This is a genomic window from Microbacterium sp. ZW CA_36 (assembly GCF_044987475.1).
Lineage (GTDB): Bacteria > Actinomycetota > Actinomycetes > Actinomycetales > Microbacteriaceae > Microbacterium.
In genome coordinates this window covers 1-57,061 of sequence record NZ_JBJDRL010000026.1, presented here as the reverse complement: position 1 = coordinate 57,061, position 57,061 = coordinate 1, and the positions used below count along the sequence as shown (strand labels likewise).

Annotated in this window: 52 protein-coding genes, 3 tRNA genes and 1 other RNA gene (1 of these 56 cut by a window edge); 40 read left to right on the top strand and 16 right to left on the bottom strand. The window is 70.2% G+C overall.

The genetic code is table 11. The annotated features are described in order from the left end of the window. Window positions 1-90, top strand: partial view of a GH1 family beta-glucosidase gene (locus tag ACI3KX_RS12690; RefSeq protein ID WP_404909941.1) — the end only. The gene continues 1,287 nt to the left of window position 1, outside the view; 90 of the gene's 1,377 nt are visible here — the last part of the coding sequence; its start codon lies beyond the left edge, outside the window; it ends in the stop codon at window positions 88-90. Further along, entirely contained in the window at window positions 87-1,337 is a 1,251-nt protein-coding gene (locus tag ACI3KX_RS12685) for an MFS transporter (protein ID WP_404909940.1), read from the top strand. Before ACI3KX_RS12690 ends, ACI3KX_RS12685 begins: the two co-directional genes overlap by 4 nt. Here the strand turns inward: ACI3KX_RS12685 and ACI3KX_RS12680 are convergent. Then, a complete protein-coding gene (locus tag ACI3KX_RS12680; protein ID WP_404909939.1) occupies window positions 1,326-2,051 on the bottom strand; it encodes an alpha/beta fold hydrolase in 726 nt (241 codons plus the stop codon). The genes ACI3KX_RS12685 and ACI3KX_RS12680 overlap by 12 nt on opposite strands. A 39-nt stretch (window positions 2,052-2,090) precedes the next feature. Between ACI3KX_RS12680 and ACI3KX_RS12675 the strand changes: the two genes are divergently transcribed. The 13 genes from ACI3KX_RS12675 (at window position 2,091) to ACI3KX_RS12615 (ending at window position 15,363) form a co-directional block, all read left to right on the top strand. After that, window positions 2,091-3,233 carry an aminotransferase class I/II-fold pyridoxal phosphate-dependent enzyme gene (locus ACI3KX_RS12675; protein ID WP_363357312.1) on the top strand — a complete coding sequence of 381 codons (1,143 nt, stop codon included), beginning with the start codon at window positions 2,091-2,093 and terminating at the stop codon, window positions 3,231-3,233. A 105-nt stretch (window positions 3,234-3,338) separates the two neighbouring features. Further along, complete coding sequence (lepA, locus tag ACI3KX_RS12670) at window positions 3,339-5,189, top strand: translation elongation factor 4 (RefSeq protein WP_363357313.1); 1,851 nt, start codon at window positions 3,339-3,341, stop codon at window positions 5,187-5,189. Between the two features lie 10 nt (window positions 5,190-5,199). After that, window positions 5,200-5,850, top strand: coding sequence for a DUF1990 family protein (locus ACI3KX_RS12665; protein ID WP_363357314.1), 651 nt, complete (start codon window positions 5,200-5,202; stop codon window positions 5,848-5,850). Window positions 5,851-5,857: 7 nt separating this feature from the next. Next, window positions 5,858-7,075, top strand: coding sequence for a radical SAM family heme chaperone HemW (gene hemW, locus ACI3KX_RS12660; protein WP_363357315.1), 1,218 nt, complete (start codon window positions 5,858-5,860; stop codon window positions 7,073-7,075). Between the two features lie 137 nt (window positions 7,076-7,212). Then, window positions 7,213-8,253 carry a heat-inducible transcriptional repressor HrcA gene (gene hrcA, locus ACI3KX_RS12655; protein ID WP_404909938.1) on the top strand — a complete coding sequence of 347 codons (1,041 nt, stop codon included), beginning with the start codon at window positions 7,213-7,215 and terminating at the stop codon, window positions 8,251-8,253. A 51-nt stretch (window positions 8,254-8,304) separates the two neighbouring features. After that, window positions 8,305-9,417: a molecular chaperone DnaJ gene (gene dnaJ, locus ACI3KX_RS12650; protein WP_363357317.1), complete on the top strand. Its 1,113-nt coding sequence runs from the start codon at window positions 8,305-8,307 to the stop codon at window positions 9,415-9,417. A gap of 3 nt (window positions 9,418-9,420) precedes the next feature. Next, a complete protein-coding gene (locus ACI3KX_RS12645; protein ID WP_363357318.1) occupies window positions 9,421-10,155 on the top strand; it encodes a 16S rRNA (uracil(1498)-N(3))-methyltransferase in 735 nt (244 codons plus the stop codon). Between the two features lie 67 nt (window positions 10,156-10,222). Next, complete coding sequence (locus tag ACI3KX_RS12640) at window positions 10,223-10,570, top strand: HIT domain-containing protein (protein ID WP_363357319.1); 348 nt, start codon at window positions 10,223-10,225, stop codon at window positions 10,568-10,570. Window positions 10,571-10,622: 52 nt separating this feature from the next. Then, on the top strand, window positions 10,623-11,654 hold the full coding sequence (locus ACI3KX_RS12635; RefSeq protein WP_363357638.1) for a PhoH family protein: 1,032 nt from the start codon (window positions 10,623-10,625) through the stop codon (window positions 11,652-11,654). Then, a complete protein-coding gene (ybeY, locus tag ACI3KX_RS12630; RefSeq protein ID WP_349427444.1) occupies window positions 11,651-12,121 on the top strand; it encodes an rRNA maturation RNase YbeY in 471 nt (156 codons plus the stop codon). The genes ACI3KX_RS12635 and ybeY overlap by 4 nt, the downstream gene beginning before the upstream one ends. Beyond that, window positions 12,118-13,467, top strand: coding sequence for a hemolysin family protein (locus tag ACI3KX_RS12625; RefSeq protein WP_349427445.1), 1,350 nt, complete (start codon window positions 12,118-12,120; stop codon window positions 13,465-13,467). Before ybeY ends, ACI3KX_RS12625 begins: the two co-directional genes overlap by 4 nt. A gap of 14 nt (window positions 13,468-13,481) precedes the next feature. Further along, complete coding sequence (era, locus tag ACI3KX_RS12620) at window positions 13,482-14,426, top strand: GTPase Era (RefSeq protein ID WP_349428963.1); 945 nt, start codon at window positions 13,482-13,484, stop codon at window positions 14,424-14,426. 1 nt (window position 14,427) lies between these two features. After that, window positions 14,428-15,363 (top strand): NADP-dependent oxidoreductase, encoded by a 936-nt coding sequence (locus ACI3KX_RS12615; RefSeq protein ID WP_404909937.1) that lies wholly within the window; start codon window positions 14,428-14,430, stop codon window positions 15,361-15,363. 68 nt (window positions 15,364-15,431) lie between these two features. Here the strand turns inward: ACI3KX_RS12615 and ACI3KX_RS12610 are convergent, their stop codons facing one another. After that, entirely contained in the window at window positions 15,432-16,061 is a 630-nt protein-coding gene (locus tag ACI3KX_RS12610) for a hypothetical protein (RefSeq protein ID WP_349427446.1), read from the bottom strand. A gap of 260 nt (window positions 16,062-16,321) precedes the next feature. Between ACI3KX_RS12610 and leuA the strand changes: the two genes are divergently transcribed. Continuing rightward, on the top strand, window positions 16,322-18,082 hold the full coding sequence (gene leuA, locus ACI3KX_RS12605; protein ID WP_363357321.1) for a 2-isopropylmalate synthase: 1,761 nt from the start codon (window positions 16,322-16,324) through the stop codon (window positions 18,080-18,082). 81 nt (window positions 18,083-18,163) lie between these two features. Here the strand turns inward: leuA and ACI3KX_RS12600 are convergent, their stop codons facing one another. The 3 genes from ACI3KX_RS12600 to ACI3KX_RS12590 are packed head-to-tail and all read right to left on the bottom strand — an operon-like array spanning window position 18,164 to window position 19,979. Next, a complete protein-coding gene (locus ACI3KX_RS12600) occupies window positions 18,164-18,850 on the bottom strand; it encodes a TRIC cation channel family protein (RefSeq protein WP_363357322.1) in 687 nt (228 codons plus the stop codon). A gap of 20 nt (window positions 18,851-18,870) precedes the next feature. Further along, window positions 18,871-19,515 (bottom strand): hypothetical protein, encoded by a 645-nt coding sequence (locus ACI3KX_RS12595; RefSeq protein WP_363357323.1) that lies wholly within the window; start codon window positions 19,513-19,515, stop codon window positions 18,871-18,873. Then, window positions 19,512-19,979 carry a MarR family winged helix-turn-helix transcriptional regulator gene (locus ACI3KX_RS12590; RefSeq protein WP_404909936.1) on the bottom strand — a complete coding sequence of 156 codons (468 nt, stop codon included), beginning with the start codon at window positions 19,977-19,979 and terminating at the stop codon, window positions 19,512-19,514. The genes ACI3KX_RS12595 and ACI3KX_RS12590 overlap by 4 nt, the downstream gene beginning before the upstream one ends. A gap of 98 nt (window positions 19,980-20,077) precedes the next feature. Between ACI3KX_RS12590 and ACI3KX_RS12585 the strand changes: the two genes are divergently transcribed. The 12 genes from ACI3KX_RS12585 (at window position 20,078) to ACI3KX_RS12530 (ending at window position 31,746) form a co-directional block, all read left to right on the top strand. Then, window positions 20,078-21,301 carry an aminotransferase class I/II-fold pyridoxal phosphate-dependent enzyme gene (locus tag ACI3KX_RS12585; protein WP_404909935.1) on the top strand — a complete coding sequence of 408 codons (1,224 nt, stop codon included), beginning with the start codon at window positions 20,078-20,080 and terminating at the stop codon, window positions 21,299-21,301. 7 nt (window positions 21,302-21,308) lie between these two features. Continuing rightward, complete coding sequence (gene recO / locus ACI3KX_RS12580) at window positions 21,309-22,049, top strand: DNA repair protein RecO (RefSeq protein WP_349427452.1); 741 nt, start codon at window positions 21,309-21,311, stop codon at window positions 22,047-22,049. Next, window positions 22,046-22,858 (top strand): isoprenyl transferase, encoded by an 813-nt coding sequence (locus ACI3KX_RS12575; protein ID WP_363357325.1) that lies wholly within the window; start codon window positions 22,046-22,048, stop codon window positions 22,856-22,858. Before recO ends, ACI3KX_RS12575 begins: the two co-directional genes overlap by 4 nt. A gap of 89 nt (window positions 22,859-22,947) precedes the next feature. Continuing rightward, window positions 22,948-23,772, top strand: coding sequence for a hypothetical protein (locus ACI3KX_RS12570; RefSeq protein ID WP_404909934.1), 825 nt, complete (start codon window positions 22,948-22,950; stop codon window positions 23,770-23,772). Next, the gene (locus tag ACI3KX_RS12565; protein ID WP_404909933.1) at window positions 23,772-24,755 is read left to right on the top strand and encodes a hypothetical protein; all 984 of its coding nucleotides are present in this window, start codon (window positions 23,772-23,774) and stop codon (window positions 24,753-24,755) included. Before ACI3KX_RS12570 ends, ACI3KX_RS12565 begins: the two co-directional genes overlap by 1 nt. Before the next feature lie 45 nt (window positions 24,756-24,800). Continuing rightward, on the top strand, window positions 24,801-25,481 hold the full coding sequence (locus ACI3KX_RS12560; RefSeq protein ID WP_349427456.1) for a DsbA family oxidoreductase: 681 nt from the start codon (window positions 24,801-24,803) through the stop codon (window positions 25,479-25,481). Between the two features lie 175 nt (window positions 25,482-25,656). Beyond that, window positions 25,657-26,823, top strand: coding sequence for a tRNA dihydrouridine synthase DusB (dusB, locus tag ACI3KX_RS12555; protein WP_404909932.1), 1,167 nt, complete (start codon window positions 25,657-25,659; stop codon window positions 26,821-26,823). Beyond that, on the top strand, window positions 26,813-28,174 hold the full coding sequence (locus ACI3KX_RS12550; RefSeq protein ID WP_363357329.1) for a deoxyguanosinetriphosphate triphosphohydrolase: 1,362 nt from the start codon (window positions 26,813-26,815) through the stop codon (window positions 28,172-28,174). The genes dusB and ACI3KX_RS12550 overlap by 11 nt, the downstream gene beginning before the upstream one ends. Then, on the top strand, window positions 28,174-30,030 hold the full coding sequence (dnaG, locus tag ACI3KX_RS12545) for a DNA primase (protein ID WP_404909931.1): 1,857 nt from the start codon (window positions 28,174-28,176) through the stop codon (window positions 30,028-30,030). Before ACI3KX_RS12550 ends, dnaG begins: the two co-directional genes overlap by 1 nt. 50 nt (window positions 30,031-30,080) lie before the next feature. Next, window positions 30,081-30,872, top strand: a complete 792-nt coding sequence (locus ACI3KX_RS12540; protein WP_363357331.1) for an ATP-binding cassette domain-containing protein — start codon at window positions 30,081-30,083, stop codon at window positions 30,870-30,872. Window positions 30,873-30,949: 77 nt separating this feature from the next. Next, window positions 30,950-31,022 (top strand) — tRNA-Asn (locus ACI3KX_RS12535). Window positions 31,023-31,086: 64 nt separating this feature from the next. Further along, the gene (locus ACI3KX_RS12530; RefSeq protein ID WP_363357332.1) at window positions 31,087-31,746 is read left to right on the top strand and encodes a hypothetical protein; all 660 of its coding nucleotides are present in this window, start codon (window positions 31,087-31,089) and stop codon (window positions 31,744-31,746) included. A gap of 45 nt (window positions 31,747-31,791) precedes the next feature. On the opposite strand, the gene ACI3KX_RS12525 is transcribed toward ACI3KX_RS12530, so the two are convergent. The 3 genes from ACI3KX_RS12525 to def form a co-directional block, all read right to left on the bottom strand. Next, a complete protein-coding gene (locus ACI3KX_RS12525; RefSeq protein ID WP_363357333.1) occupies window positions 31,792-32,388 on the bottom strand; it encodes a DUF305 domain-containing protein in 597 nt (198 codons plus the stop codon). A 91-nt stretch (window positions 32,389-32,479) separates the two neighbouring features. Beyond that, window positions 32,480-32,968, bottom strand: coding sequence for a DUF6153 family protein (locus ACI3KX_RS12520; protein WP_404909930.1), 489 nt, complete (start codon window positions 32,966-32,968; stop codon window positions 32,480-32,482). Between the two features lie 91 nt (window positions 32,969-33,059). After that, window positions 33,060-33,626, bottom strand: coding sequence for a peptide deformylase (gene def / locus ACI3KX_RS12515; protein WP_349427464.1), 567 nt, complete (start codon window positions 33,624-33,626; stop codon window positions 33,060-33,062). Window positions 33,627-33,668: 42 nt separating this feature from the next. On the opposite strand from def, the gene ACI3KX_RS12510 reads away from it, so the two are divergent. From ACI3KX_RS12510 to nagE, 3 genes are all read left to right on the top strand, one after another. Next, window positions 33,669-34,757, top strand: a complete 1,089-nt coding sequence (locus ACI3KX_RS12510; RefSeq protein ID WP_404909929.1) for a DMT family transporter — start codon at window positions 33,669-33,671, stop codon at window positions 34,755-34,757. Window positions 34,758-34,810: 53 nt separating this feature from the next. Then, window positions 34,811-34,884, top strand: a tRNA-Ile gene (locus tag ACI3KX_RS12505). 191 nt (window positions 34,885-35,075) lie between these two features. Further along, window positions 35,076-37,016, top strand: coding sequence for an N-acetylglucosamine-specific PTS transporter subunit IIBC (gene nagE / locus ACI3KX_RS12500; RefSeq protein ID WP_363357336.1), 1,941 nt, complete (start codon window positions 35,076-35,078; stop codon window positions 37,014-37,016). 61 nt (window positions 37,017-37,077) lie between these two features. Here the strand turns inward: nagE and ACI3KX_RS12495 are convergent, their stop codons facing one another. After that, the gene (locus ACI3KX_RS12495; RefSeq protein WP_404909928.1) at window positions 37,078-39,084 is read right to left on the bottom strand and encodes a DUF262 domain-containing protein; all 2,007 of its coding nucleotides are present in this window, start codon (window positions 39,082-39,084) and stop codon (window positions 37,078-37,080) included. Window positions 39,085-39,249: 165 nt separating this feature from the next. Here ACI3KX_RS12495 and ACI3KX_RS12490 point away from each other — a divergent pair, with 165 nt between their 5' ends. After that, window positions 39,250-40,023, top strand: coding sequence for a hypothetical protein (locus tag ACI3KX_RS12490; protein WP_331911596.1), 774 nt, complete (start codon window positions 39,250-39,252; stop codon window positions 40,021-40,023). 150 nt (window positions 40,024-40,173) lie between these two features. Then, window positions 40,174-40,677 carry a DUF3145 domain-containing protein gene (locus ACI3KX_RS12485; protein WP_363357338.1) on the top strand — a complete coding sequence of 168 codons (504 nt, stop codon included), beginning with the start codon at window positions 40,174-40,176 and terminating at the stop codon, window positions 40,675-40,677. Between the two features lie 193 nt (window positions 40,678-40,870). On the opposite strand, the gene ACI3KX_RS12480 is transcribed toward ACI3KX_RS12485, so the two are convergent. The 6 genes from ACI3KX_RS12480 to aceE all read right to left on the bottom strand — a co-directional run bounded on the left by ACI3KX_RS12480 (window position 40,871) and on the right by aceE (window position 48,476). Next, window positions 40,871-42,109, bottom strand: a complete 1,239-nt coding sequence (locus ACI3KX_RS12480) for a beta-ketoacyl-[acyl-carrier-protein] synthase family protein (protein WP_404909927.1) — start codon at window positions 42,107-42,109, stop codon at window positions 40,871-40,873. A 56-nt stretch (window positions 42,110-42,165) separates the two neighbouring features. Beyond that, window positions 42,166-42,414: an acyl carrier protein gene (locus ACI3KX_RS12475; RefSeq protein ID WP_013586517.1), complete on the bottom strand. Its 249-nt coding sequence runs from the start codon at window positions 42,412-42,414 to the stop codon at window positions 42,166-42,168. A 73-nt stretch (window positions 42,415-42,487) separates the two neighbouring features. After that, the gene (locus ACI3KX_RS12470; protein WP_363357340.1) at window positions 42,488-43,489 is read right to left on the bottom strand and encodes a beta-ketoacyl-ACP synthase III; all 1,002 of its coding nucleotides are present in this window, start codon (window positions 43,487-43,489) and stop codon (window positions 42,488-42,490) included. Between the two features lie 13 nt (window positions 43,490-43,502). Continuing rightward, window positions 43,503-44,414, bottom strand: coding sequence for an ACP S-malonyltransferase (locus ACI3KX_RS12465; RefSeq protein WP_404909926.1), 912 nt, complete (start codon window positions 44,412-44,414; stop codon window positions 43,503-43,505). A 101-nt stretch (window positions 44,415-44,515) separates the two neighbouring features. Next, the gene (locus ACI3KX_RS12460; RefSeq protein ID WP_404909925.1) at window positions 44,516-45,736 is read right to left on the bottom strand and encodes a PucR family transcriptional regulator; all 1,221 of its coding nucleotides are present in this window, start codon (window positions 45,734-45,736) and stop codon (window positions 44,516-44,518) included. A gap of 10 nt (window positions 45,737-45,746) precedes the next feature. Then, window positions 45,747-48,476: a pyruvate dehydrogenase (acetyl-transferring), homodimeric type gene (gene aceE / locus ACI3KX_RS12455; protein WP_363357342.1), complete on the bottom strand. Its 2,730-nt coding sequence runs from the start codon at window positions 48,474-48,476 to the stop codon at window positions 45,747-45,749. Window positions 48,477-48,617: 141 nt separating this feature from the next. On the opposite strand from aceE, the gene ACI3KX_RS12450 reads away from it, so the two are divergent. From ACI3KX_RS12450 to rnpB, 4 genes are all read left to right on the top strand, one after another. Further along, window positions 48,618-48,690 (top strand) — tRNA-Val (locus ACI3KX_RS12450). Window positions 48,691-48,807: 117 nt separating this feature from the next. After that, a complete protein-coding gene (locus ACI3KX_RS12445) occupies window positions 48,808-49,539 on the top strand; it encodes a C4-type zinc ribbon domain-containing protein (protein ID WP_349427483.1) in 732 nt (243 codons plus the stop codon). Between the two features lie 21 nt (window positions 49,540-49,560). Then, the gene (locus ACI3KX_RS12440) at window positions 49,561-51,291 is read left to right on the top strand and encodes a bifunctional 3'-5' exonuclease/DNA polymerase (RefSeq protein WP_404909924.1); all 1,731 of its coding nucleotides are present in this window, start codon (window positions 49,561-49,563) and stop codon (window positions 51,289-51,291) included. Between the two features lie 45 nt (window positions 51,292-51,336). After that, window positions 51,337-51,706, top strand: an RNA gene (rnpB, locus tag ACI3KX_RS12435) — RNase P RNA component class A. Window positions 51,707-51,750: 44 nt separating this feature from the next. Here the strand turns inward: rnpB and ppgK are convergent. Next, window positions 51,751-52,524, bottom strand: a complete 774-nt coding sequence (gene ppgK / locus ACI3KX_RS12430; RefSeq protein WP_404909923.1) for a polyphosphate--glucose phosphotransferase — start codon at window positions 52,522-52,524, stop codon at window positions 51,751-51,753. Between the two features lie 99 nt (window positions 52,525-52,623). Between ppgK and ACI3KX_RS12425 the strand changes: the two genes are divergently transcribed. The 3 genes from ACI3KX_RS12425 to ACI3KX_RS12415 form a co-directional block, all read left to right on the top strand. Next, complete coding sequence (locus ACI3KX_RS12425; RefSeq protein WP_349427486.1) at window positions 52,624-52,851, top strand: SPOR domain-containing protein; 228 nt, start codon at window positions 52,624-52,626, stop codon at window positions 52,849-52,851. Between the two features lie 60 nt (window positions 52,852-52,911). Next, the gene (glnA, locus tag ACI3KX_RS12420; RefSeq protein ID WP_349427487.1) at window positions 52,912-54,249 is read left to right on the top strand and encodes a type I glutamate--ammonia ligase; all 1,338 of its coding nucleotides are present in this window, start codon (window positions 52,912-52,914) and stop codon (window positions 54,247-54,249) included. 13 nt (window positions 54,250-54,262) lie between these two features. Beyond that, a partial coding sequence (locus tag ACI3KX_RS12415) for a bifunctional [glutamine synthetase] adenylyltransferase/[glutamine synthetase]-adenylyl-L-tyrosine phosphorylase (RefSeq protein ID WP_404909922.1) occupies window positions 54,263-57,061 on the top strand: 2,799 nt, incomplete at its 3' end.

Sequence of the window (57,061 nt, the reverse complement as noted above, 5' to 3'; positions counted from 1 at the left end):
CTGGTGCACGTCGACTTCGACACGGCCGAGCGCACACCGAAGACCTCGTTCGACTGGTACCGGGCGCTCATCGCCGAGGCGCGCTCGTGAGCACGCGGCAGCGCGGCAAGGTCGGCGCAAGCTGGTTCACGCTCTTCACCCTGGCGTGGCTCGCGCTGTGGACGGTGCAGCTGACCCCGCTGCAGCTGCTCATACCGCTGCAGCTCGACACTCCCGACGACGCCGCGGGCTGGGTGTCCGGGGTGGTCTCGTCGGGACTCGTCCTCGCGATCGGCGGCGTCGCGGGCGTCATCGCCGCCCCGCTCGCAGGTGGCCTGTCCGACCGTACGCGCGGACGATGGGGGCGCCGGCGGCCCTGGGCACTCGGCGGCGTCTGGCTCGGCACGGCCTCGCTCACGGCCATTGCCTTCGCGTCAGGCCCCTGGGGCGTGGGACTCGCGTGGGTCGGCGTCTCGGTGGGCGTCGCCGTCGCCTCGGCGGCCTTCACCGCACTGATCGCCGACCAGCTGACGACTCAGCGAGGCGCGGCATCCGCGGCCGTCTCGTCCTCGCAGGCGCTCGGGATCGTGGTCGGCGTGGGTGTCATCGTGCTCCTGGAGCTCGGGGTCGTCGTCGGCTACCTCGCTCTGGCCGGCTTCCTCGCCGTCGTCGGCACCGTCGCGGCCCTGCTCCTTCCCGATCCGCCCGCGCGTGCGGAGGTGGCCGTGGCGCGGGAGGTCAGGACGCTGCGCGAGCGCCTCGCCGCGCTGCGCGATCGCGACTTCGCCTGGCTGCTCGCAGGACGTCTGACGGTGAACATCGGCAATGCGCTCGGAACAGGGCTGCTGCTGTTCTTCCTGCTCTACGGGCTGCACCGGGATGCCGCGACCGCCGAAGACGAGCTGCTGCTGCTGATCCTCGTGTACACGCTGTTCGTCGTCGTGTCGTCGATCGTGTCGGGCTGGATCTCCGACCGCACCGGACGCCGTCTCCCGTTCGTGGTGTGGCCGGCCGTGATCCAGGGGCTCGCGTCGATCATCCTCGTCGTGGCGCCGTCGCTCACCTCGGCGATGATCGCCGCGGCGCTCCTCGGCGTCGGCTACGGGGCGTACATGTCGGTGAGTCTGGCGCTGGGCACCGACCTGCTGCCGTACGCGGAGGACCACGCCCGTGACCTGGGTTTCGTCAACGTCTCGGCGAGCCTGGGGCAGCTCATCGGCCCGCTTCTCGGCGCCGGGCTGGTGGCGCTCGTCGGCGGCTTCTGGCTGCTCTTCCTGGTGGGCGGCATCCTGTCGATCATCGGCGGGTTCATGACATACGTGATCCGTGCACGCGATCGCACGACGTCAGCCGTCTGACGACTCCAGGGTCGTCAGAGCCACCTCGAGGAGCGCGTCGAACACGCGCGGGCGCATCACGGTGACGTGGTGGGTGGTGCGGGGGACGACGACGAGTTCGGCGTGCTGCGCGATGCGCATGAACAGCTTCTCGTTCACGCGGAGCTGGTCGTACTGCCCGTTGACGAACCACAGCGGCACGTCGATGCGGTGGAGGGCGGCGAGCAGATCCAGAACCGAGAGGCTGCGCAGCGCGATGTCCTGCGCGTCCAGGGCATAGCCACCGGCGCCGAAGTCGGCGCGGGTCTCATCGGGAAGAATGCGATCGAGCATGCGATTCGTCAGCCACATCCCGCGATCGGGCAGCGAGTCGATTCCGCGCGCGAGCACGCGATAGGCGGCGAGTCCCACACCGCGCGGTATTGCGGTGCAGGATGCCGCGACGAAGCCCGCGACGGGCGGCGGATCCTCCGCACCCGCGTACTCGATGCACAGCAGCCCTCCCATCGAGTGCCCCACGAGGAGGACCGGTCCGCGCTCGGCGGCTGCGCGCACCGCCTCGTCGATCGTCGTCATGGCCGATTCGAGGGTGAAGTCCTCGGCCATGCGCGATCCGTGGCCGGGCAGGTCGACGGCCGTGACCGGCGTGCCGCGCGCGGTCAGGTAGTCGACCTGGGCGCGCCACATGGTGGCGGACGTCCGGATGCCGTGGACGAGCACGACCTGCACCACCATGACGACAGGCTAGCCGGGGGCGCCGCCTAGCATGGCGGCATGCCCGAGATCGCCCCGCACATCGCGCACATGCCCGGCTCGGGAGTGCGCCACATCCTCGAGCGTGCGCTGCGACGGCCCGGCACGATCATCCTCGCGGTCGGCGAGCCGGGCGAGGTCGCAGCCGGCCGGATCCGGGATGCCGCGGCGGACGCCTGGCGGGCCGGCGCCATCCGCTACACGCCCAATGGCGGTATCCCTGCCCTGCGAGAGGCGATCCGCGGCAAGCTCGCGCGTGAGAACGGCCTCGATGTCGACACGGAGCAGATCTGGGTCACCGTCGGCGCCACGCAGGCGCTGCACCTCGCGATGGCACTCGCGCTGTCGCACGGCGAAGAGGTGCTGGTGCCGGATCCCGGCTACACCACGTTCACGATGAACGCCCACCTGCTGCAGGCCGTGCCCGTGCCCTACCCGCTGCGTCCGGAGCGCGACTTCCAGCCGGATCTCGCGGAGCTCGAGTCGCTCGTCACGCCGCGCACGCGTGCGCTCATCGTGAACACGCCCTCCAACCCGCTGGGCTCGACCTTCGATCGTCCGACGCTGGAGGCGCTCATCTCGCTGGCGGAGCGGCACGATCTGTGGCTCCTCAGCGACGAGGTGTACGAGCGGTTCACATGGGGGGCCCCGCACGTGAGTCCGGCGACGCTGGATCGCGACGGTCGGGTGCTCTCGGTCTTCTCGATGTCGAAGACGTACGCGATGACGGGCGCCCGCGTCGGCTGGCTCGTCACCCCTCCCGGTTGGCGGCAGACGATGCTGCGCGTGCAGGAGTCCGTCGTCAGCTGCGTCGACGAGCCGGCGCAGCGGGCCGCGGCCGAGGCGCTCACCGGCGACCAGGGCGCCGTGTCGCAGAGCGCTGCGCACTACCGCGACAATCTCGCCGCCGCGACGGCGCTGCTGTCGGCGCGGGGACTGCGCCACCTCGCACCCACCGGCGCGTTCTACCTGTGGATCGACGTCTCGCACGTCTCGCAGGGCGATGTCATGGCGTGGTGCGAGCGATTCCTCGACGAACAGGGCGTCGCCGTCGCGCCCGGGAGCGCGTTCGGCGCATCGGGGGAGGGCTGGATCCGCGTCTGCGTGGCCAGCGACCGAGGCGAACTGCTCGAGGGCCTGAGCCGATTGCCCGCACCCGCCTGACGCGCGCCGGTCGCAGTGCGCGGAGCCCGCTCGCCGGGCGCCCCGCCGTCACAGCCCGGCGACGCGCAGAGTCTCGGCATCCCGCACCCGTACAATCGTCTGGACATGTCACCCCGCGCCCTGAAGCCCCTCGAGCCCTCCGCCACGCCGCCCGAGCTGATCCGCAACTTCTGCATCATCGCCCACATCGACCACGGCAAGTCCACGTTGGCCGACCGCATGCTGCAGATCACCGGCGTCGTCTCCGACCGCGACATGCGTGCGCAGTACCTCGACCGCATGGACATCGAGCGCGAGCGCGGCATCACGATCAAGTCGCAGGCGGTGCGGATGCCGTGGGCGACCGGCGACCAGACGTTCGCGCTGAACATGATCGACACGCCCGGCCACGTCGACTTCACGTACGAGGTCTCGCGGTCGCTCGCGGCGTGCGAGGGCGCGATCCTGCTCGTCGACGCGGCGCAGGGCATCGAGGCGCAGACGCTCGCGAACCTGTACCTGGCGCTCGAGAACGACCTGCACATCATCCCCGTGCTCAACAAGATCGACCTGCCGGCGGCCGACCCCGACAAGTTCGCCGCCGAGCTCGCGAACCTCATCGGCGGCTCACCCGACGATGTGCTGCGCGTGTCGGGCAAGACCGGGATGGGCGTCGAGACTCTCCTCGACCGCATCGTCGAGCAGATCCCGGCACCCAAGGGGAACGCGGATGCCCCCGCCCGCGCCATGATCTTCGACTCCGTGTACGACTCCTACCGCGGTGTGGTGACCTACGTCCGCATGGTCGACGGCAAGCTGGAGCCGCGCGAGCGCATCCAGATGATGTCGACGAAGGCCACGCACGACCTCCTCGAGATCGGCGTGTCGAGTCCCGAACCCGTCCCGACGAGGGGGCTCGGCGTCGGCGAGGTCGGCTACCTCATCACCGGTGTGAAGGACGTCCGCCAGTCCAAGGTGGGCGACACCATCACCACCGCGCGCAAGCCCGCCGTCGACGCGCTCGCGGGCTACACCGATCCCAAGCCGATGGTCTTCTCGGGCGTCTACCCGATCGACGGCAGCGACTACGGCGACCTGCGCGAGGCCCTCGACAAGCTGAAGCTCTCTGACGCCTCACTGCAGTACGAGCCCGAGACGTCGGTCGCGCTGGGCTTCGGCTTCCGCTGCGGCTTCCTGGGGCTGCTGCACCTCGAGATCATCACCGAGCGCCTCGCGCGCGAGTTCGATCTCGACCTCATCACGACCGCACCCTCCGTCATCTACGAGGTCACCACCGACACCGGCGAGCAGGTGACGGTCACGAACCCCAGCGAGTATCCCGACGGCCGGGTCGCCACGGTGAGCGAGCCCGTCGTGAAGGCCGCCATCCTTCTGCCGAAGGACTACGTCGGCACCGTCATGGAGCTGTGTCAAGGGCGCCGCGGGCAGCTGCTGGGCATGGAGTACTTCAGCGAGGAGCGCGTCGAGCTGCGCTACAACATGCCGCTCGGCGAGATCGTGTTCGACTTCTTCGACCAGCTGAAGTCCCGGACGCAGGGCTATGCGAGCCTCGACTACGAGCCCGCGGGCAGCCAGGAGGCCGACCTGGTGAAGGTCGACATCCTGCTGCAGGGCGACAAGGTCGACGCGTTCAGCTCGATCGTCCACCGCGAGAAGGCCTACGCCTACGGCACGATGATGACCGAGCGCCTGCGCAAGCTGATCCCGCGCCAGCAGTTCGAGGTGCCCATCCAGGCGGCCATCGGCGCGCGCATCATCGCCCGCGAGAACATCCGCGCCATGCGCAAGGACGTCCTCGCCAAGTGCTACGGCGGCGACATCACGCGAAAGCGCAAGCTCCTCGAGAAGCAGAAGGAGGGGAAGAAGCGCATGAAGATGGTCGGTCGCGTCGAGGTCCCCCAGGAGGCGTTCATCGCCGCGCTCTCGGGTGACGTCGAGGGAAAGGGCGCCAAGTAGGCTGGTCTGCATGCGTCGAGGAACCTTCCGTGACGACACCGTCGACTACGCCGCCGTCGGGGCGACGCAGGCGCCGGATCTGATGCACTACCCGCCGGAGCGCAGCCTCCCGGCGGAGCAGTCGTGGCGCATCGGCAGCGGGGAAGCCAGATTCCGTGCCGCCGGCGAAGCGCTGCTGTCGTGGACCGCCCAGCGCGGCGCAGGCCTCGAGCTGAGCGACGTGCGCCCCGCATCGGGCCCGATGTACTCGGGCGTCAGCTTCGATGCCGAGGGCACGCCGGTCGCGCCCAGCCGCTCGGAGGCCGAGCAGCGCTTCGACGCGGACGGCACGCCGTACGTCAGCGCGGGCACGACCATCCGCGTCGACGGACGCGTCAAGGGCCTGCGCGCCGACGCCGAGCTCCGTGTCATCTTCGCCGTGGAGGAGCCCCGTCGCGTCGGCTTCGCGCTCGGCACGGTGAGCGACTCGGTCGTCAGCGGCGAAGAGTCGTTCATGCTCGACTGGTACGACAACGACGAGGTGTGGTTCACGGTGCGGGCGTTCGATGCGCCGCGCGCGGTCCTCTATCGCGTGCTGCCCGGGCTCACCAAGCGCCGTCGGCGCGAGCTGTTCTCGCGGTACCTGCGCGCCATCTCACCGCTCTACACGACCCCCGCGTGAGCCGCTGATGGGCTCCGCTCTTCCGCTCGGCGAGCCTGTTCCCGCGGACGGCTCGCTCCCGTCGGGCATCCGCATCGATCCCGCGACCGATTTCGGCGTGTACCTGCACGTGCCCTTCTGCCGCGTCCGCTGCGGCTACTGCGACTTCAACACGTACACGGCGTCCGAGCTGCGGGGCGCGCGCCAGGACCAGTACGCCGACACGCTCCTGACCGAGATAGCGCTGGCCGCGCCGGTGCTCGAGCGCGCGGGCGGAAACCGCCCGGCCACGACGGTGTTCTTCGGCGGCGGCACGCCGACGCTGCTGCCCCCGGGCGATCTCGCTCGCATGCTCGGCGGCGTCCGCGACACCTTCGGCATCGTCGAGGGCGCCGAGGTGACGGTCGAGGCCAACCCCGACACCGTCTCGCCGGCGGTCGCGGCCGAGCTGGCGGCATCCGGCGTCACCCGGCTCTCGATCGGCATGCAGTCCGCCGTTCCGCACGTTCTCGCGGCGCTGGATCGCACGCACGACCCCGAGAACGTCCGCACCGCCGTCGCGGCCGCCCGAGACGCCGGTCTCGACGTCAGCGTCGACCTCATCTACGGCGCTCCCGGTGAGTCGCTCGCGGACTGGCACTCGTCGCTCGAGGCCGCCATCGCGCTGGAGCCCGACCACATCTCGGCCTATGCCCTGATCATCGAGGACGGCACCAAGCTCGCGCGCCAGATCCGCCGCGGCGAGGTCGCCGCGCCCGACGACGATCTGCAGGCCGACATGTACGAGCTCGCCGACGACCTGCTCGCGGGCGCGGGGTTCGACTGGTACGAGGTGTCGAACTGGGCCCGCGACGCCGCGCACCGATCTCGGCACAATCTCGCGTACTGGGTGGGATCGGACTGGTGGGGCTTCGGACCCGGGGCCCACAGCCACATCGGGGGAGTGCGGTTCTGGAACGTGAAGCACCCCGCGGCGTACGCGCAGCGGCTGGCCGCGGGCGAGTCGCCCGCCGCCGGACGTGAGACCCCGGATGCCGATGCCCGAGCGCTCGAGAGCGTGCTGCTGCGCACACGGGTCCGGGAAGGGCTCCCGGTCGGCGAACTGCAGGGCGAGGGGCGACACGCGGTCGCCGCGCTCATCGCGGACGGCCTCATCGATGGTCCGACGGCGTTGCGCGGGCGCGTGGTGCTGACGCGACGGGGACGCCTGCTGGCGGACGCCGTCGTGCGCGCGCTGACCGAGTGACCACGCGCGGCGCCCCGCCGCGGCTTCGCCGGGCGCGGCGTCGTTCGGCGATCCTGACGGGGTCATCGGATAGAATTGGCACTCCAGTCATGCGAGTGCCAGACGCCCTGGTGCCGACAGCAGCGTGAGGAGGCGGAATGGTCAGCGAGCGAGGTCTGCAGGTACTGCGGGCGATCGTCCAGGACTACGTCGACACGCGTGAGCCGGTCGGCAGCAAGACGATCGTCGAGCGGCATGCGTTCGGCGTATCCGCGGCGACGATCCGCAACGACATGGCTCTGCTGGAAGACGAGGAGCTCATCGTCGCGCCCCACACGTCGTCGGGACGCGTGCCGACCGACAAGGGCTACCGCGTCTTCGTGGACCACCTCGCCGAGATCCGCCCGCTCTCGTCGGCGCAGCGCTCGGCCATCGCGTCCTTCCTGGACGGCTCCGGCGATCTCGACGACGTGCTCGTGCGCACCGTGCGCGCCCTCACGCAGCTCACCGGTCAGGTCGCGATCGTCCAGTACCCGTCGTTCGCCCGCGCCAACGTCACGCACGTCGAGCTGGTCCAGCTGGGCGCGGGACGGATGCTGGTGATCGTCGTCACCGACACCGGCCGCGTGTCGCAGCGGCTGACCTTCGTCGGAGAGGACTTCGACGACACCGACCTCGCGCACATCCGCGCCCGCCTCGGCACGCTGCTGGTCGGCCGGCCCGTCCGCGAGGGGCTCCAGCGCATCGCCGAGCGGCTCGAGGTGCCGGATGCGCAGGCACCCGCGCACGAGCGAGCGACGGACGAGATCATCCGCGCGGTCGCCGAAGAGCTCGAGGAGTTCCGCCAGGACAAGCTGGTGATGGCCGGCAGCGCGAACCTCGCGCGGAGCGAATCCGATTTCCGCGGCAGCATCTACCCCCTCCTCGAGGCGATCGAGGAGCAGGTGACCCTGCTGCGGCTGATGGGCGAGATGGTGGCCGACGAGCAGGGTCTCGCCGCGAGCATCGGCCGCGAGAACGAGGCGTTCGGCCTGGCCGAGGCCTCCGTCGTGGCCAGCGACTACGACGCGACGGGATCCCTCGCCCGCGTCGGTGTGCTCGGCCCGACGCGCATGGACTACCCCACGAACCTCGCGACGGTCCGTGCCGTCGCGCGCTACCTCACGCGGATGCTCGAGCAGGACGACAACTCCCGCTGACGCTGACGCGCATCATCGATTCCGCGGCGGGGCCGCGGCAGGAAGGCGAAAGTGGCTGACCACTACGAGGTCCTCGGCGTCGCACGCGACGCCACCACCGACGAGATCAAGAAGGCGTATCGCAAGCTGGCCCGACAGCTGCACCCGGATGTGAACCCCGGCGAGGACGCGTCCGAGCGGTTCAAGCTCGTGACGCACGCGTACGACGTGCTGAGCGACCCCGATCAGCGGGCCCGGTACGACATGGGCGGGAGCGAGTCGCCTTTCGGCGGCGCCGGCGGCTTCGGCGGCTTCAACGACATCTTCGAGACCTTCTTCGGCGCGGCCGGCGGCTCGCGTGGCGGGCGCCCGCGATCGCGGCGTGAGCGCGGGCAGGACGCCCTCGTACGTGTGACGCTCGAGCTCGGCGACGTCGTGTTCGGCACGCACCGCGACATCGAGGTGGACACCGCGGTGCTCTGCGAGACCTGTCAGGGATCGTGCTGCCAGCCGGGGACGAGCCCCGTCACGTGCGACATCTGCCACGGCACCGGAAACGTGCAGCGGCAGGTGCGGAGCCTTCTCGGCAACGTCGTCACGACGCAGCCCTGCAACGTGTGCCAGGGTTACGGCACCACGATTCCCTACCCCTGCGCGACCTGCCAGGGTCAGGGCCGCGTGCGCGCGCGCCGCACGGTGTCGCTCGACATCCCCGCCGGCGTCGAGACCGGCCTGCGGCTCCAGCTTCCCGGCTCGGGCGAGGTCGGCCCCGCCGGCGGCCCGAACGGCGACCTCTACATCGAGGTCACCGTCTCGCCCCACGAGGTCTTCAGCCGCGACGGCGACGACCTGCTCGCCACGCTCGAGGTGTCCATGCCCGACGCGATCCTGGGCACCACGACGACGATCGAGTCGCTCGACGGTGCGGTGGACCTCGAGGTGCGGCCGGGGGTGCAGGCCGGCGACATCCTGACGATCAAGGGTCGCGGCATCACCCCGCTGCGCGGCTCGCAGCGCGGAGACCTGAGGGTGGGCGTGCATGTCGTGACGCCCACGCGCCTGGACCACAAGGAGCGAGCCCTCATCGAGGAGTTCGCCAAGCGGACCAAGGCGCCCGCCCCGCGGCTCTCGGAGTTCCACCAGGGTCTGTTCGCCAAGCTGCGCGACCGGTTCCGGAACGCCTGACCGGTGGCCCTCCACTTCCTCCTCGACGGGCCGGCGGGTGCGCCGGGCGACGCGGTGAGCCTCACCGGGGCCGAGGCGCACCACGCCTCCAGCGTGCGGCGGGTGCGCGTCGGCGAAGAGGTGACACTCGGCGACGGCCGCGGCGCCTGGCTCACCGGCGTCGTCGAATCGGTGGCACCTCGCGAGGTCGTGGTGCGCATCCGCGAGCGGGCGGATGCCGCGCAGCCGAGTCCCCGCGTGGTGCTCGTGCAGGCGCTGGCCAAGGGCGACCGCGACGAACTGGCGGTCCAGGCGGCGACCGAGCTCGGGGTCGACGAGATCGTCCCGTGGCAGGCCGCGCGAAGCGTCTCGCGGTGGGACCTGGCGAAGGCGGCGAAGGGCCGTGCGCGCTGGGCGACGATCGTGCGCGAGGCTGCGAAGCAGGCCCATCGTGCCTGGGTCCCCGAGGTGGCGGAGCTCACCACGACCGCGGGGCTCGTGCGCCGGGCCGCGGCATCCCGCATGCTCGTGCTCGAGCCGACCGCGTCCGAGCCGCTCAGCGCCCTCGCGATGGAGTCCGGCGACGAGCGCGACGTCGTGCTCGTGGTCGGCCCGGAGGGCGGGATCGCACCCGACGAGCTCGATGCCTTCGCCGACGCCGGAGCGCGCCTGGTCCGGCTCGGCGACACCGTGCTGCGCACATCGACGGCCGGCCCGGCGGCCCTTGCGGTCGTCAGCACCGCGCTCGCACGCTGGTGAGTGGTATCGACAGTCCCATCGACCGCTCCCCGAGCCCGTCGAACGGCCCCGTCGCTAGACTTGCGGCATGAGCGAGCCGTCGATCTTCACGCGCATCCGCAACGGAGAGATCCCGTCCGAGATCATCGCAGAGACCGAGAATGCGTTCGCGATCCGCGACATCGCGCCGCAGGCGCCCCTGCACCTGCTGGTGATCACCAAGACCGAGGAGTACCGGAACGTCGTCGAGCTCGCCGCCGGCGATCCCGAGCTGATGGCAGAGCTCGTCGGCCTGGCGAACACCCTCGCCGCGGAGCATTCGGACGGGGACTTCCGCCTCGTGTTCAACACCGGCCCGAACGCGGGCCAGACCATCTTCCACGTGCACGCCCATGTGCTCGCGGGAGGCCTCGAAGAGAAGAGTGTCGGTGCCTGATCAAGACGGTCATGAGACCGTGAGCGACCGCGTCTACGCGGATGGGGTCGCGATGGTGCAGCTGCTGGGTCCCCAGGATCGCCTGCTGCGGGTCGTCGAACGGGAGCACCCCGGTGTCGACGTGCATGTGCGCGGCAACGAGATCACGCTCACGGGCGAGGCCGACGCCGTCGCCGCGGCGCGGTCGCTCGTCGACGAGCTGCTGGCGATGACGAAGGCGGGGCACGCGCTCGGCGAGGCGGACGTCACCTCGTCGAACCGCATCCTGCGCACGGAGGGCGGTCCGCGGCCGTCCGAGGTCCTCGGCGAGGCGATCCTCTCGTCCCGCGGCCGGGTCATCCGCCCGAAGACGCTGGGCCAGAAGGCGTACGTCGACGCGATCGAGGAGAACACGATCGTGTTCGGCATCGGTCCGGCCGGAACCGGCAAGACCTACCTGGCGATGGCAAAGGCCGTTCAGGCGCTGCAGCGCAAGGAGGTCAGCCGCATCATCCTGACGCGTCCCGCGGTCGAGGCGGGGGAGCGGCTCGGGTTCCTCCCCGGCACGCTCACCGACAAGATCGACCCGTACCTGCGGCCGCTGTACGACGCGCTGAACGAGATGATGGACCCCGAGCTGGTGCCCAAGCTGATGGCGACGGGCACCATCGAGGTGGCGCCGCTGGCGTACATGCGCGGACGCACGCTGAACGACTCGTTCGTCGTGCTCGACGAGGCCCAGAACACCACGCCCGAGCAGATGAAGATGTTCCTCACCCGGCTCGGCTTCGGCACGCGCATGGTGGTCACCGGTGACATCACGCAGATCGATCTGCCGCAGGGGTCATCGGGACTGCGCCTCGTGACCCGCGTGCTGGGCGACATCGACGACATCCACTTCGCTTACCTCACGAGCGACGACGTGGTGCGGCACACGCTCGTGGGACGGATCGTCGACGCTTACACCGTGTACGACGAGCACCGCCTCGCGGCACGACGGGAGCGGGACGAGGCATCCGAGTTCGCCAACCGCGCGGAGCGCCGCGCCGCCGTACCGCGCACCGGCGGACCCCGTGACCACCTTCCGAAGCGAGGACGCTCATGACCATCGAGATCGGCAACGAATCCGGGATCGCCGTCGACGAGACGGTGCTGCTGCGGCTGATGGAGCACAACTTCGCGGAGCTGCACGTGAGCCCCGACGCCGACGTCGCGATCCTCCTCGTCGACGAGGGCGCGATGGAAGCGCTGCACGTGCAGTGGATGGACGAGCCCGGTCCCACCGACGTCCTCAGCTTCCCCATGGACGAGCTCCGCCCGGGCACGGAGGACGCCCCGACGCCCCCCGGACTCCTCGGCGACATCGTGCTGTGCCCGCAGGTCGCCGAGGCGCAGGCGGTGGCGGCGAAGCACTCGACGCTCGACGAGCTGATCCTCCTCACGACGCACGGCCTGCTGCACCTTCTCGGCTTCGACCACGCCGAGCCGGAGGAGGAGCGCGAGATGTTCGGACTGCAGCGGGAGCTCATCACCTCGTTCCAGGCGTCCGAGCGCCGACGACCGCGCGCATGACCGCTGCCCTCCTTCTCGTCGCGGCGGCGCTGCTGCTCGCGTTCGGCGCCCTGATGGTCGCCATCGACGCGGCGCTCAGCGTCACCTCGCGCGCCGATCTCGCCGAACTCGCCGCAGGGGACCGCAATGCGGAACCGCTGCGCAGGATCGCGGCCGACCCCGACGCCCACGCCAACGCGGTGATCTTCATCCGCGTCCTCGCCGAGACGACCGCGGCGGTGCTCGTGACGGTCGCGTTCACCGACCTCTTCAACAACATCTGGTGGGCGATGCTCGCCGCGGCGCTCCTGATGACGGGAGTGTCGTACGTCATCGTGGGCGCGAGCCCGCGCACCGTCGGCAGGCTCCACGCCAAGGCGCTCCTGCGCGGTGCCGCGCCGGTCATCCGCGGCGTGCGCATCATCCTGGGTCCGCTCGCCCACGGCCTCGTCGCACTCGGCACCCGCATCACGCCCGGTGCCTCTCGCGGGTCCTCGTTCGCGTCCGAGGAGCAGCTGCTCAGCATCATCGACGAGGCCGCCGAGAATGAGCTCATCGAGCAGGACGACCGTGAGCTCATCCACTCGGTCTTCGACTTCACCGACACCTTCGTGCGGGCCGTCATGGTGCCGCGCACCGACATGGTCACCGTCGATGCCTCGGCATCCACGCGCGAGGCGATGTCGATCTTCCTCGAGAAGGGCGTGTCGCGCGTTCCCATCGTCGACGACGACGCCGACGACGTCGTGGGGGTGCTCTACCTCAAGGACCTCGTGCAGTTCGCCTTCCGCGACGAGTCGGGGTGGCGCGATGCCCCGATCAGTCGCATCGCCCGGCCGGCGGTCTTCGTCCCCGAGTCGATGAAGGCCGAGACCCTGCTGCAGCAGATGAAGCGCGACGCCGTGCACGTGTGCCTCGTCGTCGACGAGTACGGCGGCGTGTCGGGGCTCGTGACCCTGGAGGACCTCATCGAGGAGCTCGTCGGCGAGATCTCCGACGAGTACGACCCCCGTGCCGAGGAGGTCACCGAGCTCGAGCCCGGTCACTACCGGGTGAGCGCACGCCTCGGACTCGACGAGGTCGGGGACCTCTTCGGCCTCGATCTGGAGGACGAGGACGTCGACTCGATCGGCGGGCTCCTCGGCAAGGCGCTGGGCCGCGTGCCGCAGCCCGGCGCGACCGCAGAGTACGCCGGACTCGTGCTCACCGGAGGCGCGTCGCGCGGACGCGGACGCGGGATCTCGACGGTGTTCGTCGAACGCGGCGCACCCACCCTGGACATGGGCCGGCCGCGCACCGGCGAGATCCGCATTCCGAGCCCTCGCACCGGCGAGGTACGGCTGCCCAAGAAGGAAGACACCCCATGACCGACAACGACGCCATGCCGGCTTCCGAACCCGCCGCCGTCCCCGCCTCTGCCCAGGCCTCAGGGCCCGCCGACGGGCGTTCCGGCTTCGTCACCTTCGTCGGCCGCCCGAACGTCGGCAAGTCCACCCTCACGAACGCCCTCGTCGGCGAGAAGGTCGCCATCACCAGCGACAAGCCGCAGACCACGCGGCGCGCGATCCGCGGCATCGTGAACCGCCCCGGCGGCCAGCTGGTGATCGTCGACACCCCGGGCCTCCACAAGCCCCGCACCCTCCTCGGGCAGCGTCTGAACGACCTCGTCGAGCAGGTGCTGGGCGATGTCGACGTGATCGGCTTCTGTGTTCCCGCGACAGAGAAGGTCGGCCCCGGCGACCGCCGCATCGCCGAGTCGCTGGGCGGCTACGGCCGGGCGAAGAAGGTCGCGATCGTCACCAAGACGGATGCCGCGTCCCGCGACCAGATCACCGAGAGGCTGATCGAGGTCGACCAGCTGCGCGAGGACTGGGCCGCTGTCATTCCGCTCTCCGCACTCACCCGCGATCAGCTCGACGTGCTGACCGACGAACTGCTCGCACTCATGCCGAAGGGCCCCGCGCTCTACCCCGACGGCGTCGTCACTGACGAGTCGACCGAAGACCGCATCGCCGAGATCATCCGCGAGGCGGCGCTCGAGGGTGTGCGCGATGAGCTGCCGCACTCCATCGCCGTCACGATCGAGGACATCTCCGAGCGCGACACCGGGTCGATGACCGACATCCATGCGAACCTCATCGTCGAGCGCGACAGTCAGAAGGCGATCATCATCGGCCACAAGGGCTCACGCCTGCGCGACGTCGGCGCGCGTGCCCGCGCGCAGATCGAGCCGCTGGTCGGCACGCAGGTCTTCCTGAAACTGCACGTGCGCGTCGCGAAGGAATGGCAGCGCGACCCGAAGCAGCTGGGCAGGCTCGGCTTCTGACATGGCGCGACGGTGGATCGCCCCGACGTGGGGGAGTCCAGACGGGTGGGAGTTCGTCACAAGCGACGTGCCCGCGCCCCGCACCGGCGAGGTGACGCTCCGCGTGCATGCCGCCGGCGTCAATCCGGCCGACTACAAGCACGTCGCGGTCAAGCGGCCCGGCCTCACACCGCCCATCCCCATCGGCTACGAGGTGTCGGGGGTGGTCACCGCGATCGGTCCCGATACGCGTATCGTCTCGGGCGACGTACGCGTGGGTGATGAGGTCGTCGCGTTCCGGGTGCAGGGCGGGTACGCCACCGAGCTCACGGTGGCGGCGACCAAGGTGCTCGCCAAGCCGCCGACCCTCGCCCACGAGGCGGCCGCGAACCTCCTGCTGGCCGGCTCGACGGCATCCGAGATGCTCCATGTCACCAGGGTGAGCGCGGGCGACACCGTGGTGCTGCACGGCGCCTCCGGAGGCGTCGGCGTCAGCGTCCTCCAGCAGGCTCGTCTGCTCGGTGTCCACGTGGTCGGCACGGCTCGTCCGTCGAGCTTCGACCGCGTCCGTCGCTACGGCGGCCTCCCCGTGGCCTACGGCCGGGGAGTCGTCGAGAGGATCCGAGATGCCGCGCCCACCGCCGTCGTGGCGGCCCTCGACGCCGTGGGCACCGACGAGGCCGTCGACGCCTCGCTCGCCCTCGTCAACGATCCCGCGCGGATCGTGACCATCGCGGCGGCTCAGCGGGCAGCCGCCGAGGGCATGACGGCGATAGCCGGATCGCGGCCCGACAGCTCGGCCTACAGGGACAGCGTCAGAGCGGAGCTCCTCGCGCTGGCCGGCAGCGGGCGGCTCGAGGTACCCGTCGCGCGCACATATCCGCTCGCCGAGGCGCGAGAGGCCCTTAGGTTCCTCGCTGAAGGGCATCCCGGAGGAAAGATCGCCCTTCTGCCCTGACCAGACCGCGACCCGAAGCAGCGGCCTGCTCGGGTTCTGACAGCCCGACGCCTGTTGTGATGACGGGTTCAGCCGCCCGTCGGCGTCATCGCCGACCGGATGACGACGGTGTCGTCGCCGAACTCCGCGTTCGCGGCATCCTGCCAGCTGCCGTCGTCCCAGACGACGTCGACCCAGAGCCACCCGTCCTGCGGGTGGGAGCTCAAGTATGCGTCGCCGAGGCGGTCGGGGAGCTCCTCCTGGATGGCGGTGAGCGTCGCCTCGTCGCCCGCTCCCGGCTCGCCGCCGGTCGGGTCTTCGGGCCGGATCGGGTCGTACAGAGCGAGCTGGATCGGCGGCTGGGTCATGGTGAATGACGTGCCGTCGTATGCGCCGCGCACGGCATAGGCGCCCCAGGTCACGTCGCCCGACGACTCGGCACCCTCGACGCCGTCCCAGGTCCAGTCCTCGAGCGGGATCCCCGTGCACTGCGGCGGATACGACTCCGCCACCGGACCCAGACAGAGCTGCACCTCGCCGGCGGTGTCCAGCACGGTGCCGGTCGTCGTGACCTCGCCCTCGGGCGGCACCGGTGTGATCGCCCCGAGGGCGGCAGGCGGGGGAGTGCTCGCAGGATCCGCGCCCGCGCACGCGACGGCGACGAGCCCGACGAGGACGGCGGTGGCAGCGGTGCCGAGCGGGCGGCGGAGACCTCTCATACCTCGATGGTGTCGCGCGCAGCCCGATCGTCTCAGAAGCGGATGCCGCGGCACGCGTGTCCGGGCGGTTCGCGCTGCGCGCAGAACCGGGTGTAGCCTGGTGCCATGCGCTTCGGCCGGCTTCTCCTTCTTAGCCGCCGCGACGAGACCTCGTTCTAGGGCCTTCCTCGTCGCGGAGCTTTCGCCTGGCCCGCATCATCAGGCATCGAGCCACCCCGATCGGGTTGACGGCTCGAGACAGACGAGAGAAGCGATCGATCATGAAGAACAATCAGAAGCCTTCGGGCATGCCGGTTCACAAGTATCTGCCGTTCCACGAGCAGTTCACCGTCGAACTGCCGGACCGCACCTGGCCGGACCGGCGCATCACGACGGCACCCCGCTGGTGCGCGGTCGATCTGCGCGACGGCAACCAGGCGCTCATCGACCCGATGAGCCCCGAGCGCAAGCGGGTCATGTTCGACCTCCTGGTGCGCATGGGCTACAAGGAGATCGAGGTCGGCTTCCCCTCCGCGAGCCAGACGGACTTCGACTTCGTGCGTCAGCTCATCGAAGAGGACCTCATCCCCGACGACGTGACGATCCAGGTGCTGACGCAGGCGCGTGCGCACCTCATCGAGCGGACCTACGAGTCGATCGCCGGCGCGAAGCAGGCGATCGTGCACCTGTACAACTCGACCAGCGTGCTGCAGCGCGAGGTCGTGTTCCGCACCGACGAGCAGGGCATCATCGACATCGCGCTCGAGGGTGCGCGGCTGTGCCGCGAGTTCGAGAAGCGCATCCCTGAGACGCAGGTGTTCTACGAGTACTCGCCCGAGAGCTACACCGGCACCGAGCTCGAGTTCGCTGTCGACGTGTGCAACCAGGTCATCGAGATCTTCGAGCCCACGCCCGAACGCAAGGTCATCATCAACCTGCCGGCGACAGTCGAGATGGCGACTCCGAACGTCTACGCCGACTCCATCGAGTGGATGAGCCGTCGGCTCGCGCACCGCGAGAACGTGATCCTCTCGCTGCACCCCCACAACGACCGCGGCACCGCCATCGCCGCGGCGGAGCTCGGCTACATGGCCGGCGCCGATCGCATCGAGGGCTGCCTGTTCGGCAACGGTGAGCGCACCGGAAACGTCGACCTGGTCGCGCTCGGCATCAACCTGCTCACGCAGGGCATCGATCCGCAGATCGACTTCAGCGACATCGACCAGGTCAAGCGCACGGTCGAGTACTGCAACCAGCTGCCGGTGCACGAGCGCAGCCCGTGGGCGGGCGACCTGGTGTTCACGGCCTTCAGCGGATCGCACCAGGACGCGATCAAGAAGGGCTTCGAGGCGATGGAGGCCCGCGCTGCGGCAGCCGGCGTCACCGTCGACGAGATCGACTGGGCCGTGCCGTACCTGCCCATCGACCCCAAGGACCTGGGCCGCTCCTACGAGGCCGTCATCCGCGTCAACTCGCAGTCGGGCAAGGGCGGCGTCGCCTACCTGCTCAAGACCGACCACTCGCTCGACCTGCCGCGCAAGCTGCAGATCGACTTCTCCGGTGTGGTGCAGGCCAAGACCGATGCCGAGGGCGGCGAGGTCACCAGCGACCAGATCTGGAAGATCTTCACGGACGAGTACCTGCCGTCGGAGGTCGCCGACGAGCGCTGGGGCCGCTTCGAGCTGCTGGCGACGAGCACGCGCAGCGACCTGTCGGGCGATGTCGCCCTCGACATCACGCTGCGTGACGGCGACGAGCGCTTCGAGGCCTCCGGCCGCGGCAACGGCCCCGTGGCGGCGTTCCTCGAGATCGTCCGCGCGCAGGGGTTCGACGTCACGCTGTACGACTACGTCGAGCACGCCCTCAGCGCCGGCGGCGACGCCCAGGCCGCCGCGTACATCGAACTTCAGGTCGATGGCGAGCGCCTGTGGGGCGTCGGCATCGACTCTGACATCTCGACCGCATCGCTCAAAGCGATCGTGTCGGGCGTGAACCGCGCCATCCGCACGCGGGAGCGCTCAGGGGCCCTCGCGGCCGTCTGAGCGCGAACCGTCGACGGGTGTGCGCGGGTGATCCCCGCGCGCGCCCGTCGGTGTGCGTCCGCGCGGCGGTGAGCCGGTCGATCAGGGCTTGACGATCGGGATCGTCGATGTCTCGACGGCGACCTTGCGGCGATACAGGGCGCGCTGCTCCGGCAGCGAGATGTCGAAGATCACCGCGAGCAGCCGGATCACGGTGGTGACCGCGATACCCACGATCGCCGCGATCACCAGATCGAGCCCGAGTGCGTTCGCGACGGCGAGGACGAGGCACCCCACTCCGGCGGCGACCGCGTACAGCGAGCCGACGTGCATGATCGCCACCGGGAGGCCCATGATCATGTCGCGCAGGATGCCGCCGCCGACAGCCGCGCACACGCCGACGAAGACGGCCGGAACGAGGGGCAGGCCGAGCGCGAGCGCCTTGCTGGTGCCGAAGGCTCCGAACAGGCCGATGACCAGGGCGTCGAGGCCGACGATGACGGCGTTGAGTCTCTGGAAGAGACCGGCGAGCAGCATCCCGAGCAATGCCGCGCCGGTGGCCGTCAGCAGGTACCAGTTGCTCTGCAGCGTGACCGGCGTGACGTTGAGCAGCAGGTCGCGGATGAGGCCGCCGCCCATCCCGACGACGATCCCGATGATCGCGACTCCGAGCAGGTCGAGTCGGCGCTGCCCGCGGAACCCCGAGGCGAACAGGGCGCCCTGGATCCCGCCGAGTCCGACGGCGGTGAGGTCCGCCCACAGCGGGATCACGAAGATCGGCTCGTCCACCCCTCCATTCTCGGGGCGCGTCATGGGATGTGCGTGCGCACCGCCGTCATGAACCCGTCCAGGTCATCGACCCAGAGCCGGACAGCGTCGACCTCGGCGACGGTGTCGCCGAGGCGCACGGCCACCGGACGCTCGAGGATGACGAGGACGTTGGTCTCGTCCTGCATACGCAGGGCAAGGGTGCGTCCGTGCGGCTCGTCGCGGATCTTCGGAGCCTTCTCGAGCACATCCCGGGACTTCTCGACGCTCGCCACGGCCGCCCACGGCAGGTCGATGTCGACCTCGGCGCCGGAGCGGGCTCGGATGCCTTCAGGACCGACGGCGTGCGGACGGGTGAGGAAGCCCAGCAGGAGGCCGATCATCCACGTCACGCCCCAGATGCCGGCGGCGAGGAGGGGGATGCGCACCCACGGCCAGTCGTGGACGATCAGGTCGACGATCGGAATCTCGATCGCCGAGAGGACGATGAAGATCACGAGGATCGTCAGCACGGGGGAGTGGTACGAGAAGCCGGATGCCCCGCGCGGGACCCGCGGGCGGCGGAACAGCCAGCGGTAGAGGCTCTTCCACACGCCGATCTCGGCGCGCCACGCGGCGCGCGCCAGCTTCGCGATCCGCGCCCGGAGCGAAGTGCGCGACACGGGCGTCGACGTGACGTCGGTCATGCGTGATCCTCCCGCTCGCGCTGTGCCCCCTCGTGCTCGGCGATCAGGTGCTCGAGCCGGCCGCGCACGTGGTCGATGCCGCGGACCAGCGCGTCGACGGTTGCGGCGTCGAGGCCCTCGACGAGGGCGGCACCGAGCTCGGTGTGCTCGCGGTCCATCGCCTCCATGAGCGCGCGCCCGCGATCGGTCAGGTGGACCAGCACCGCGCGCCGGTCGGTGGGGTGGGGCTCGCGCCGCGCGAAGCCCGTCGCGTCGAGGGCGTCGACGAGCGTCGTGATGTGGCGCGGAGTCACGTCGAGCGCCTCGGCGAGCTGCACCTGCGTGGCGGGCCCGCCGTGATGGAGCACCCACAGCAGATGCGTGCGTGGCGCGGTGAGCCCCCGGCGGTCGAGCTCGCGCTCCTGATCGGCCTGGAGGACCTGCGTCAGCGCCAGCAGCGAATCCAACACGTGTGTTCCCGACATAGTGTACAGACTACATGATGTCGTCGGGTGTTGACCGCGACCACGGGTGTTGGGATCCTTGCGGGGGGCTCACGCGGCACTGGGGAGAGGTGATGGCGATGGCGATGTCCGATCGCGCAACACGGGCGAAGGCGACGGTCGACGTCGTGACGGCGTACTTCGCACAAATCCAGGCGACGGCCGACGACCCGGACGCTCTCGACTTCACCTTCGGCAACCCGCACGAGCTGGCCCTTCCGGGGCTGACGGCGGCGATTCAGGCGCAGGTCGAGCCGCGGTCGGTGGACTGGTTCGCCTACAAGACGAGCGAGGGGGTTGCCCAGGAGACGATCGCAGCGGGCCTGCGCACCGAACTCGCCCTCGAATTCGAGCCCGACGACATAGCGATGACCCAGGGCGCTTTCGGCGCGCTCTCGCTGGCGTTCGCGCTGCTGGCGGACGCGGGCGACGAGGTCGTCATCCCCGTGCCCGGATGGTTCTGCTACGAGCCGATGCTCCAGGCCGCGAACCTCATCCCCGTCCGTGCCCCGCTCGATCCCGAGACGTTCGATCTCGACATCGACGCGATCTCCCGTGCGATCGGCCCGCGCACGCGGCTCGTCGTCGTCAACTCCCCGGCCAACCCGACCGGGCGCGTCTACTCGCGGGACACATGGCAGGCGCTCGCGGACGTGCTCGAACAGGCCTCACGCACGCACGGTCGCCGCATCTGGCTCATATCGGACGAGCCGTATCGTCGCATCCGATTCGACGGCATCCACTTCGCGAGCCCCGCCGGCTCGTACCCGTGGACCGTCATCGCCTACAGCTACGGCAAGGTGCTGCTAGCACCGGGGCAGCGCCTCGGTTACCTCGCGCTCTCGCCGCTCATCCCGCCGGCCGAACGGGACGAACTGCGCGCCGCGCTCTTTCCCCTGGGACTCGCGATCGGATGGGGATTCCCCGACGCCGTCATGCAGTACTCCGTGCCGGCGCTCGAGTCGGTGTCGCTCGACATGGCCGAACTCGCCCGGAAGCGAGATCGGCTGTTCGGCGCGCTCACCGACGCGGGCGTGCGCGTCACCCGCCCCGAGGGCACCTTCTACCTGTGGGGCGAAGCGCCGGGCGGCGACGCGGCAGTCTTCTGCGATGCCCTCGCTGCGCGCGGGATCTACGTGATGCCCGGGACGCTCTTCGACCAGCCGCGCCACTTCCGGATGTCGCTCACCGCCACCATGGAGACCATCGACCGGGCGCTGCCGGATCTCACGGAGGTCGCCGCGGCCCTCAGCACCACGGCGGCCGGGGCGTCAGCGCCCGCGCCGGGGAGACGGCATCCATAATTGACGGGTGCCCACCTACCGCGATGAAGTCGTGGTCCTGCGCACCCACAAGCTGGGGGAAGCCGACAGGATCGTGACGATGCTCAGCCGTCGCCACGGCAAGCTGCGCGCGGTCGCCAAGGGGGTGCGTCGCACCTCGTCGCGGTTCGGCGCGCGGCTCGAGCCGTTCATGGTCGCCGATGTGCAGCTGTACCAGGGCCGGTCGCTCGACATCGTGCAGCAGGCCGAGTCGCTGGGCTCCTACGGCGCCGAGATCGTCGCGCACTACGACCGCTACACCTCGGCTCACGCGATGGTGGAGGCCGCCGACCGGCTGAACGAGGCCGAGGCGACGCCGCAGCAGTATCTGCTCCTCGTCGGCGGGCTGCGCGCGCTCTCGCGCGGCGAGCACGCCTCGCGCAGCGTTCTCGACTCGTACCTCCTCCGCGCGATGGCGCTCTCGGGGTGGGCGCCCGGACTCGGCGAGTGCGCCCGGTGCGGACGCAGCGGCCCGCACGACACGTTCGTCGCACAGCAGGGCGGCATCATCTGCCGCGACTGCGCCCCGACGGGTGCGGCTCGCGTGGACGCCGCGACCGTTTCGCTTCTCCAGTCGCTCATGGCGGGTGAGTGGGACATCGTGGATGCCGCATCCGCCGGCTCGACGGCGGCCGCGTCGGGGCTCATTGCGGCCTACGCCCAGTGGCACCTGGAGCGCGGCATCCGTTCGCTCTCGCACGTCTCAGCCCCGCAGGAAGGCAGCCGGTGACCCCGAAGCCCTACACGCACCGCGATGCGGTGCCGTATCGCCCGCTGGACTGGACCGGTGTCCACCCGCCCGCGTATCCGCGGGGGGCGGTGCCGAATCACGTGGCGATCGTGATGGACGGCAACGGCCGCTGGGCGAACCGCCGGGGTCTCACCCGCATCGAGGGGCACAAGGCCGGCGAGGCCGCGCTCCTCGATGTCGTCGCCGGCGCGATCCAGGCCGGCGTCAAGCACCTGTCGGTGTACGCGTTCTCCACTGAGAACTGGTCGCGCTCGCCCGAAGAGGTGCGCTTCCTCATGGGGTACAACCGCGACGTGCTGCATCGTCGGCGCGACCAGCTCAACGAGTGGGGCGTGCGGATCCAGTGGGCAGGACGCAAGCCGCGACTGTGGTCGAGCGTGATCAAGGAGCTGCAGTTCGCGGAGCGGCTCACTGCGGGCAACGACGTACTGACCCTGACCATGTGCGTCAACTACGGCGGACGGATCGAGCTCGTCGACGCGATGCGCTCCATCGCCGACGACGTCGCGGCCGGCAGGCTCAAGCCGTCCGCCGTGTCGGAGAAGCTCATCCAGCGCCGGCTCTATCGTCCCGACATGCCGGACGTCGACCTGTTCCTGCGCTCCAGCGGCGAGCAGCGCACCTCGAACTTCCTGCTGTGGGAGTCGGCCTACGCCGAGTTCGTCTTCCTCGACACGCTGTGGCCGGACTTCTCGCGGGAGGACCTGTGGCACGGCATCGATGTGTACCTCGGTCGCCATCGGCGCTTCGGCGGAGCGGTCGATACGCCGGACGCGTCCGCCTCCTGAGCCCGCGCGCATCGACGGGGGTATCCAGCGCGCCCCAGCGCCCTCATCATTGACGTGAGCCGCGTACGCGGCCGGTCAGGAGGCGCATCGTGGCGCTGTCACGACCTGGGGTCGGCATCGCGACCCTGAGCATCGCGGTCCTGCTCGCCATCGTGGGCTGCGCCGGCCCCGCGACGCAGACGGATGCCGGGCGCACGGTGTCGGCGAGCCCCTCACCTTCGCCCACTGAGACGGACGACGGGGAGAACGGGACGCCCGATCCGGACGGGGAAGAGGATCCTGCTCAGGACCGGGTCCGGACCGGACCCGTCGCGCAGTACGGTGGTCCCGCCTACGGCGACCAAGGCGTGGCCGAGGTCGTCGAAGCGGGCGTATGGTGCAAGACCATCGCGGTGTTCTGGGGCGGAACGGTTCCCGAGGGCGTGCGGTTCACGTTCCAGCACGCCGTCACCGATCGCGGCGGACTCCAGGTCGAAGGCGGGGTGTGCGGGTCGCGCGGCGCCGATCGCTCCTGTCTGGGGATGACCGTCGGCGCCGACGACTCCCAGCTCACCTGCAGCCTCGTGCTGCGTCCCGATGCGAGCTTCCAGGACGGCACGTCGATCCGGTTCGAGGGCACGCTCGAGTGTCCGACATCGGAGATCTGCGACATCGTCGTGGCCCGCGACGTCCAGCCCGGGCCGGCCATCGTCGTCGTAGACCCCGAGGGAGAGGGGGAGGACGAGCAGCAGCAGGATCAGGACCAGCAGGATCAGGACCAGCAGGATCAGGACCAGCAGGATCAGGACCAGCAGGATCAGGACCAGCAGGATCAGGACCAGCAGGATCAGGACCAGCAGGATCAGGACCAGCAGGACCAACAGGACCAGCAGGACCAGCAGGACCAGCAGGACCAGGGCGAGGGACAGGCCTGATGGCCAGGCGCTCTCGCACCGTTCAGAGCCGCACGGCTGCGGGGGACGCACCCGAAGCGGAGCCCTCGCCGCCACCCGACGAGCCGTCTACGGTCGAACCCGGCCTCGGCTTCGAGAAGTGGATGGGGTTCCTGTCGTCGTTCGTCGCCCCGCTGACGCTCGTCACGGCGCTGCTCTTCTACTTCGGCTACGTGTCCACGCGTGAGTTCTTCCGCTACTTCGGTGTCGACGTCGACATCATCGGCCTGAGCACGCAGGAGTTCGTCATGCGCAGCCCCGGGGCGCTCTTCATCCCTGTCATGGTGCTCATGCTGCTGGCCGCGGGGGCGATCGTCGGCCATCGCGTGCTGCGGCGTCGGCTCGGCGAGCGACCACGGACCACCCAGCGGCGTGTCATCGCCGCCATCGCATGGACGGGGATCGGCTTCCTGCTCGCCGGCCTCGTATCGGCCTTCCTCCTGCCCATCCTCGGCGACTGGGTGTGGGGCCAGCTGCTCACCCCTCTGTTCCTCGCCCTCGGCGCTGGGCTCACGGCCTACGCCGCATCGACCGTGCGCGCCCTCGGCGGCGCAAACGTGAGCCGCGCGGTGGTCGTGCTCCTCGTGCTCGTGATGGTCGCCGGCACCTTCTGGTCGACGGCGACCGTCGCCCAGTGGTGGGGGCTCGGCCAGGCGCGCTCGCTCGCCTCCGATCTGAGCACCCTTCCAGCCGTGGTCCTGGACACCACAGAGCGGCTGTACCCGGGCAACGATGACATCTCGTTCCAGCAGCTGGGCGACGGGTCTCCCACCGAGGGCGACGCGGGTGCGGCGGCCACGTTCGGCTACCGCTACTTCGGCCTCCGTCTCCTGGCGCAGGGTGGGGGCAGGCTGTATCTCGTGCCAGACGCGTGGTCTCCGGATGCCTCGACGATCGTGGTGCCGTACGACGACGTCCGCGTCAGGTTCCGGTTCATTCCCGACGCCGACCCGCCCACGTCATGATTATCCGCAGGAATAGACGATCGCGCCCATGCGGTTGTCTTCAGCATGACGGACGCCATCAAGATCGACGTGTGGAGCGACATCGCCTGCCCCTGGTGCTACATCGGCAAGCGCAACCTCGAGAACGGGCTGGCCGCGGCATCCGCGGATGACGACGCCCCCGCCGTGGAGGTGACGTTCCACTCGTTCGAGCTGTCGCCCGACACGCCCGTCGACTTCGAGGGCGATGAACTCGACTTCCTCGCGAAGCACAAGGGGATGCCCCGCGAGCAGGTGCAGCAGATGCTCGAGCGCGTCACGGGCGTCGCCGCCGATGCGGGGCTGGAGTATCGTTTCGACCTCCTCAAGCACACCAACACCGTCAAGGCCCACGAACTGCTCCACTTCGCGAAGGAGCAGGGACGGCAGCACGAGCTCGCCGAGCGACTCATGGCGGCGTACTTCACCGAGGGCCGGCACCTCGGGCGCGAGGACGAACTCGTCGACCTGGCCACGGATGCCGGCCTCGACGCCGACGCCGCGCGTGAGGCCCTGCAGAGCGGCCGCTACCTGGATGCCGTCCGCGCCGACCAGGCGCAGGCAACGGCGTACGGCATCAACGGTGTGCCGTTCTTCGTGATCGACGGCAAGTACGGCGTGTCGGGCGCGCAGCCCGCTGAGGCGTTCGCGCAGATCGTCCGCCAGGTCTGGTCCGAGCACCGCGAGCCCGCGGGCGTCGACGCCTGACCTCATGCGCACCGGAACGGGCCCGCCGCGAATCATCGCGACGGGCCCGTTCGCCGTCTCTGGTCAGCGGTCCTCGACGGTATGGTCCGTCGAACCCGGCTCCCGGAGACTCGGCCCCGCACACGCGAAGCCGTCCGTTCAGCCAAGGGACGGAATCCTGTAAGAGAATGGGGTCGTGACGACTGCCCTCGCTCCCGCGCGCACGCTGCGCATCGGGCCCATCGAACTCGATGCGCCCGTCGTGCTGGCGCCGATGGCGGGTATCACCAACACCGCGTTCCGGCGACTCTGCCGTGAGTACGGCGCCGGCCTCTACGTGAGCGAGATGATCACGACGCGCGCTCTCGTCGAGCGCAACGCGACGACGATGCGCCTCATCACGCACCACGAGTCCGAGAAGCCGCGTTCGATCCAGCTCTACGGCGTGGATCCAGCGACCACCGAGGCGGCCGTGCGCCTCCTCGTCGAAGAGGATCGCGCCGATCACATCGATCTCAACTTCGGCTGCCCGGTCCCCAAGGTCACCCGCAAGGGCGGGGGAGCGGCACTGCCGTGGAAGCTCGGACTGTTCCGCGACATCGTCACGCGTGCGGCGCGCGCTGCCGGTGACATCCCGCTCACGGTCAAGATGCGCAAGGGCATCGATATCGACCACCTGACGTACCTCGACGCCGGGCGCATCGCGGAGGACGCCGGCGTCGCTGCGGTCGCCCTGCACGCCCGCACGGCCTCGGAGTTCTATTCGGGGCAGGCCGACTGGTCGGCGATCACGAAGCTCAAGGAAGCGGTCACGAGCGTCCCGGTGCTCGGGAACGGCGACATCTGGTCCGCCGACGACGCGGTGCGCATGATGGACGAGACGGGCTGCGACGGCGTCGTCGTCGGTCGCGGCTGCCTCGGGCGCCCGTGGCTCTTCGGCGACCTGGCCCGCGCGCTCGGCGCCCCCGGTTCCGCACCGGCCGAGCCGGTCGACGCGACCCTCGGGTTCGTCGCCCGCGCCTTCCGCCGCCACGCGGAGCTGCTGGTCGAGTTCTTCGAGGACGAGGGCCGCGGCTGCCGCGACATCCGCAAGCACGTCGCCTGGTACTTCAAGGGGTACCCCGTGGGCGGCGACCTGCGCGCGAGCCTCGCCACCGCATCCACCCTCGCCGAGATCGACGACCTCCTCGCGACCCTCGACCTCGACGCCCCCTACCCGGGCGCCGCGGCGGAGGGCCAGCGGGGTCGCGCGGGCACCCCGAAGCGTCCCGCGCTGCCCGATGGCTGGCTGAATTCGCGCGAGCTGGGGGCCGCGGCATCCACGTCCCTCGCCGAAGCGGAACTCGACCACAGTGGCGGGTGACGTGGCCGGCGCGTCCGACCGCCCGGCGGGGTACGACGATGCCGACGCCGCCCGCTTCCACGCCGAGCGCCACCGATCGCAGCGTGACGACTTCGCGCGCGACCGCGCCCGCGTGCTGCACTCGGCGGCGCTGCGTCGCCTCGCCGCGAAGACCCAGGTGCTCAGCCCCGCGAGCCCGGCGGACTTCGCACGCAATCGCCTGACGCACTCGCTCGAGGTCGCACAGGTCGGGCGCGAGCTGGCGACCGCGCTGGACCTCGCCGCCGACGTCGTCGACACCGCCTGCCTCAGCCACGACCTCGGTCACCCGCCGTTCGGCCACAACGGCGAGCGGGCGCTCAACGAGTGGGCCGAGGACTTCGGCGGGTTCGAGGGCAACGCGCAGACGCTGCGCATCCTCACGCGCCTCGAACCGAAGGTCTTCGACGCCGACGGCCGCAGCTTCGGCCTGAACCTGACGCGTGCGAGTCTCGACGCCGCCTGCAAGTATCCGTGGACGGCCGACCATCCGCTGCCCGATCCGGGCGGGCGGCTGAAGTTCGGCGTGTACCCCGAAGACGAAGAGGTCTTCCGCTGGCTCAGGGCGGATGCGCCGGGGCGGGTGCGGTGCATCGAGGCCGAGGTCATGGATCTCTCCGACGACATCGCGTACTCCGTCCACGACTTCGAGGACGCCGTGGTCAACGGCTACCTCGACCCCGCGCGGCTCGTGGACGCGCGCGAGCACCAGTGGCTGCTCACCGCGATCCAGTCCTGGGTGGGCTTCGACTTCGCGCGCGACGAGCTCGAGGACGCGCTGTTCCGCCTCACGCGCATGCCCGAGTGGATCGACTCGTTCGACGGCACGCGTGCGTCCCTCGCGCGTCTGAAGAACCTGACCTCCGACCTCATCGGCCGGTTCGCCCGCGCCGCGACCACCGCGACCCGCGAGTCGTACGCGACCTCGGTGCTGACCCGCTACCGAGGTCACCTCGTGGTGCCCCGCATCGTCGAGGCCGAGATGGCGGTGCTCAAGGGCATCATCGGTGCCGCGGTCGTGTCGATCGAGGGCCGCAAGGACCTCTACAAGGAGCAGCGTCGGCTCCTGAAGCGCCTGGCGACGGCCCTCTGGGAGCGCGCTGACGCGCTGGACCCGCTGCACGCGGAGGACTTCGCGGCGGCGGAGACGGATGCCGCACGCCGGCGCGTCGTCGTCGACCAGGTCGCCAGCCTCACCGACCAGCTGGCGATCGCGTGGCACGGATCGCTCGTCGGACCGGTGGATCCGGCATCCGTCGGCGTCTGGGCACCGGGCGCTCGCCCGATGGATGCGGCCGCACGTACCGCCCGCGATTCCTCCGAGGTGCGCTGATGGCGGGGCGCATCCGTCAGGCCGACGTCGACGAGGTGAAGGCCCGCACGAACATCGCCGACATCGTCGGTGAAAGGGTGGCGCTGAAATCCGCGGGCGTCGGATCGCTGAAGGGCCTCTGCCCCTTCCACGACGAGCGCAGCCCGAGCTTCAACGTGCGCCCGCAGGCGGGCTTCTACCACTGCTTCGGCTGCGGTGAGTCAGGCGACGTGTACTCGTTCCTGCGCGCGATGGACCACGTGACGTTCACGGAAGCAGTCGAGCGCCTCGCCGGCCGCATCGGCTTGACGCTGCACTACGAGGACGGCGGCGCCGCCCCCGAGCACACAGGGCGTGCCCGGCTGTACGCCGCCAACGCGGCGGCGGCGGAGTTCTTCCGGGGGCAGCTGATGACGCCGGAGGCCGACATCGCGCGGCGCTTCCTCGGGCAGCGGGGGTTCGACGCGGGCGCCGCCGGGCATTTCGGCGTGGGGTACGCCCCGAAAGGCTGGTCGGGCATGCACTCGGCGCTGCGCGCGCAGGGCTACACCGACGAGGAGCTCTCGTCGGCCGGTCTCGTGTCGCAGGGCCAGCGCGGGGTCTACGACCGCTTCCGCGGGCGGGTGGTGTGGCCCATCCGCGACGTCACCGGTCAGGTCATCGGCTTCGGCGCGCGCAGGCTCTACGACGACGACAACGGCCCCAAGTACCTCAACACCCCCGAGACGACGATCTACAAGAAGGCGCAGGTGCTCTACGGGCTCGACCTCGCCAAGCGCGACGTGTCGCGCGAGCACCGCGTCGTCGTGGTCGAGGGGTACACCGACGTCATGGCGTGCCATCTGGCCGGCATCACGACGGCGATCGCGACCTGCGGGACCGCGTTCGGCTCCGACCACATCACCGTGCTCCGCCGGGTGATGGGCGACGATTCCACGGCGGGCGAAGTCGTCTTCACATTCGATCCGGATGCCGCGGGCCAGAAGGCGGCGCTGCGCGCCTTCGCCGACGCCAAGCGGTTCAACGCCCAGACGTACGTCGCCACCGGCCCGGAGGGCCTCGACCCCTGCGACCTTCGCCTCGCGCGGGGCGACGGCGCGGTGCGCGCGCTTCTCGAGACGAAGGTGCCCATGGTCGAGTTCGTCCTCGATCAGCGCATCTCCGGCTACGACCTCGCCAGCGTCGAAGGGCGCGTCGGGGCGCTGCGCACGGCCGCCCCGGTGGTCGCCGAGCTGCGTGACCCGCTCCTGCAGCCCGAGTATGTGCGGGTGCTCGCCCGCCGGCTCGGCATGGACACCGAGGACGTGCGCCGCGAGGTCGAGCGAGCGGGCCGAGGCGGAAGCCGTCGCGACGCCGCCCCCGGCACGCAGAACGCAGGGCCCGCCGTCGACGACGGCGCGCTCCGCGTCACGCTGGCGACCTTGCCCCGCAGTCCCGAGGTCGGTCTGGAGCGGGATGCCCTCATGGGGGTGCTGCAGTTCGGCCATCGCATGGATGCCACGCTGGTCGAACGGGCTCTCGAGCTGCCGTTCCGCAACGCCGCTCTCGACGCCGTCCGGGTCGCCGTTCGCGAAGCCCCCGGCATGCAGCGCCCGGGCTGGTCGGCGGATGCCGTCGCCACGGTGCGCGAGCCCTACCGCTCACTCGCCGCAGAGCTGCTCGCCGGCGACTTCCCGGCGCTCAACGACGACGCGGCGGTGACATCGGCCGGCGATCTCGCGCGACGCCTCGTGCTTCGACGCTTCGATCGCGAGAAGGCCGAGCTGCTCGGCGCGATCCAGCGCGTACCGGCGGCATCGGAAGAGGGACGCAGCATCCGCCTGCGCCTGCGCGAACTGGATGCGCGACGCCAGGCGCTCGTCGACGAAGCGTCATGACGCGCGGTCCTCGGCTGGCGCCGGCGGCGATCGCGCGGCAGGATGATGAGATGGCTCGCCGACGAGACGCGGATGTCGCGATCGACTGTTCCGACCTTTCGATCGCCCGCCGCGCGGGACGCGGCGGGCCGTCCCAGCGCGTCGTCGACGGCGTGTCCTTCCGCTTGCCTCACGGCGGCATCCTGGCGGTGATGGGACCGACCGGCTCGGGCAAGTCCTCGCTGGCCTCCGTGCTGGCAGGAGCGGACGAGTCGGGACTCGCCGTCGTCGGCGGAGACGGTCTCGTCGAGGGCATCTCGGTGCGGCGTCCGGGTCGCGCGCATCGCCAGCTCACGTACTACGCCGGCCACCTCCGGCAGTCGGCCGGCGCGCGTCTGCCCGCGCGGCTCACGGTGGCCGACGTGATCGGCGAGCCGATCACCAGCCGCGACCGCCGGGTGAGTGCGCGTGCCCTCGCCGTCAGGGTGGCCTCGCTCCTCGACGAGCTGATGCTGCCGCTCGGAGCGGCCGCCAAATACCCCTACGAGCTCAGCGCCGGCATGCGCCAGCGGGTTGCTCTGGCGCGAGCCCTGGTTCTGCAGCCGCGCGTGCTGATCGCCGATGAGCCGTTCGCGAACATGGACGTCGAGGTGCGGAAGGCGGCTCGCGAGGCGGTGCTGCGTCGCCGCCGCGAGCTCGACATGGCCGCGCTCATCGTGACCAACGAGCGAGACGTCGTGAACGAGCTGGACGCGGACGTGCTGGTGCTGCGGGCGGGACACGCCGTCGCGTACGGGCACGGCACCAAGGATCTCCTGTGGACTCCCAGCGGAGAGGCCGACAGGCGCCTGGTGAGCTCGTGAGAGGGCCGGCCGTGGTCATGAGCACCGGCTGAGCTTTGCTAGTATGGTCTGGTTGCCCGCGCGAAAGTGCGGACCATTCCTCCATAGCTCAATTGGCAGAGCAATCGGCTGTTAACCGATAGGTTCTTGGTTCGAGTCCAAGTGGGGGAGCGAAGGCCTCGGGGCTCCACCCCCGAGGCTTTCTTCGTCTCCGGGATCAGATCGAGGGGTGCACATGGCGGGTCGCGCGAAGCCCTCGCCGCTGCTGGCGGTCGAAGGCGGCGTCCCCGCGCCGGCACCGATCTATCGCGCTGCGCCGCTGCTCGGCGCGCTGGCGCTGTTCGCCGGGGCGGTCGTCTGGGTAGGGCTTGTCGTGCTCTTCGGCGGCGAGCCGTGGATGTTCCCCGTCTCGGTGCCGGAGCCCTGGCTGTTCCTCGCGCTCGTGCCGTCGATCGCGGCGATCCTGCTCGCGGTGCGCGGCATCGCGATGTGGTCGCTGGCTCTGGCGATCGTGAGCTGCTGGCTCGTGCCGACGGGAATAGCGACGGTCCTCGTCGTGCTGGTGGCCCTGTGGACCGTGCGCGGCATCCGCAGTCAGTGGGCCGCCCACGATCTCGACTCGGTCATCGCGACCGCTGCCGCCCACGGCCTGCCCGTGCTCGTGGTGCAGCACGTCGCGGGGAGAGCCGGTGCACGCCGGACCACCGACACCACGCAGGTGCAGGTGCGCGACGTCGACACCGGGGAGCTGACGACGGCCCGAGTGTGGGGACCGATGCGCACCGGCACGACGCTGGTCCGCCAGGGGATGAACGTGATCGCACAGGCGCCGCCCGGAGCCGACGCCGAGCTTCGCCGATGGGTCGAGCGCCAGAACCGCCGCAGCGACGGCTGACACCCTGACGGGCGGGCGCGCACGTCCCGCCCGTCAGGGTGGTTTTCACAGTGTGGCGGCGAGCTCCTGCATCTCGGCGATCTCCGCGTTCTGGTCCTCGATGATCTGTTGGGCGAGGGCGCGCACGTCGGGATCCCCGGCCGAATCCAGGGCCGCCTCCGCCATCTCGACGGCACCCTGATGGTGCACGACCATCTGCTCCAGGAAGAGCCTGCCTGCCGCCGTGCCGTCGGCGTCGCGGAGAGCGGTCATATCGGCCTCCGACATCATGCCGTCGCCGTGATCCATGCCGCCGGAGGCATGCTCCACGCCCCAGTCGTCGAGCCAGCTCTCCATGAGCTCGATCTCGGGTCCCTGTGCGGCGCGGATGCGCTCGGCGATCGCCACCACGCGAGGATCGACCCCGTCCTTGGCGAGCACGATCTCGGCCATCTCCATCGCCTGCTCGTGGTGCGGGATCATCATCGTCACGAACATCTGGTCGGCCATCGTCACGTCGACCGGCGACGCCGACGAGCTCGCTGAACCGTGGTGCATGCCCGGCATGCCGCCACTCGTGTCGGGCGCTCCGGCGCAGCCGGTCACGACCAGTCCCATCGTGAGCGGCAGGATCACCGCGAGCGCGCGCGTGTGGGTGTTCATCTCTTCTCCTTCGATCAGTGTCATCAGCGGAACCCCGCGACCTCGCAAGAGGCGCGGGTGCGTGTCCCGGCCGAGCGCCGGGAGACGCGGCTCAGGTCCGGCTGATCGAAAGCAGAGCGAGGGACGGCGGATGTCGCGGCGCACTGTCGGCATCGCGGACAGATCGCGCCGCGGCATGACGCAGGAGGCGCCACGGCGACTGCCACGACACCCGAGAGGGAACGAACAGCAGCACGGTCAGCAGCAGCGCCAGCACGCAGATGACGGTCCACACGCCGTAGTCCTGACCATCGGAGGGACCACGGCTCCACGGATCCGCGCAGACGCCCGTGCAGCGCGCGTCGGGCGCGCCGACGTCCGTCATCGCCGCGGCCGCCGATCCCTCCTGGTGCGGATGCGCGGACTCGGCGACGGCTGCCATGGCAGAACCGTCGGCCGGGCCCGTCGTGTGCGCGGCGTGCGTCGCCGGCGACATGAGCACGTGCATGCCGAGGAGGCCGACGATGATCGCTGCCGTGGCGACCACTCGCGATCCGAGCGACCATCGCTGCCACGAGCGGGCGTGTCGCGGTCGCGGCATCCGTCCCACCTCGCTCGACAGTCATCGCGAGACCTGATGCCTCGCCCCGCCACCAGGATATACCCGAAGGGGGTATCTCCCGGGGTGAGGATCAGGCTTCGATGTCGTCCAGGCCCGGAGTCCAGGCGCTGCCCGGCCGGCCCCAGCCGCGCTTGCGGGCGATCTTCTGCACGGTCTTCCAGTCGCCGTCGTCGAGGCGATCGACGTAGAGGATGCCGTCGAGGTGATCGAACTCGTGCTGCATGATGCGCGCCCGCCATCCGTCGACCTGCACGCTCACGGGCGCGCCCTCGAGGTCGATGCCGGTAACGAGCACCTCCTCCGAGCGGCGCAGTGGGAACCGCTCGCCCGGGAACGACAGACACCCTTCCGACTCCTCGTCGGGGTCGGGTGCACCGGGCTCGAGGGGCCGCATCCACAGTTCGGGGTTGATGATCACCCCGCGCCAGGGCTCGCCGTCGTCGTCGGCATACGTGTACGTGTAGATGCGCAGCGGCACGCCGACCTGAGGGGCCGCGAGGCCCACGCCGGGTGCGGCATCCATCGTCTCGAACATGTCCGCGACGAGTGCGCGGATCTCGTCCGTGATCTCTTCGACGACGGACGCGGGGGCGTGCAGGACGGGATCGCCCATGATGCGAATCGGGAGAACAGCCACGCCTTGAGCCTATCGACCGGTGTCGGCGGCTAGTGTCGATACGTGGTCTGGACTGCGGTGGAACTCGAGGACGTCGGCGATCAGCTCGTCGGCGCATTCCAGAACCCCGGCATCCTGATCGGCATCCCTCTCGCCCTGCTGGGCGCAGTGTTCATGTCGTTCGGCGCCCAGTACCAGCACCGCGGCGTCACGAAGGTGGAGCGCCTCAGCGGCGGGCACTCCAGCCAGGGCCTGGGGCCCAGTCATCTGCTGAAGCTGCTGGCCCGCCCGTCGTGGGTGATCGGCACGGTGATGCTCGCGCTCGCCATCGTCTGCCAGCTCTCGGCCCTCTTCTTCGCACCGCTCATCGTGGTGCAGCCGCTCGGTGCGGTCGCCCTGGTCATCACGACGCTGCTGAACGCGCAGATCAGCGGGCACAGGCCGACGAAGCGCTCGCTCATCGCGATCGCGGCCTGCGTCGGCGGCATCTTCGTCTTCGTCACCATCGCGGCCCTCTTCGCGACCGAGAAGCCGGTCTCGAACGGGCAGCTGATCACGATTCTGGTCCTGCTGCTCGTCGTCACCCTGGTGTTCGCGGGATTGTGGATCTGGCTGCGCAAGCGCATGGGCGCGCTGTTCTACATCATCGCCGCCGGTGTCATCTACGGTTTCGTCGCGACGCTGGCCAAGGTCGTCATCGAGCGCGTCAAGGAGAGCGACTTCAACTGGCTCACCTTCGCGTGCCTGGCCGCCCTCATCATCGGCGCCATCGTGGGCGCGTACTTCGTCCAGAGCGCCTACGCCTCGGGTCCACCCGATCTCGTCGTCGCCGGGCTCACCGTCGTCGACCCGATCGTCGCGATCATCATCGGTCTGACGGTGCTCCAAGAGGTCGCGGGCGCCCCGCTGTGGGTCTACATCTCGTTCGCCGTCGTCGGCGCCGTCGCGGTCTGGGGGGTGTTCCAGCTCGCCCGACATCATCCGCAGGTGCTCAGCGAGAGCCAGGAGTTGCCGATCCAGCGGGGGAGCGACGGGGGAACATCGGATGCCGCGCACCCGCGCACCGGCTCGGTCAAGGTCACGGAGGCCGTGTCGAAGGTGTGGCCCGAGCCGCCGGTCAAGGACCGCCTCGACGACCCGGGCAAGCGCTGACGCACGCGCGGCACGGGGCGGACCGGTAGGCTCGTCTGCGCACTCAGTGCCGAGGGGCGGTGGCCAAGCTGGTGAAGGCAGCGGGCTCATAACCCGACGATCGTGGGTTCAAGTCCCACCCGCCCTACGAACGAGGAGACCGCCGCTGCCCCACGGGTTGCGGCGGTTCTCTGTTCGCGCGGCAGGTGTCGCCGAGAACGCCGGTGCCGGATTCGTTCACCATCCTTACTTTCGGAGGGGAACCCAGTGCCGCAGGCCCGCGTTTGCCTGTAGCGTCATCGACATCACCTGTCCCCTGGCCCCTCGTGGAGGCGAACAATGAAGTTCTTGCAGAGGCTCGGCCGATCGATCATGCTGCCGGTGGCTGTGCTGCCGGTCGCCGCGATCCTGTCGGGCCTGAGCTACTGGATCAGCAATGGCGGGAAGAGTCCCAACCTCGTCTCGGCATTCCTCGGCGCCGCCGGCGGATCGCTGCTCGACAACATGGCGCTGCTGTTCGCCGTCGGCATCGCACTCGGGATGGCACAGAAGTCCGACGGCACCTCGGCGCTGGCCGGGCTCGTGTCCTGGCTCGTGGTGACGACGCTCCTCAAGCCGGAGACGGTGGCGCTCTACACAGGCGTGGCAGACGTCAACGAGGTCGATCCCTCCTTCCTGAGGGTGCAGAACGTCTTCATCGGCATCATCTGCGGCCTGATCGGCGCGTTCTGCTACAACCGCTTCAAGGACACCAAGCTGCCTGACGCGCTGTCGTTCTTCTCGGGCAAGCGCTCGGTCGCGATCGTCACGGCGGGTTTCTCGCTCGTCGTCGCCATCGTGCTGTACTTCGTCTGGCCGTGGGTCTATGGCGGACTCGTCACCTTCGGCGAGTGGATCGTCACGCTCGGCCCCTTCGGCACCGGCATCTACGGCTTCCTGAACCGCTTGCTCATCCCCGTGGGCTTGCATCACGCACTCAACTCCGTGTTCTGGTTCGACGTCGCCGGAATCAACGACCTCAACAACTTCCTCTCCGGCGAAGGCACCTACGGGGTCACCGGCCAGTACATGACCGGGTTCTTCCCCATCATGATGTTCGGTCTGCCCGGTGCGGCCCTCGCGATGTACCTGACGGCCAAGACCACGCGCAAGAAGCTCGCCTACGGCATCCTGCTCGCCGGCGCGATCTCGTCGTTCTTCGTCGGCGTGACGGAGCCGCTCGAGTTCGCCTTCATGTTCCTGGCCCCGGTCCTGTATGTCACGCACGCGCTGTTCACCGGCATCTCGATGGCCATCAGCCAGATCCTGCCGGTGCGCATGGGCTTCGGCTTCTCGGGGGGCTTCATCGACCTCGTCCTCAACTGGATGAACCCGATGGCGCAGAACCCGTGGCTCATCCCCGTCATGGGTGTGTTCTGGTTCTTCATCTACTTCGTGGTGTTCTACTTCTTCATCAAGCGGTTCAACCTGAAGACGCCGGGCCGTGAAGACGACGACATCCTCGGCGAGGGCACGGAGTACGACACGCACGCGGCCGACGACAAGTACCTGGTCACGGGCAGCCGGTTCATCGATGCGCTCGGAGGAAAGGAGAACATCCTCGAACTCGAGAACTGCGCAACGCGCTTGCGGATGGAGATCGAAGACCCGAGCAAGGTCGACGAGACGGCTCTCAAGCGGGCCGGGGCCGCAGGCACGATGAAGCCCGGCGGCAAGTCGGTGCAGGTCGTCTACGGAACGAACGTCCAGTTCGTGAAGGATGCGATGGAGCAGATCATCGCGGGGGAGGTCGCCGTACCTGCAGGCGCCGCGCCCGAGCCTGCCATCGCTCCCGCCGCAGGCGCCACAGCGGTGCTCACCGACACCCCCGCCACCACGACCGTGAGGCTGCGCCAGCCGCTCGAGGGACGCGTGGTTCCGCTGTCCGCGGTGCCCGATCCGACCTTCGCGCAGGGCATCATGGGTCCGGGCGTCGCGATCGAGCCGACCGGCGACACGGTGGTCGCTCCCGCGGACGGCACCATCGGGGCCACGTTCGACAGCAGTCACGCGGTGGCACTCGTCCTGGGCGACGGCACCGAGCTGCTGATCCACGTCGGCATCGACACGGTCGGCATGAAGGGCGACGGCTTCCAGACCCTCGTCGAGAAGGGGCAGAAGGTCACGGCCGGCACGCCGCTGCTCCGCTTCGACCTGGCGAAGATCGAGGCAGCGGGACACCCTTCGATCACCCCGGTGATCGTGCTGAACAACGAGAGCGCGACCGTCACGTTCGAGTGACTCCGCGCGCGACCCACGATGAGGGGGACGGATGCCTCGAGCCGAGGCATCCGTCCCCTCCTCACATCGCGCTGCCGATGTACGAGTACTTGACGAAGACCTCGGCGGCGAGGCCTGCTTCTTCGAGGACGCCCTGCACCGCGCTCAGCATGTAGCTGGAGTCCCATCCCATGTAGAGCGAGTGCTCGTCGTCGAGGCGATCCCACTGACCGTTCCACGACTGCGCGGTGTAGACAGGTCCGCCGCGTCGCGCGCTGTACGCGACGACGGCGTCGCGGGAGTCCGCCCACAGCCGCTTGAAGACGCGGTTGAAGAGGTACTTGACGTCGGGCACCTCCCAGTGCTCGCCGCAGTACTCCACGTACGACCACTCGCGGTGCCATCCCGGCGGCCACCCTCGCCGGCGGACGGCGTCGAGGATGGGGGTCAGCCCGTCGTCGTCGATCGCGGGACCGCCGGGCCGTCTCCACACCTCGACGAAGCGCTTCGTGAGCTGTATCGATCGCTGCGCGATCGCCGCCGTGCCCCACGCGGGCAGCTCCGCCAGCGCCGCCGTCGTCCCGACGGTGCTCCGGGCGTACAGCGCCTGCTTCTGGGGGAACGAGCGGTCCCAGGCGCGCAGCGCGAGGTCCTCCTCGAGGACCGTGAGGTTGCCGAGCGTGTTCGCGAGGGCGCGATGACTGTTCTGCTCGTCGTCGCTGTACGACGCCCACTCGCGCACGCCGTCGCCCGACCAGGCATCACCGGGTGCGAGCGGGAAGATGTGCTCGACGTCGAGCCCACCGGCACCGTCGACCCCGGCGAGGCGACCGAGCACATACCGGGCGTGGGGGAGCTCTGAGTACTTCAGCGCGACCGCGACGCGCTCGTCCGACGGAGTGATGCGCGAGATCGCCGATACCAGCGCCTCACGGCCCTGCTCACGCGCCCGGCAGAGGCGCGCCACGAGGCGGTCGACTCCGGTGCCGACGACCGCACGTCGCACCAGGAGCGACTGCACCATCTCGAGCGTCTCGATCAGCTCGTCACGCGCGATGGAACCGAGTTCGAAGTCTCTGTACGCCCGCATGACGAGCGGGTACATGCCGGTGCCGAAGGTGCTGAGGTGGGAGAGCTGGCGCGTGATCTCGGCATCCGGGGCCTCGCTCGGATGCAGCAGCACCCGGTAGACGCGGGACAGCTCGCGCCATTCGGCGGCGTGACGCAGCAGGTCGGCGAACTCCAGGCGGGGGAACTCGTGACGGAAGGCCTCGTACACGCCGCGCCCTCCGACGACCGTCACCTCGCGCCCCGTTCTCATGACGAGGTACTGCCGCCAGAACTCGGCGATCGAGTCGCCGGTGTTCTGCTCGATCGGCTGCCAGTACTCTGCTTCGATCTCGCGCTGCTCGGCGTGGTTCAGGCCCATCAGCACGTAGTTGTGGATGAGCTCGTGGTCGCGCAGCGGCTCGCCGGTCGAGTTGAGGCTCTCGAAGATCTGCTGCGCGTTCGCGCCGATGCCGAGGGTGATCGCCACATGCTCGAGCTTCTGCAGACCGCGCCAGATGTGGGGCGCCTCGTCGAGGCTGATCTGACTGCGGAAGAAGGCGTAGTTGTCGTCGAATCGCGAGTCGCGCTGCTCACCGTGGGGGAGCGGGAGGTCGAGCACGACGCGCTCGAAGATCGACGCCCACGCGCGATGCGGGCGGAGTTTCGTGCGCGTCGCATCGTGGGAGTGGACGAGGACGCGCTGCAGCTGATCGGCGAGTTCCGGATCCGCTTCGCGGACGGTGTGGTGCAGCGCCGCGACGAGCAGCATGAGGGTCGTCGTCCGCTGCTGGCCGTCGATCAGCACGAGCTCGGCATCCTCGCCCTCCCCGCTGGCCGAAGAGAGGATCGAGCCGATGAAGTGCATGTGGCGATCATCGAGGTCGGCCACCGCGCGGATGTCGGAGAGCAGCTGCTCGCATCCGCCGATGTCCCACCGGTACTGCCGCTGGTAGACGGGGACGACGATCGTCCAATCCGCGGCCGAGAGCCATCCGATGGTGTTGACCGCTGTGGCGTCGACATTCGTGGCAGTGACCATGGCCCGTCCATTCTAAAGGGGGCGCATCACGACGAACCGGCGGCCCGGACGCCCGCCGGTTATTCACGGCGCGGTCCTGAGGAGCCTCCAGGGGCCCGAGGTAGGCTTGCCTAAGTTGAGCCTGTTAAAACGTGCTGGCTCACTGACCGAAAGGCATGATTCGTCATGGGTTACATCAAGTCTGCCGCTCTCGATGAGACCGGCTTCGTGGTCCTCGATCCCTACGACCGGGAGCTCGATCCGAAGGAATGGCTCTCCATCGAATACGTCGACTGGAAGTCGTCGGGTGACACCCGCTTCGCGCCGCTCGCCTCCGCCAAGGGCGAGATCGAGTGCAACGGGTTCTGGAACCACACGCCGCCGCGCACCGACAAGGACGGCGTCTGGATCCCGTCGCAGGTCGAGAAGGCGCCGGACATGACGCGTCGCGCGCAGGAGCCGGGCGCCAACGTGGGGCGCTGCCGCGTCATCGAACTGCAGCCCAACACGTACGCCGACGCGCTGTACAACCTGCACCAGGACGACAACAACCGGCTCAACCCCGACGGCACCGGCTGGGTCGTCCGCGGTTTCTTCAACCTCACCGATGACAAGAACAGCTACTTCGTGCTGCGCGAGAACCGCACCGACCCCAGCATCGAGTACCGCGTCGCCCTTCCGGCCGGCGCCCAGCTGATCGTCGACACGCAGCGCCTGTGGCACGCGGTCCACCACACCGGCGACGAGGCGCGCTACTGCCTCATCACGTCGTGGGAGTCCGGCCCCGAGCTCGACGCCTACATCGAGAAGTACCACGGCAAGCCGACCACCGACTACGTCGAGGTCGCGCAGGACGTGCTCGACGCCGGCCAGGCCGAGCAGGCGCGCCGCGACGCCGCCCGCGCCGCGTACTACGCGGCCAAGGGCAAGGCCGAGGTCCAGGCGATGAGCGAGGCCTGAGCCTCCTCGTTCCGACCCGAGAGGGCGGGGAAATCACAGGCTTGTGATTTCCCCGCCCTCTCGGCGATAATGGCGGCAGCACAACCGAACAGCACGTCATGACACCGTCACAGGTCGTAGGGGAAGACGCACCTGACGAACGGAGAGATCATGGCGACACAAAAAGCGCGTGGGGTGATCTTCATCCACTCCGCGCCACGGGCGTTGTGCCCGCACCTCGAGTGGGCGGTCGGCCGAGCACTCGGCCGAGCGGTCAGCTTCGACTGGGTCGATCAGCCCGTCCTCACGGGCAGCCGCCGCGCCGAGTTCTACTGGGAGGGCGCCGCCGGCACCGGTTCGGCTCTGGCGACGGCCATCCGCGGCTGGGAGCACCTGCGCTTCGAAGTCACGGAGGACCCGACGCCCCGCAGCGACGGCGGCCGCTGGCTGCACACGCCGGGCCTCGGCATCCACTACGCCCAGACCGATACCGCCGGCAACGTCGTCATCGGCGAGGACCGCATCCGCTACGCGATGGAGATCGCCGGCAGCGACGCCTTCGAGCTGCGGCGAGAACTGGATGTCGCGCTCGGCGCCGCATGGGACGAAGAGCTCGAGCCGTTCCGGCACGCGAGCGACGACGCGCCCGTCGTCTGGTTGCACAAGGTCGGCTGAGACTCTCTCAGACGCAGGCGGTGCGAGGCGCCACTACCGAGGCTCGGAGGCCGTGAATCCCGGGCAGCGGGACCGCGAACCACCGCCTGACACGACAGACGCCCCCGGTCGGCTTCACCGGGGGCGTCTTCGCGTGACGGAGGTCGACCCGCGCCGACCCGCTGCGCGGGCCGGCGCGGTCGATCCGGCAGTGTCAGATCGAGGCGAACGCGGCGACCGCGTTGTGCCCGCCGAAGCCGAACGAGTTGCTGATCGCGAGGTGCGGCCCGTCTCCGAGCGGCGTGGGAGTGCCCGAGATGCGGAACGGGACCTCGGGGTCCTGCGTCGTCAGATTGATGGTCGGCGGAGCGACGCGGTCCTGCAGGGCCAGCACCGTGAAGATCGCCTCGAGCGCGCCCGTGCCGCCCAGGAGGTGACCGGTCGACGCCTTGGTGGCCGACACCGGGATCTCGTCGATCCGGTCGCCGAACACCGACCGCAGCGCCGTGTACTCGTTCGGGTCGCCGACGGGCGTCGAGGTGGCGTGCGCGTTGATGTGCGTGACATCGTCGGCAGAGGCATCCGCCATCTCGAGCGCCAGGCGCACCGCGCGCGATGCGCCGAGCCCCTCGGGATCGTTGGCGGTGATGTGGTACGAGTCGGCGGTGACGCCGCCGCCGGCCGCGACCGCGTAGATCTTGGCGCCGCGCGCACGCGCGTGCTCCTCGGTCTCGAGGATGAGGACCGCCGCGCCCTCGCCCATGACGAAGCCGTCACGGTCGACGCTGCAAGGCCGCGAGGCGGTCGCCGGATCGTCGTTGCGACGGGAGAGCGCCTGCATCGAGGAGAACGCGGCGATGGTCACGGGGTGGATGACGGACTCGGTGCCGCCGGCGATCACGACGTCGGCGTAGCCGGCGCGGATGTGCTCGATGGCGTTGACGATCGACTCGGTGCTCGACGCGCAGGCGCTGGCGACCGTGCGCGCGTAGGCGCGGGCGTTGAAGTGAAGGGAGAGGTTTCCGGCCGCCGCGTTGGGCATGAGCATGGGGACGGTCATCGGCAGAACGCGGCGAGGGCCCTTCTCGCGCAGGGTGTCCCACCCGTCGAGTAGGGTGTGCAGTCCGCCGATGCCGGTGGCGAAGTCGACGCCGAGTCTCTCCGGCTCGATCTCCGGGCTGCCGGCATCCGCCCACGCCTCCATGGCAGCGACGAGCGCGAACTGGGAGGAAGGGTCGAGCCGCTTGGCGATGGGACGCTCGAGCACCGTGTCGGGACGCACCTTCGCCTCCGCGGCGAAGGTGACCGGCAGCTGGTACTTCTCGACCCAGTCGTGCTCGAGGGTGCGGGCGCCGGAGACGCCCTCCAGGAGCGCGGACCAGCTCTCGGGTGCCGTGCCGCCGAGCGGCGACGATGCGCCGATGCCGGTGACGACGATGCGGGAGTTGCTCATGTCGTTCTAGATCCTCATGGATGCGCCGGTGGGGGCCGCAGCCCCCACCGGAGGGTTTACGCCTGGTTCGACGTGATGAAGGTGACGGCGTCGCCGACGGTCTTGAGGTTCTTGACCTCGTCGTCGGGGATGGTGACGCCGAACTTCTCCTCAGCGTTGACGACGATCGTCATCATCGAGATCGAGTCGATGTCGAGGTCGTCGGTGAACGACTTCTCGAGGGCGACCTCGTCGGCCGAGATCCCGGTCTCGTCGGTGATGAGCTCCGCGAGTCCGGCGAGGACCTCGTCGTTGGTGAATGCCATGGGGTTCTCCTGTTTTCTAGGGGTTGCGGGGGCCCGAACGGGCCGTCTCAGTCTAGGGTCGTGCTCCGCCGGGTCAGGGGAGCACGACCACCTGCGCGCCGAACACGAGCCCGGCACCGAAGCCGATCTGGAGCGCCAGGCCGCCGCTCAGCTCGGGGTGCTCCTCCAGCAGGCGGTGGGTCGCGAGCGGGATGGAGGCCGCCGACGTGTTGCCGGTGGTCTCGATGTCGCGGCCGATCAGCACCGTGTCGGGAAGCTTCAGCTGCTTGGCGAACTCGTCGATGATGCGCATGTTGGCCTGGTGCGGCACGAACGCGGCGAGGTCGGCCGCCTCGACCCCTGCGGCTTCGAGAGCCTGTCGGGCGACCTTCACCATCTCCCACACCGCCCAGCGGAAGACTGTCGGGCCTTCCTGGCGCAGGGTCGGCCAGGGCGCGGTGCCGTCGCGGAACTCGGTCAGCGTGTAGTTCATGCCCACCGCGTCGGCCTTCGAGCCGTCGGAGCCCCAGACCGTCGGGCCGATGCCGGGGGAGTCGCTCGGGCCGATCACCGCCGCGCCCGCGCCGTCGCCGAGCAGGAACGAGATGCTCCGGTCGGTCGGGTCGACGACGTCGCTGAGCTTCTCCGTGCCGATGACGACCGCGTAGTGCGCGGCGCCCGCGCGGATGAGGGCGTCCGCCTGGGCGACGCCGTATGCGAACCCCGCACATGCGGCGTTCAGGTCGTACGCGGCCGCGGGGTTGGCGCCGACACGGTCCGCCACGATGGCCGACACCGACGGGGTCTGCTTCGGGTTGCTGATGGTGGCGACGATGACCGCGTCGACCTGCGACGGGTCGACGCCGGAGCGCTCGATCGCCTCGCGGGCGGCATCCGTCGCCAGGTCGATCGCATCGGTCTCGGGCACTGCGCGCGTGCGCGTGATGATGCCGGTGCGCTGGCGGATCCACTCGTCGCTCGAGTCGATCGGACCGATGAGGTCGTCGTTCGGCACGGCGATCTCGCCACGGGCGGCGCCGTACGCGTAGATGCGCGTGTGGGCGGCACCGGTGGGCTGGACGAGGATGCGGGTCATGCGGATACTCCGGTCATGCGTCGACGGCCACCAGGGCGGTGGCGGCCTCCAGGTCATCGGGCGTCTTGACGGCGACGGCCGGCACTCCGCGCAGCGCGCGCTTGGCCAGCCCGACGAGCGTCCCCGCCGGAGACAGCTCCACGATGCCCGACACGCCGGCGTCGGCGAAAGACGCCATGCAGAGGTCCCAGCGCACCGGCGAGGCGACCTGATCGACCAGAAGGTCGACGAACTCGCGGCCCGAGGCGACGGGCGCGCCGTTGCGGTTGGTCCAGAGCAGGACGTCGGGATCGGATGCCGCGACCTCGGCCGCTGCGGCGCGCAGCGCCTCGACGGCCGGCGCCATGTAGCGGGTGTGGAAGGCTCCCGCGACCTGCAGCGGGATGACGCGGGTACCGGCGACCGGCTCCGCCGCCAGCGCCTGGAGCGCATCGAGAGCACCGGCGACGACGAGCTGGCCGCCGCCGTTGTAGTTGGCGGGCGCGAGGTCGAGCTCGTCGAGGCGCGACAGGATGGCGGCCTCGTCGCCGCCGATCACCGCGCTCATGCCGGTCTCGGCGGCAGCGGCGGCTTCAGCCATGGCGCGACCCCGGATGCCGACGAGCGTCAATGCGGCCCGCTCGCTGAGGATGCCGGCCGCAGCGGCTGCGGCGAACTCTCCGACGGAGTGACCGGCGACGCCGGCGATGCGCTCACGGTCGGGCAGCGCGTTCCACGACAGCAGGCTCGCGGCGACGATGAGCGGCTGCGCCACCTGCGTGTCGCGGATGCGATCGGCATCCCACTCGGTGCCGGCGGCGACGAGGTCCACGCCAGACCACTCGGAGTACTGGGCGAGCCGATCGGCTGCGCCGTCCGCGTCGAGCCAGGGTGCCAGGAAGCCGGGGGACTGGGAGCCCTGCCCGGGGAAGACCGCGATTCTCACCGTTCCATCCTGTCAAGGATCGTGGAGGGGGTTCTGGCGACACCGTCACAAGAATCGCGGTTGCCTTTGTGCGGGGTCCACACGTCGGGTCGCCCTCGACGTCAGCCGGCGCCGCGTCGCGCCGCCGGAGGGCGGCGGCGGGCGGCATCCGTGCCGATGGAACCGAGGATCAGCGCGGTCTGCAGGATCAGCGCCTCACGGGGGCCGGTCGCGTCCCAGCCGATGACCTCCGACACGCGCTTGAGGCGATAGCGGACGGTGTTCGGATGCACGAAGAGCTCACGGGCGGTCGCCTCGAGCGAGCGGCCGTTGTCGAGGTAGGCCCACAGCGTAGCGACCAGGTCGGCGCTGTGCGCCTGGAGCGGCCGGTAGATGCGATCGACGAGGGTGAGCTTGGCGAGGGGGTCTCCGGCCAGGGCGCGCTCCGGCAGCAGGTCGTCCGCCTCGACGGGGCGGGGCGCGTGACGCCACGCCCTCGCGACCGCGAAGCCCGCCAGCGCCGCCCGGGCGCTCTGGCTCGCGTCCACGAGCGCCGGCACCGTGGGACCGAGCACGAGGTACCCGGCTCCGAACCCGGGCTCCAGGCGTCGGGCGATCTCGGCGAACGGCAGGTCTGCCACGGCGTCTTCGGCCATGGCGGCCGGCTCGGCGCGCCCCACCACGAGCACCAGGCGGGAGCCCTGCACACCGATCAGCACGTCCACCCCGAGCTTGCGCGCCGTGCGGCGCAGCTGGTCGACGTCGAACTGCGGGGGCGTCGTGCCGACGAGCACCGCGACCTCGCCGTGGCCGTGCCAGCCCAGTGCCGCGATGCGGCTCGGCAGCTCCTCGTCGGCCTCGCCGGTCAGGATCGAGTCGACCACGAGGGCCTCGAGCCGCGCATCCCACAGCCCGCGGGCCTCCGCCGCACGTGCATACACATCCGCCGCGGCGAAGGCGACCTCCCGCGAGTACAAGAGGATCGCCTCCCGCAGATGCTCGCCCTTGCCTGCGACCCGCTCCTCGGTCACCTCGACCGTCACGCGGATCAGCTGCAGCGTCTGCGTCAGGCTCACGCTCCGCAGGAGCTCCCGGGGAGCGGCCGCAAAGATGTCGGCCGCGATCCAGGGCGTGGAGGCGGGATCGTCGTACCACTGGATGAACGACGTGATGCCCGCCTGTGCCACCAGCCCGACGGCGGAGCGTCGGGCCGGCGGCATCTCGGCGTACCAGGGCAGCGTGTCGTCGAGGCGCTTGATCGTGACGGTGGCGAGGTCACCCGAGATGCGTCGCAGCCAGGCGAGCGTCTCGACCTTGTCCATCACCTCGGCGGGTTTGCCCATCGTCGTCAGGTCAGCTCTCGCCGCCCGCGTTCCCACTCGTTCCCGCGGTCACGTCGTGCAGGCGGTACTTCTCGATCGCCTGCGCGGCGAGGCTGCGGTCGACCGCTCCCTCTTCGGCCAGCGCCTGCAGCGTGCGGACGACGACCGACGGTCCGTCGATCTTGAAGAAGCGACGGGCGGCGGCGCGCGTGTCGGAGAATCCGAAGCCGTCGGCCCCGAGGGTCGCGAACCGGTTCGGCACCCAGGGACGGATCTGGTCCTGGACCGCGTGCATGAAGTCGCTGACCGCGACGACGGGGCCGGCGGCATCCCGCAGCTTGTCGGTGAGGTACGCGGTGTGCGGCTCCTCCTCGGGGTGCAGGAAATTGTGCTCGTCGACGGCCAGGCCGTCGCGGCGCAGCTCGCTCCACGAGGTGACCGACCAGACGTCGGCCTGCACGCCCCAGTCCTCGCGCAGCAGCTGCTGCGCTTCGAGCGCCCACGGCACGCCGACGCCCGACGCCAGGAGCTGGGCCTTCGGGCCGTCGCCCTCGGCGGTCGAGACGCGGTGGATGCCGCGCACGATGCCGTCGACATCCACGCCCTCCGGCTCCGCGGGCTGGACCAGCGGCTCGTTGTACACCGTGAGGTAGTACATGACGTTCGGGTCGGGGTGGTTGCCGCCGTACATGCGCTCGATGCCCGAGCGGACGATGTGCGCGATCTCGTAGCCGTAGGCCGGGTCGTACGACAGGGTGGCCGGGTTGGTCGACGCCAGCAGGTGCGAGTGGCCGTCGGCGTGCTGCAGGCCCTCACCGGTCAGCGTCGTGCGTCCTGCCGTCGCGCCGATGATGAATCCGCGCGCCATCTGGTCGCCCGCGGCCCACTGCGCGTCGCCGGTGCGCTGGAATCCGAACATCGAGTAGAAGACGTACACCGGGATGAGCGGCTCGCCGTGCGTGGCGTACGACGTGCCCGCGGCGGTGAACGCTGCCACCGCGCCGGCCTCGTTGATGCCGACGTGGATGATCTGACCCTGCGGGCTCTCCTTGTACGCGAGCAGGAGCTCGCGGTCGACGGAGGTGTAGTTCTGGCCGTGGGGGTTGTAGATCTTCGCGGTCGGGAAGTACGCGTCCATGCCGAACGTGCGCGCCTCGTCGGGGATGATCGGCACGATGCGGTGGCCGAAGTCCTTCGATCGCAGCAGATCCTTGAGGAGCCGCACGAACGCCATCGTGGTGGCGATCTCCTGCGTCCCCGAGCCCTTCTTCGGCAGCGCGTACGCCTCGTCGCCCGGCAGCTGCAGGCCGACGTGGTGCGTGCGGCGCTCCGGCAGGAAGCCACCCAGCGCCCGGCGGCGCTCGAGCATGTACTGGATCGTCTCGTCGTTCCCGCCGGGGTTGTAGTACGGCGGCAGGTACGGGTTCTCTTCCAGCTGCGCGTCCGAGACCGGGATCCGCATCGAGTCGCGGAAGTACTTGAGGTCCTGCAGCGTCATCTTCTTCATCTGGTGGGTCGCGTTGCGGCCCTCGAAGTGATGCCCGAGCCCGTAGCCCTTGATCGTCTTCGCGAGGATGACGGTCGGCTGGCCCTTGTGCTCGGTCGCCGCCTTGTAGGCGCCGTAGACCTTGCGGTAGTCCAGGCCGCCGCGGCGGAGCTTGCCCCAGATGTCGTCGTCCGACCAGTCCTTCACCAGGGCGGCGGTGCGCTCGTCCCGGCCGAAGAAGTGCTCGCGGATGAAGGCGCCGTCCTCGGCGCGATAGGTCTGGAAGTCGCCGTCGGGCGTCGTGTTCATGAGGTGCACGAGCGCGCCGTCGGTGTCCTTCGCGAGCAGCTCGTCCCAGCCGCTGCCCCAGACCACCTTGATGACGTTCCAGCCGGCGCCGCGGAAGAAGCTCTCGAGCTCCTGGATGATCTTGCCGTTGCCGCGGACGGGCCCGTCGAGGCGCTGCAGGTTGCAGTTGACGACGAACGTCAGGTTGTCCAGGCCCTCGTTCGCGGCCACCTGAAGCTGACCGCGGCTCTCGACCTCGTCCATCTCGCCGTCGCCGAGGAAGGCCCACACCCGCGAGTTCGAGAGATCCTTGATCCCGCGGTTGGTGAGGTACTTGTTCGACATCGCCTGGTAGATGGCGTTGATCGGGCCGAGGCCCATCGAGACCGTCGGGAACTGCCAGTACTCCGGCATGAGACGGGGGTGCGGGTATGAAGGCAGCGCGTTCGGCGCCTTCGACTTCTCCTGACGGAAGCCGTCGAGCTGGTCCGAGGTGAGACGCCCCTCGAGGAACGAGCGGGCGTAGATGCCGGGGGAGGCGTGGCCCTGGATGAAGATCTGGTCGCCGCCGGTCGGGTCGTCGAGGCCGCGGAAGAAGTGGTTGAAGCCCACCTCGTACAGCGAGGCCGACGACGCGTACGTCGAGATGTGGCCGCCGACGCCGATGCCGGGCCGCTGTGCGCGGTGGACCGTGACCGCCGCGTTCCAGCGGATCCACCGGCGGTAGCGGCGCTCGAGCTCCTCGTCGCCGGGGAACTCGGGCTCGTTCTCGGGGGCGATCGTGTTGATGTAGTCCGTGGTGGGAACCTGCGGGACGTTCAGCTGCAGTTCGTGCGAGGTCTGCAGCAGGCTCAGCATGATCTCGCGGCCACGACCGTGGCCCTTCGCCTGCACGAGCTGCTGGAGGGACTCCTGCCACTCGGAGGTCTCATCGGGATCGCTGTCGAGGGGTTCCTGCGAGTACGGATCCTGATCGTTGACAGTCACAGAAGACCTTTCGTCGTCTGGCAGATCATGCCAGGGAATCGCTACCGGAGCGCCGCGGGCTTTGTCAGCCCTGCACAACGCACCATCTGCCAGCCTAGCGAGTTCGGGACGAACCGGACGCACCTCGTAGACTGACCGCGAGGGCCTTTAGCTCAGCTGGTAGAGCGCCACGTTTACACCGTGGATGTCGTCGGTTCGATCCCGGCAGGGCCCACCGCCATCCTCACGCCCGGTCCGGCCGGAGATCGTCGTCGCTGTCGTCACGCTGCGCCGGTCCTCGAATGCTGGCGGTCACCGATCGCGGCGTCGATGCCCGCGGTAGGTTGGACACGTGAAAGCCAGCCCCGCAGACCAGCGCCGCCTCGTCGAGGTCGCCCAGCTCGACGCCCGGATCCGCCAGGCGGAGAACGCCCGCAAGAACCCCCCGCAGGCCGGCCGCGTCCACGAGTTGCTCGGCCGTCGTCAGCAGCTCTCGCAGGAGCTCACGACGCGCCTGGGCGCCCGCGACGATCTGCGTACGGAGCTGTCCCGCATCGAGTCGGATGTCGCCGTCGTCGACGCCCGCGCCGCGCGTGACGCGCAGCGACTCGCGGCATCCACCAACTCCAAGGAAGCGCAGGGTTTCGAGAGCGAGCTCGCCGCGCTCGCGCGACGCAAGAACGATCTGGAGGACGCGGAGCTCGCGGTCATGGAGCGACTCGAGTCGGCGGATGCGGCGGTCGCCGAGCAGGAGGCGCTGATCGCGACGACCAACGCCGAGGGAGCCGAGCTCAGCGCCGAGGGCAAGCGCGCCGTCGCCGAGGCGACCGCCGCATTCGAGGCCGCCACCCGCGACCGCGCCGCGGTCGCCGGCGCGCTCCCCGCCGACCTCGTAGCGCTGTACGACCGCGTCGCCGTGCGCAGCTCCGGCGCTGCGTTCCTGCGCCGTCGCACGTGCGAAGGCTGCAACATGGTGCTCGCCGGCACCGACCTGCAGGTGCTGCGCCAGGCCCCCGACGACGAGGTCGTCACGTGCCCGGAGTGCGGCTGCCTGCTGGTCCGCGACGACGAATCCGGACTGTGAGCGCAGCCGGACTGTGCCGGCGTGGACGCAGCTGAAGCTCCGGCCTGGATCCTCCTCGGGCGGACCGGAAGCTCGGTCCACGCCATCCTGCTTGATGCGTCCGCGGCCGAACTGGGCCGCGAGGAGGTCGAGCCGGCACGACTGACGTCGTGGATCGCCGACGGCGAGGCGCGCTGGGCGCCACGCTGGGTCTGGCACGACACCCCGCAGTGGTACGGCGCCGTTCTCGCCGACGGCATCCGCATCGCCCGCTGCCACGACCTGCGGCTCTGCCACGCGATCCTCCGGGATTCGGCGCTGGTCGGCGACTCGGCCGCGCTGCGGCGGGCGGTGCAATGGGATGCCGCCCCCTACGTCGATGCCGAGGACGCGGCGCCTGCGCTGTTCGAGCTCGACCAGGCGCACCGCCCCGCGGGCCCGCCCGCGGACGCCGACGCCGCCCTGGACGAGTTCCTCCGGCAGCGTGCCGCCGTCGCGGACAGCCACGAGGCGGGCAGGCTGCGGCTGCTCATCGCGGCGGAGTCCGCCGGCGCACTGGTCGCGTCGGAGATGAGGGCCGCCGGCCTCCCATGGGACGCCGAGGCGCACGACCGCATCCTCGTCGAGACGCTGGGGGAGCGCCCACCGGGAGGCGGCCAGCCGGCGAAGCTCGCCGACGCCGCCGAGCGGGTGCGCGCCGCGCTGGGCGATCCGACGGCGAGCCTCGACTCGCAGCCGAAGCTGCTGCGGGCGCTGCATCGCGCCGGCGTGCTCGTCGAATCCACGAGCCGCTGGGAGCTCGCCGAGCAGCGGCATCCCGTCATCGAGCCGCTGCTCGAGTACAAGAAACTGTCGCGGCTGCTGTCCGCCAACGGGTGGACGTGGCTCTCCGAGTGGGTCGCGGACGGGAGGTTCCGACCCGTCTTCGTCCCGGGCGGCGTCGTCACCGGCCGCTGGGCATCATCGGGCGGCGGCGCCCTCCAGCTCCCTCGTCAGCTGCGCGAGGCGGTGCGCGCCGATCCCGGCTGGCGTCTCGTTGTCGCCGATGTCGCCCAGCTCGAACCCCGAGTCCTGGCCGCCATGTCGAGCGATACCGCCCTCGCCGCGGCAGCGCGGGGCCGCGATCTCTATGCGGGCATCGTCGAGAGCGGGGCCGTCGCCACCCGACAGGAGGCCAAGATCGCGATCCTCGGCGCGATGTACGGCGCGACCACGGGGGAGTCCGGCCGTCTGGTCCCGCGCCTGCGCCGCACGTACCCGCGCGCCATGGGCCTGGTGGATGACGCCGCGCGCGTCGGCGAGGACGGCGGCGCCGTCTCCACGTGGCTCGGACGCACCTCGCCCGCTCCCTCCCTCGAGTGGTCGGCTGCGCAGTCGCGCGCCACCGAGGCGGAGGCATCCGGTGCGGAAGAGACCCGCGCGTGGCGGTGGGCCCGCGATCGTGGCCGGTTCACCCGCAACTTCGTCGTGCAGGGGACCGCCGCGGAGTGGGCGCTCGCCTGGCTCGCCGATCTCCGCGGACGCCTCGCCGCGCTTGCCCCGGTGGCGCCCGAGCACGCTGCGCCCCGCTCGGGCCCGGCGTTCGCGCGGCAGCCGCACCTCGCGTTCTTCCTCCACGACGAGGTGATCGTGCATACTCCCGAGGAGCACGCGGATGCCGCAGCCCAGGCCGTGACCGATGCCGCGGCATCCGCTGGGCACCTGCTCTTCGGCACCTTTCCGCTCGACTTCCGGCTCGACGTGCACATCGCCGAGACCGCGCTCAAGGACTGACGCGCAGCTGCGCCCCGGGCGGCGGCGATAGACTCGCGGGGCGAATGGGTCGGCTGGACGGTCGCGTCGCGGGCGGTTCGCCGCCGCGCGCCGAGGAACGTCCGGGCTCCGCAGGGCAGGGCGGTGGGTAACACCCACCCGGAGCGATCCGCGAGACAGTGCCACAGAGAGCAGACCGCCGGGACCTCGGTCCCGGTAAGGGTGAAAGGGTGGTGTAAGAGACCACCGGGGTCGTGGTGACACGACCCGCACGGCAAACCTCGCCCGGAGCAAGGCCAGACAGGGGATGATGACGCGGCCCGCCGAGTCCCCGGGTAGGCCGCTGGAGCGGCACGGCAACGTGTCGCCGAGAGAGATGACCGTCCACGGGGCTCACGCCCCCGGACAGAACCCGGCGTACAGGCCGACCCATTCGCCCTCTCCGCCGACCCCGTCCCGGGGCGGCGCGAGGGCGCGACCTCAGACGACCGGTCGGCCCGCGAGCGCGGCCGCGCCGATGATGCCCGCGTTGTTGCGGTGCACCGCCGGGACGATGGGCGTCTTGAGGTCGAGCAGGTGCAGGAACTTGTCGGCGTGCTTCGAGACGCCGCCGCCGACGACGAAGAGGTCGGGGCTGAACAGGAACTCGATGTGGCCGTAGTACCACTGCAGCCGCTTGGCCCACTGCTCCCAGGTGAGCTCGTGGCGCTCCATGGCCGAGTAGGCCGCATAGGCCTCGGCATCCTTCCCGTGGCGGGCACGCTGGACGTGGCCGAGCTCGGAATTCGGGACGAGGACGCCGTTGTATAGCAGCGCGGAGCCGATCCCGGTGCCGAGCGTCGTGAGGATGGTGAGCCCCGCCCGGTCCTTCGCAGCCCCGTAGCGCACCTCCGCGACGCCCGCGACATCCGCATCGTTGGCGAAGTGGATGTCGCGACCCAGGCCGTCCTCGAAGAACTTCTCGGCCTCGAAGTCGATCCACTGGTCCGAGACGTTGGCGGCCGACAGCGTGCGGCCGTTCTTGACGATCGCGGGGAAGGCGACGCCCAGCGGGACGGAGTGGTCGTCGGCGACGCCGAGCGTCGAGAGCACTTCGGTGACCGCGGCGAGCACGTCCGGCGGGTGGGCCCCCTCGGGGGTCGCGACCTTGACGCGGTCGCTGAACAGGTCGCCCCGCTCGAGGTCCACGATGCCCGCCTTGATGCCGGTGCCGCCGATGTCCACGCCGACGGCGCGTGCCGCGTCAGATGCCATGCCGACAGCCTAGCCACGCCGACGGGACCCCTGCGGAGCGGCCCGGCGTCAGTAGGATCGTGCTGGCGGCGAGCAGGCCCGCGATCCGAGGAGGGCGAGATGGCCAACGACAGCGAGAAGTACTGGTACAACCTCAAGACCGGAGAGGTCGAGAAGGGCTTCGAGTCGCCCGCGCCCGATCGCGCCGGCCCGTTCGACACTCCGGAGGAGGCCGCCAAGGCGCCCGAGGTCATCCGCGAACGCTCCCGCGCGTGGGCGGCCGAAGAGGCCCGCGAGGACTCCTGGGGCACCGACACGGTGTCCGGAGAGTCCGGCGACGACCAGTAGTCTGGCTTCGACCGCGGTCAGACAGACATGTCGGGCGGATCGGGCACCGGAGAGGACGCGATGGACAAGCAGCGTGACTTCGTTCTGAGGACCATCGAAGAACGAGGCGTGAAGTTCGTACGGCTGTGGTTCACAGACGTGATCGGCACGTTGAAGTCCGTGGCCATCGCACCGGCCGAGGTCGAGGGAGCCTTCAGCGAGGGACTCGGGTTCGACGGCTCCGCGATCGAGGGGCTGACCCGGTCCTACGAGTCCGATCTGCTGGCGCACCCCGACCCGACCACGTTCCAGACGCTGCCCTGGCGGGGCGAGATCGACCCGACCGCGCGGATGTTCTGCGACATCACCACGCCCGACGGGCAGCCCGCCGTCGCCGATCCGCGTCACGTCCTCAAGCGGACGCTGGCGAAGGCGGCGGACGCCGGCTTCACGTTCTACACGCACCCCGAGATCGAGTTCTACCTGCTGAAGTCCTCGTCCTTCGGGACGGAGGGCCCGGAGCCCGTCGACTCCGCGGGGTACTTCGACAACGTGCCCGGCGGGACGGCCCACGATTTCCGCCGGCGCTCGGTGCGCATGCTCGAAGACCTCGGCATCTCGGTCGAGTTCAGCCACCACGAGGGCGGCCCGGGCCAGAACGAGATCGACCTCCGCTACGCGGACGCGCTCACCACGGCCGACAACATCATGACGTTCCGCACCGTGATCAAAGAGGTCGCGATCGAGCAGGGCGTGTACGCGACGTTCATGCCGAAGCCCATGACCGGCAAGCCGGGCAGCGGCATGCACACGCACATGTCGCTGTTCGAGGGCGACGTCAATGCCTTCTACGAGGAGGGCGCCCAGTACCAGCTCTCCAAGGTCGGCCGCCAGTTCATCGCGGGTCTGCTGCGTCACGCCAACGAGATCTCGGCGGTGACGAACCAGTTCGTCAACTCGTACAAGCGCCTCTGGGGCGGCGACGAGGCGCCGAGCTTCATCTGCTGGGGCCACAACAACCGCTCGGCCCTGGTGCGGGTTCCGCTCTACAAGCCCAACAAGGGGCAGTCGTCGCGCGTCGAGTACCGCGCGCTCGATTCGGCGGCGAACCCGTACCTCTCCTTCGCGCTCATGCTCGCCGCCGGGCTCAAGGGCATCGAAGAGGAGTACGAGCTGCCCGCCGAGGCCGAGGACAACGTCTGGTCGCTGACGGATGCCGAGCGCCGGGCGCTCGGTTACGCGCCGCTTCCGGCGAGCCTCGACCACGCGCTGGAGTACATGGAGGAGTCCGAGCTGGTCGCCGAGACGCTCGGCGAGCAGGTGTTCAACTACGTGCTCCTCAACAAGCGCCGCGAGTGGCAGGAGTACCGTTCGCAGGTCACGGCGTTCGAGCTCAAGAGCAACCTCGAGATGCTCTGAGACCGGCTGACGCATGTCCGCGAGCGAGCGACCGGGTTCTCTGACCCCGCTCGCTCGCCTGGGCTTCAGCCGTCTCACCGATGCCGAGGCGCTCCTGTCCGAGCTCTCCGAGCTCGTGGATGCGCCCCGCGACGAACTGCTGGACGGCGCCGGCAGCGCGGCGGACCCCGACGAGGCGCTGCAGTCGTTGGCGCGCCTGGCACGACGGGATGCGGCGCCGGTGCAGCGCGCGCGCTCGCGACACGGCGCGTGGCGCGCCCTCTGGGCACTGCTGGGCGCGTCGACCGGCTTCGGGGAGTTCTTCTTCCGTCATCCGTCGGAGGTCGATCAGCTGGACGGCGCGGGGGAGCGACTGCCCACCGCGGCCGAGCTCCGCGCCGAGCTCCTCGACTCTGTCGGCGCCGTCGACGGATTCGCGGCAGATGGGGGCGAGAGCGCCTGGGTCGCGCTGCGGGTGCGCTACCGCCGCATGCTCGCCCGGATCGCGGCGTACGACCTGCTGAGCCCGTCACCGGTCGACGAGATCGCGTCGGTGTCGGCAAGGCTCGCGGATGCCGCGGGCGCCGCGCTCGAGGCGTCCCTGGCGGTCGCCCGCACCCGTGTGTCGGGTGGCGCGGTCGGCGCTGGCCTCTTCCCGCGCGATCAGGTCGCGCGCACCGAGCTCGCCATCATCGGGATGGGCAAGACCGGTGCGCGAGAGCTGAACTACGTCAGCGACGTCGACGTGATCTTCGTGGCGGGTGGCCAGGGCGACGCCCTCGAGCAGTTCGGCGAGAGCCGCATCGTCGACATCGCGACCCGCCTCGCGGTCCAGACGATGCGCGGCATCTCGGGCGTCGAGATCGAGCCGCCGCTGTGGGAGGTCGACGCCAACCTGCGGCCGGAGGGCAAGCAGGGCGCGCTCGTGCGCACGCTCGACTCGCACCTGGCGTACTACGACCGGTGGGCGAAGAGCTGGGAGTTCCAGGCGCTGCTCAAGGCGCGTCCGATCGCCGGCGACGACGAGCTCGGCAGGGCCTACACCGCGGCTGTCCAGCCCAAGATCTGGACCAGCGCCGCCCGGGAGAACTTCGTCGACAGCGTGCAGCGCATGCGCGAGCGCGTCACCGAGCACATCCCCGCGGCCGACGTGCCGTACCAGCTCAAGCTGGGGCCCGGCGGCATCCGCGACATCGAGTTCACGGTGCAGCTCCTGCAGCTCGTTCACGGGCTGTCCGACGACAGGATCCGCCAGCGCGGCACGCTCGAGGCCCTCGACGCGCTCGTGACCGAGGGCTACATCGGCCGTGCCGAGGCATCCGCGTTCTCACGGGACTACCAGGTGCTGCGGCTGCTCGAGCACCGCGTGCAGCTGCGCCAGCTGCGCCGCACGCACCTCATGCCCTCGCGGCCTGAAGAGCGTCGTGTGCTCGCCCGTGCGACCGGGCTCGCCGACACCGGCGAGGGCATCTGGCAGCTGTGGGAGTCGGTCAAGCGCGAGGTGCGCGACATCCACGTCCGCCTCTTCTACCGCCCGCTGCTGTCGGCGGTGGCCGCCCTGCCCGCGGACGAACGCGTGCTGTCGACGGCGCAGGCGCACGACCGCCTCGCGGCGATCGGGTTCTCCGATCCCGCCGGGGCGCTCCGCCACATCGCCGCCCTGACCAGCGGGCTCAGCCGCAAGGCGACCATCCAGCGCCACCTCATGCCCGTCATGATCCGGTGGTTCGCCGACGGGGTCGACCCCGACTACGGCCTGCTGGCGTTCCGCCGACTGAGCGAGCGTCTGGGCGACACGCACTGGTTCCTGCGCATGCTGCGCGACTCCTCGGGGGCCGCCGAGAGTCTCTCCCGCGTGCTGTCGGGTTCGCGGTACGTCGGAGAGCTCATCGAGTGGATCCCCGAGTCGGCCGCGTGGCTGGACGACCCGGAGCTCCTTCGTCCGCGCTCCGGACGGGCCCTGCAGCAGGAGGCGCGCGCCATCCAGACGCGGCACGACACGATCACCGAAGCCATGCGCGCCGTACGCGCACTGCGGCGGCGCGAACAGCTGCGGATCGCCATGGGTGCCATCCTCGGCAGCGTCACGATCGAGGAGGTCGCGGCGGCCCTCACCACGATCACCGACGTGACGATCCAGGCGACGTTGCGAGCCGTGCGCCGCGAGATCGTCCCGCCCGAAGACGCCGCGCTGGATTTCTCGGTCATCGCGATGGGACGCTTCGGCGGCGCCGAGCTCGGCTTCGGCTCCGACGCCGACGTGATGTACGTCTACCGCCCGAACGGCGTCGACCCGCAGCGCGCGAGCGAGCTGGCCCTGAAACTCGTCGCCGCGCTGCGCACCTACTCGGAAGACCACCGCGTGCCGCTCGAGCTCGACGCGGATCTCCGCCCCGAGGGCCGCAACGGCCCCCTGGCGCGCTCGCTCGACGCGTACGCCGAGTACTACCGCCGATGGGCGCTGTCGTGGGAGGCGCAGGCCCTCCTGCGCGCCCGGGGCGTGGCAGGCAGCGTGAAGCTCATCGACGACTTCATGAAGCTCGCCGACCAGGTCCGCTACCCGGAACGGGTCGACGTGACGGCGACGCGCGAGATCAAGCGGATCAAGGCACGCGTCGAGAGCGAGCGACTGCCGCAGGGCGTCGATCCGTCGCGGCACCTCAAGCTGGGTCCGGGGTCGCTGAGCGACGTCGAGTGGCTCGTGCAGCTGCTCCAGCTGCAGCACGCGCACGCCGTGCCCGAAATGCGGACGACGTCGACCCTGGGGGCGCTCCGCGCCGCGGAGCGCGCCGGCCTCATCCCCACTGCCGCCGCCGACCGGCTCCCCCCCGCC

Bases quoted from the DNA above. Each gene is read 5' to 3' on its own strand.
- ACI3KX_RS12680 (WP_404909939.1), bottom strand. From the start codon at position 2,051: ATGGTGGTGCAGGTCGTGCTCGTCCACGGCATCCGGACGTCCGCCACC.
- ACI3KX_RS12675 (WP_363357312.1), top strand. From the start codon at position 2,091: ATGCCCGAGATCGCCCCGCACATCGCGCACATGCCCGGCTCGGGAGTG.
- lepA (WP_363357313.1), top strand. From the start codon at position 3,339: ATGTCACCCCGCGCCCTGAAGCCCCTCGAGCCCTCCGCCACGCCGCCC.
- ACI3KX_RS12665 (WP_363357314.1), top strand. From the start codon at position 5,200: ATGCGTCGAGGAACCTTCCGTGACGACACCGTCGACTACGCCGCCGTC.
- hemW (WP_363357315.1), top strand. From the start codon at position 5,858: ATGGGCTCCGCTCTTCCGCTCGGCGAGCCTGTTCCCGCGGACGGCTCG.
- hrcA (WP_404909938.1), top strand. From the start codon at position 7,213: ATGGTCAGCGAGCGAGGTCTGCAGGTACTGCGGGCGATCGTCCAGGAC.
- ACI3KX_RS12640 (WP_363357319.1), top strand. From the start codon at position 10,223: ATGAGCGAGCCGTCGATCTTCACGCGCATCCGCAACGGAGAGATCCCG.
- ACI3KX_RS12635 (WP_363357638.1), top strand. From the start codon at position 10,623: ATGGTGCAGCTGCTGGGTCCCCAGGATCGCCTGCTGCGGGTCGTCGAA.
- ybeY (WP_349427444.1), top strand. From the start codon at position 11,651: ATGACCATCGAGATCGGCAACGAATCCGGGATCGCCGTCGACGAGACG.
- ACI3KX_RS12625 (WP_349427445.1), top strand. From the start codon at position 12,118: ATGACCGCTGCCCTCCTTCTCGTCGCGGCGGCGCTGCTGCTCGCGTTC.
- era (WP_349428963.1), top strand. From the start codon at position 13,482: ATGCCGGCTTCCGAACCCGCCGCCGTCCCCGCCTCTGCCCAGGCCTCA.
- ACI3KX_RS12615 (WP_404909937.1), top strand. From the start codon at position 14,428: ATGGCGCGACGGTGGATCGCCCCGACGTGGGGGAGTCCAGACGGGTGG.
- ACI3KX_RS12610 (WP_349427446.1), bottom strand. From the start codon at position 16,061: ATGAGAGGTCTCCGCCGCCCGCTCGGCACCGCTGCCACCGCCGTCCTC.
- leuA (WP_363357321.1), top strand. From the start codon at position 16,322: ATGAAGAACAATCAGAAGCCTTCGGGCATGCCGGTTCACAAGTATCTG.
- ACI3KX_RS12595 (WP_363357323.1), bottom strand. From the start codon at position 19,515: ATGACCGACGTCACGTCGACGCCCGTGTCGCGCACTTCGCTCCGGGCG.
- ACI3KX_RS12590 (WP_404909936.1), bottom strand. From the start codon at position 19,979: ATGTCGGGAACACACGTGTTGGATTCGCTGCTGGCGCTGACGCAGGTC.
- ACI3KX_RS12585 (WP_404909935.1), top strand. From the start codon at position 20,078: ATGGCGATGTCCGATCGCGCAACACGGGCGAAGGCGACGGTCGACGTC.
- ACI3KX_RS12565 (WP_404909933.1), top strand. From the start codon at position 23,772: ATGGCCAGGCGCTCTCGCACCGTTCAGAGCCGCACGGCTGCGGGGGAC.
- ACI3KX_RS12560 (WP_349427456.1), top strand. From the start codon at position 24,801: ATGACGGACGCCATCAAGATCGACGTGTGGAGCGACATCGCCTGCCCC.
- dnaG (WP_404909931.1), top strand. From the start codon at position 28,174: ATGGCGGGGCGCATCCGTCAGGCCGACGTCGACGAGGTGAAGGCCCGC.
- ACI3KX_RS12540 (WP_363357331.1), top strand. From the start codon at position 30,081: ATGGCTCGCCGACGAGACGCGGATGTCGCGATCGACTGTTCCGACCTT.
- ACI3KX_RS12530 (WP_363357332.1), top strand. From the start codon at position 31,087: ATGGCGGGTCGCGCGAAGCCCTCGCCGCTGCTGGCGGTCGAAGGCGGC.
- ACI3KX_RS12525 (WP_363357333.1), bottom strand. From the start codon at position 32,388: ATGAACACCCACACGCGCGCGCTCGCGGTGATCCTGCCGCTCACGATG.
- ACI3KX_RS12520 (WP_404909930.1), bottom strand. From the start codon at position 32,968: ATGCCGCGACCGCGACACGCCCGCTCGTGGCAGCGATGGTCGCTCGGA.
- nagE (WP_363357336.1), top strand. From the start codon at position 35,076: ATGAAGTTCTTGCAGAGGCTCGGCCGATCGATCATGCTGCCGGTGGCT.
- ACI3KX_RS12495 (WP_404909928.1), bottom strand. From the start codon at position 39,084: ATGGTCACTGCCACGAATGTCGACGCCACAGCGGTCAACACCATCGGA.
- ACI3KX_RS12490 (WP_331911596.1), top strand. From the start codon at position 39,250: ATGGGTTACATCAAGTCTGCCGCTCTCGATGAGACCGGCTTCGTGGTC.
- ACI3KX_RS12485 (WP_363357338.1), top strand. From the start codon at position 40,174: ATGGCGACACAAAAAGCGCGTGGGGTGATCTTCATCCACTCCGCGCCA.
- ACI3KX_RS12480 (WP_404909927.1), bottom strand. From the start codon at position 42,109: ATGAGCAACTCCCGCATCGTCGTCACCGGCATCGGCGCATCGTCGCCG.
- ACI3KX_RS12475 (WP_013586517.1), bottom strand. From the start codon at position 42,414: ATGGCATTCACCAACGACGAGGTCCTCGCCGGACTCGCGGAGCTCATC.
- ACI3KX_RS12470 (WP_363357340.1), bottom strand. From the start codon at position 43,489: ATGACCCGCATCCTCGTCCAGCCCACCGGTGCCGCCCACACGCGCATC.
- ACI3KX_RS12460 (WP_404909925.1), bottom strand. From the start codon at position 45,736: ATGGGCAAACCCGCCGAGGTGATGGACAAGGTCGAGACGCTCGCCTGG.
- ppgK (WP_404909923.1), bottom strand. From the start codon at position 52,524: ATGGCATCTGACGCGGCACGCGCCGTCGGCGTGGACATCGGCGGCACC.
- ACI3KX_RS12425 (WP_349427486.1), top strand. From the start codon at position 52,624: ATGGCCAACGACAGCGAGAAGTACTGGTACAACCTCAAGACCGGAGAG.
- glnA (WP_349427487.1), top strand. From the start codon at position 52,912: ATGGACAAGCAGCGTGACTTCGTTCTGAGGACCATCGAAGAACGAGGC.